The organism is Bradyrhizobium sp. INPA03-11B, from assembly GCF_040446015.1.
In the GTDB taxonomy this organism is placed as follows: Bacteria; Pseudomonadota; Alphaproteobacteria; order Rhizobiales; family Xanthobacteraceae; genus Bradyrhizobium; species Bradyrhizobium macuxiense_A.
In genome coordinates, this window is record NZ_JASGSR010000061.1 from 1 (window position 1) to 48,268 (window position 48,268).

A 48,268-nucleotide genomic window follows, 5' to 3' on the forward strand; every position below is an offset into this window, starting at 1 on the left:
TATCTGTAGTGTTCGCTACAAATGTGGAGCTGGACGCCGGTTCGCAAGATACTTATGTATCGGGCACTACGAATTAATTATCTCATTCACGGGGAAATGGGAAGTCGCGGAAAAACATTACGTGCAACAAGAGGATAAGCCAGGGACAATCCGTCACAGAAACGGCACCCGGCTTACGGAGTGACGAGAAATGGGAATGGGACGCCCCCGCGCCTTCGACGCGGACGCCGCTTTGGACCGGGCCATGGACGTATTCTGGCGCCACGGATACGAGGGCGCGACCATCGCGCAGCTCACCGAGGCGATGAGCATCAATCCCCCGAGCCTCTATGCCGCCTTCGGCAGCAAGGAAGGCCTGCTGAAGGCTGCGCTCGACCGCTACACCGAAAAGCGCGACGCCTGGATGGACAAGGTGCTCAACGCCGCGACCGCGCACGAGGTCGCCGAACGCTTTCTGATGGAGCATGCGGACGCCCAGACCGACCCCGCCAACCCGCCCGGCTGTCTGCTGGTCCAGGGCGGCCTTGCCTGCGGCACCGGCTCGGCCAATGTTCCGTTCGAACTGGCGGCGCGCCGCACCCGAACCGAGGACCAGTTGCGCGAACGCTTTGTCCGCGCCACGGCCGAACATGACCTCGGCGAGAGCGTCGATCCAGCCACGCTTGCGCGCTATCTCTCCGCGGTGACATCGGGCATGTGCGTGATGGCCTCCTCGGGGGCGAACCGCGAGACGCTGCGCGAGATCGCCGCGGTGTCGCTGAAGGCGTTCGAGGAGCAGACGAAGGGGTAGCCCCGTCATTGCGAGGAGCGATAGCGACGAAGCAATCCATGCATCCGCACGACCGGTGACAATGGATTGCTTCGCTTCGCTCGCAATGACGGTCCACAATCGCGCGCGACCGAATCACCACATCGTCTGCCGCGCGCGCTCCGGCCATTCCCGATCATACTTCTCGCCGCCGACCGTGTGCTCGCTCATCTCGGCAAGGATCTGGCCCGGCGTCGGCAGGGTTGTCGGATCGATTCGCTTGTCCGGATTCCAGAGGTCGGAGCGCACGATCGCGCGGGCGCACTGGAAGTAGATCTCGTCCACGGTCATCACGATGACCGTGCGCGGCGCCTTGCCTTCCATCTTGAAGGAAGCCAGCAGTTCCGGCTCGGCCGTGACATAGGCCCGGCCATTGACGCGCAGCGTGCTGCCCGAGCCCGGGATCAGGAACAGCAGCCCGACGCGCGGATCGCGCACGATGTTGCGCAGCGAATCGCAGCGATTGTTGCCGCGGCGATCCGGCATCATCAGTGTCTTCGGATCATGGATGCGCACGAAGCCCGGCAGGTCACCGCGTGGCGAGCAATCGAGCCCTTCGAGGCCCGAGGTCGCGAGCGACACGAACGGCGATTTCTCGATGAGCACACGATAGAGCGGCGTCACGTGATCGGCGACCTTCACGGTCGACGCGTCGTTCGGGAAGCCGTAGATCGCCTCAAGCTGCTCGATCGTAGAGATCACCGACATCAGTGCTGTTCTCCTTTGTGGCTAGTCGTGGCTACTCGTCCCAGCGTTCGTCCTTGATGATGCGGACAAGCTGTCGCGCGTGATATTCGGCGGTGCCGGAATTGACGATGGTGAAATCGGGCGTCGAGGTGCTTTCGTCGACGGTGCGGGCCAGCCGCTGCGCGAGCAGGCCGTCGCTGCTGCGTGCCCGCATCGAGAGCCGGGCGGCCAGCACGTCCGGCGGCGCCGTGACCAGCACGACAACGGCACTGGCATAGTTGCGGCGCGCCGCCGCGATCACCGTGCGCGAGACGTTCGCGATCACGGTGCGTCCGGCGCGGATATCGTCGTTGATGGCCCGCGACAGCGCATAGCGATGGCCGTGCGCTTCCCAATGCATGGCGTAGTCGCCGCTAGCGGCCGCGCGCTGGAAGGCCTCGGCACTGATCTCCTCATTGTCTTCTGACGCCGAGGCCTGGCGGGTGATCAGGCGGCGGGGAAACACGATCCCGCGATCATCGGCGCAGGCTGCCTTCGCGAGCCCAAGCAGCGTATCCTTGCCGGCGCCGCTCGGGCCGACCACCAGGATCAACCGGCCTGGCCCGATCGCAGCGCGCTGCTCGGCGATCACGGACGCATCGGTCACGCGACCCTCCCCCCTTCGCGCCAGACGCTGCGCACCACCGGCAGGTCGCGCGCGACGTGAACGCGGATCAGGTCGGCGCGCCGGCCGACCGCGATCTCGCCGCGATCGGAGAGGCCAACCGCTTCGGCCGGCGTCTTGGTCACGGTGCGGATGGCGGAGGCAAGATCGATCGCCGGCACATGGCGCGGCAGCTGCAGCGCCGCCATCAACAGGCTCGACGGGATGTAATCCGACGACAGGATATCCAGCATACCCTCATTGGCGAGATCGACCGCTGCGATGTTGCCGGAATGCGAGCCGCCGCGCACCACGTTCGGCGCACCCATCAGGATGTCGATGCCGGCGGCGTGCAAGCCCCGCGCGGCTTCCATCGTGGTCGGGAATTCCGCGACCGCGACCTTGTCGTTGACGGCGTCGACCACGTTCTCGTCCGTGGTGTCGTCGTGGCTCGCCAGCGGGATCTTGTACTCATGCGCCAGCGCGACGATCGCGCGGGTGTTCGCGACCGCATATTCCTTCTGATAGGCGAAGCGCCGGGCGAACAGCACGTCGAGCTGGGCGTCGGTCATGCCGCCGCCCTTGCCGCGGTAGTAGTCGCGCAGCTTGACCTCGTCGCGGAACTGGCGCTGGCCCGGCGTATGGTCCATCAGCGACATCAACCGCACGTCCGGCCGGTCGATCAGCTCCTTGGCCTCGGCGACGACGTCAGGCATCGGCACCTCGCAACGCAGATGCAGGAAGTGATCGGCGCGCAGCAGGTTCTCCTCGCGCGCGGCTGTGATCGCCGCCGCCAGCACGCCGGCGCGGCCGTCGACGTCCTCGGCGCCGTCCTCGCGCCAGACCCGCAGCGAATCCAGCACCGTGGTGATGCCTGAGGTCGCGAGCTGCCCGTCATAGGAGATCACGGCGGCGACCGGGTTCCAGAACACCTTCGGCCGCGGCACGTAGTGCATCTCGAGATGGTCGGTGTGCAGCTCGATCAGGCCGGGCATCAGGAGATCGCCGGCGGCATCCTCGGCGATCTCGGGCGCCCGGCCTTCCCCGAACTCCGCGATCTTGCCGTCGACGATAGCCACCCAGCCCTGCTCGATCACCCGATCGGCGAGAACCAAGCGGGCGTTGCCGATGATGGTGTCTTGCTTGGCGGTCATTTCAAACGGTCCTTCAGGCAGCTACGGCGAACGAGGTCACATCGACGATGCGATCGGCAATCAGATGGCGGATTTCGTCGTCATGGACAATCGCGACCATCGCGACGCCCCTGGTCTTTTTCTCCGCAATCAGCTCGACCACCACTGCGCGATTCGCCGCATCGAGCGAAGCGGTCGGCTCGTCGAGCAACAGGATCGGCAGGTCCGAGATGAAGCCGCGCGCGATGTTGACGCGCTGCTGCTCGCCGCCGGAGAAGGTCGAGGGCGGCAGGGTCCACAGCCGCTCCGGAATGTTGAGCCGGCGCAGCAGTTTGCCGGCGCGCTCGCGGGCTTCCTCGCGCGCGACGCCGTTGACGATCAAGGGCTCGGCAACGACGTCGATGGTCGCCACCCGCGGCACCGCGCGCAGGAACTGGCTGACATAGCCGATCGTCGAGCGGCGGATGCTCAGCACCTGGCGCGGTTCGGCGCTGGCAAGATCGACCACCTTGCCGTGGTGGCGGATGCCGATCCGGCCGCTGTCGCAGCGGTAGTTGCCGAAGATCATCTTCAGGATCGAGGATTTGCCGGCGCCCGACGGCCCCGACAGCACCACGCACTCGCCCGGCTCGACGTGGAACGAAACGCCGCGCACCACGGGCAGCTCGACGCCACCCTGCAGATGCATGGTGAAGGTCTTCTCGGCGTTGGCAAGTTCGATCATCGCGGTCATTGGCAAGCTCATGGCGGCAGAATCGAGGAAACGAGCAGCTGCGTATAGGGCTCGCGGGGATCGTCGAGCACCTGGTCGGTGAGGCCGGTCTCGATGACGCGGCCGCCCTTCATCACCATCACGCGATGCGACAGCAGGCGCGCGACCGCGAGATCGTGGGTCACGACGATGGCGGCGAGGCCGAGCTCGCTGACCAGATTGCGCATCAAATCGAGCAGGCGCGCCTGCACCGAGACGTCGAGGCCGCCGGTCGGCTCGTCCATGAACACCAGCCGCGGCTCGGTGACGAGGTTGCGCGCGATCTGCAGGCGCTGCCGCATGCCGCCGGAATAGGTCTTCGGCGCATCGTCGATGCGGCCGACATCGATCTCGACCCGATCGAGCCAGGTCGACGCAGTGTCGCGGATCCGGCCGTAGTGATTCCAGCCGACCGCCATCAGCCGCTCGCCGACATTGGCGCCGGCCGAGACGCCCATGCGCAGTCCCTGCGCCGGGTCCTGATGTACAAAACCCCAGTCGGTGCGGAACAAGAAGCGCCGCTCCGCTTCGCCGAGCTCGGCGAGATCGCGCAGCACGCCGTCGCGCATCCGGTAGGACACGCGGCCCGCGCTCGGCGCGAGCTGCGCGGAGAGCAGTTGCAACAAGGTCGACTTGCCCGAACCGGATTCGCCGACGATCGCCAGCACCTCGCCGGGATAGAGCGCGAACGAGACGTCGCGGCAGGCCGGCAGCCGGCCGTAATTCTTGGCGAGCCCGTCAGCCACCAGAAGCGGCTCGTCGTTGTCGAGGCTCGAGAGCTCAGACATTCGCCTTCTCCTTGTGCGGCGCCGCGCTCTCGGTGCCGTGATGGCCGGCGGCCTGGCGCTGCTCGCAGAAGTCCGTATCGGAGCAGACGAACATCCGCCCGCCCTTGTCATCAGTGACGATCTCGTCGAGATAGGAATTGTCGGCGCCGCACAGCGCGCAGGGCGCGTTGAAGCGATAGCGCGTGAACGGATGATCCTCGAAATCCAGCGAGACCACCGTGGTGTAGGGCGGGATCGCGTAGATGCGCTTCTCGCGACCGGCCCCGAACAGCTGCAAGGCCGCGCAATTGTCCATCTTCGGATTGTCGAATTTCGGCGTCGGCGACGGGTCCATCACGTAGCGCGCATTCACCTTCACCGGATAGGCGTAGGCGGTCGCGATGTGGCCGAAGCGCGCGATGTCCTCGTAAAGCTTGACATGCATCAGCCCGTATTCGGCGAGCGCGTGCATCCGCCGCGTCTCGGTCTCGCGCGGTTCGAGGAAGCGCAGCGGCTCGGGGATCGGCACCTGATAGACCAGCACCTGCCCCACGTGCAGCGACGCCTCGGGAATGCGGTGCCGGGTCTGGATCACGGTCGCATCCGTGGTCGAGGTCGTGGTCGCCACTCCCGCGGTCTTGCCGAAGAACTTGCGGATCGAGATCGCATTGGTGGTGTCGTCCGAGCCCTGGTCGATCACCTTCAGCACGTCGTCGGGGCCGAGGATCGCCGCATTCACCTGCACGCCGCCGGTGCCCCAGCCATAGGGCATCGGCATCTCGCGGCTCGCGAACGGCACCTGATAGCCGGGGATCGCGATCGCCTTCAGGATCGCGCGGCGGATCATCCGCTTGGTCTGCTCGTCGAGATAGGCGAAATTGTATGTCGGCGCGTTCATTCCGCGGCCTCCCGCAGTTCCGGAGCCTGATTGGCTTCGGCGAATTCCTGCCGCAGCTTGCGCAGCAGGCCGAGCTCGGACTGGAAGTCGACGTAATGCGGCAGCTTGAGATGTTCGACGAAGCCGGTCGACTGGACATTGTCGGAGTGCGACATCACGAACTCCTCGTCCTGCGCCGGCGCCGCCGCTTCCTCGCCGAGCTCGCGCGCGCGCAGCGCACGGTCTACCAGCGCCATCGACATGGTCTTGCGTTCGCTCTGGCCGAAGGCGAGGCCATAGCCGCGGGTGAAGCACGGCGCCTCGGTCGTCGAGCCCTTGAACTGGTTGACCATCTGGCACTCGGTCAGTTCGACTGCGCCGAGCGGCACCGCGAAGCCGACATCCTCCGCGAAGAGTTCGACCTCGACCTCGCCGAAGCGGATCTCGCCGGCGAACGGATGGTTGCGGCCATAACCGCGCTGCGTCGAATAGCCGAGCGCGAGCAGAAAGCCCTCGTCGCCGCGCGCCAGATTCTGTAGCCGCAGGTCGCGATCGGCCGGGAAGCTCAGCGGCTCGCGCGTCAGGTCGCCGACCGGCGCGTCGCTATCTGCCTGCGGCGACGTCTCGATCAGGCCGTCGCGGCCGAGAATGTCGGTGACCCGCGGCGTTGCCGCCTGCGACGCCTCCGCGGTCGCCGGCTGCTCCGGCACAAAGCCTTCCGCGAGCTGCGGGTCGAGCAGGCGATGGGTGTAGTCGAAGGTCGGCCCCAGGATCTGGCCGCCAGGAACGTCCTTGAAGGTCGAGGAGATGCGCCGCCGCACCAGCATCTCGCCGGTGTTGACCGGCTCCGTGGCGCCGAAGCGCGGCAGCGTGGCGCGGAAGGCGCGAACCAGGAAGATCGCCTCGATCATGTCGCCGCGCGCCTGCTTGATCGCGAGCGCCGCAAGCTCGCGGTCATAAAGCGAACCTTCGGTCATCACGCGGTCGACGCCGAGCGCGAGCTGTTCGGAGATCTGCGCCAGCGTCACCTCGGGCACATCGCGATCGCCGCGCCGCTCATGCGCCAGCAGCCGATGAGCGTTCTCGATGGCGCGCTCGCCTCCCTTGACGGCTACATACATCGCTCACACTCCGCTGGCGATCAGCCGCGTGGTGCGCGGGATCGCGACAATATTGTCGTCATGGACCAGCACGACATCGATGCCGCGCGGGAACAGGACTTCATTGATCGACAGCCGCTGAAACAAATCGCGCGGCTTGAGCATCGCCTGCAACAGCGCGCTGCCGTCGATGCCGGGCCCTTTCAGCTCGAAGGCCGGGCCCTGCGTCAGGCTGTCGACCTGCAGGATCAGCGTGGTCGAGCGGTCCGGATATTCGTTGCTGCCGAACGCAAAGCGTTCCAGCGCCGGCAGGTTCGCAGCATCGCCGATCAGCGCGAAACTCGCGATCGAGGAATCCCCGACCACCGGCGCGCTGGCGTGAAACTTGAGCCAGCGGGCGACGTCCGGCGTTGCCGACATCGCGGCGTCGAGCCAGATCGGCGTGTCGTGATCGAACAGCGTCAGCGCGATCGCGGCGGAGCCGCGCATCATGCCGGCCGGCGTTCCGACGCTGGCGGCGACACGTTGCACGCTGCCCGGGCGTGCCATCGCATCCATCACGGAACGGAACGTTGATTGCGCCGACAGCACCTTGTCGGCAAAGCCTGCGGGCATTTCGGCAATCGTCGTCATTGCATCATCCCTCACCGCGCACCATCGTATAGAAATCAACCCGCGTCGCCGCGGTCTCGGCGGCCTTGCGGGCGCGCTCGGCATTCACAGCGGCACGCAGCGGTGCGATCACCTTGGCCTCCACCTCGCCGCACAATGCCGCCGACTGCACCATGGCGTCGCACAGCGCGATCATCTGCGCTTTCTGCGCATCGCGGCCGAGCGTGTAGCCGAAGCCGACCTCGCCGCTCGCAAGCCGCACCGCCGCGCGCGACACCGTTGCCTCGCCGAGATTGAACGCTGCGCCGTCGCCGCCGACCCGCCCGCGCATCATCACGAGGCCGTTCTCCGGCTCGCGCAGGTTCTCATGCTTCGGTACCGCGATCGCCGCGAGCCTGCCTGCGATGTCGGCTGCGGCGGAGTGCGCCAGCACCGTCATCGCGGCCTTGCGCTGGGCCAGCTTGCTGTCTGGCCCGGTCGAACTCATGGTCGGATTCATGTGCAACCCTTGGGCAACCTTGCTTGCATCAAGTTGTCTATGATAATAGACAACTTGATAGCCGAGCGCCATGACTGTTTCGTGACAAATCGAAGATTTCTGGTATCACCGCGCGATGAGCATGCAGGAAAGTTCCGGCGTCGCCTTGTGGCGGCAAGTCGCCGACGGCATTGAGCGCGGCATCGCTGACGGCCGCTTTGCCGCCGGCGAAAAGCTGCCCGGCGAGATGGAGATCGCCGAAACTTACCGGGTCAACCGCCACACCGTGCGGCGTGCGCTCGCCGCACTGGCTGAGCGCGGCCTGGTGCGCGCCGAGCGCGGCAGCGGCACCTATGTCGAAGCCCAGCGCCTCGCCTATCCCTTGCGCTCACGCACGCGATTTTCGGAGATCGTCGGCGCCGGCGGCCACGAGCCGCGCGGCCAGCTGATCGATGCCGGCAGCGATGTCGCCAACCGCGAGATCGCGCGCGAGCTCGGCCTGAAGATCGGCGCGCCGCTCATCCGGATCGAAGCAGTGCGGCTCGCCGACCGGACGCCAATCTGCGTCTCCACCACCTGGCTGTCCGCCGAGCGGTTTCCCGATGCCGGCAGCGTGTTTGCCGACGTTCGCTCGATGACGAAGCTGCTCGGGCATTACGGCGTGAAGGATTACCACCGCGCCTCGACCCGGATCACCGCGGCGATCGTCGATGCGACCGACGCCGCACGGCTCGATCTGCCGCTGGGACGGCCGGTGCTGGTGGTCGATGCGACCGACGTCGATATGCTGGACCAGCCGCTGGTGACCAAGCGCTCGCGCTTCGCCGCCGAACGCGTGGAATTCCTGGTCGAGAACGGCTGACGGCATACGCCCTCGCCCGCACGATTTCGGAATATTGGAAATATATCCCTGAGTTGCCCGACGTGTCAAGTTGACGTGTCGAACGCCGGCAGCCGCCAGCTCCTTTGCATGGGGTTGTTTTCGATATTTTGGCTGCGCGCAGCCGCGGCGGCCGCACGCGGGGAGAGGCGAAGGAGCAGCTAGACCACGGCGCGCTGGCCGATGATGGCAAAGCGCAGCTTGCTCGAGATGAAGTCGATCGCGGCGACCGCGATCAGGATCATCAGGATCAGGAACGACACCTTCTGCCATTCCAGCACGCGGATCTGCTCGGCAAGCTGCAGCCCGATGCCGCCGGCGCCGACGATGCCGATGATGGTGGCCGAGCGCGTGTTCGACTCGATGAAGTAGAGCACCTGCCCGGCAATCACAGGCAGCACCTGCGGCAGCAGGCCGAAGCGGATTTCATGCAGCGCATTGCCGCCGGAGGCGCGGATGCCCTCGACCTGCTTGCGGTCCGCCGCCTCGATCGCCTCGGAGAACAGCTTTCCGAACGCGCCGAAGTCGGAGACCATGATCGCGAGCACCCCGGCGAACGGGCCGAGGCCGACGACGTTGATCCAGACCAGCGCCCAGATCAGCGTATCGACGCCGCGGATCGAATCCAGGAAGCGGCGCACCGGAAAGCGGATCAGGTTGGACGGGATGACGTTGCGCGCCGCCAGCAGGCTGACCGGCAACGCCAGCAGCGCCGCGAGCGTGGTGCCGAGCAGCGCGATCGACAGCGTCTCGCCGAGCGCCTGCATGTAGAGCGGGAACGACGAGCCGGGGTTCGGCGGGATCATCATCATGGTGATCCAGCCGAGCTGGCTCATCCCCGTGATCAGCTTGGCCGGCGAGAAGTCGAGATCGACCAGACCGTAGATGAAGATCGCGAGCGCCCCCACGATCATGGCCGGCATCGCCAGCCGTGCCGACGCGGGACGTTCGAACACGCCGGGATATTTGTCGCGCAATTCCGCGATATCCGGCCTCGGCATCTGGCTCATCGGCGGGTCTCCTTGCCGAACAGCCGGCCGCGCAGCCAGCCGGTCGAGATGTCGATGATGAAGACGGTGACGATGATGGTGACGAGGATCGCGCTGACGTCGGAATAGTAGAACTTGCGGATCGCGACCACGAGCTCCTGCCCGATGCCGCCGGCGCCGACGAAGCCCATCACCGACGCTTCGCGGACGTTGATCTCGAAGCGCAGCAGCGCGTAGCTGGCGTAGCCCGCCGAGACCTGCGGCAGGATGGCAAAGCGCATGCAGGACAGCCAGCTCGCGCCGGTGGAGCGGATGCCCTCGACCGGCTTCATATCGGCATTCTCGACGATCTCGGCGAACAGCTTGCCGAGCGCGCCGGTGGTGTGGATCGCGATTGCCAGCACGCCGGCCATCGGGCCGAGGCCGAACGCGATCACGAAGATCAGCGCGAACACGATGCCGGGCACGGTGCGGGCGAATTCCAACAGGCGACGGACGATGAAGCGCACCCACGGTCCCGGCGCGGTGTTCTGGGCGGCGAAGAAATTCAGCGCAAACGCGAGGACCGCACCGGTCAGGGTGCCGACATAGCTGATCAGGAGGGTCTCGCCGAGCAGGCGGAGCCACTTCTTCAGACCCCAGAACCACTCCAGCGGATCGGTCCAGACCCGCGCACCGGAATCCAGCGTCAGGATGCGATCGAAATAGCTGAGGAAGTTGCCGAAGTAGGTGAAGAACGTGTGCAGGTTCACATCGGCGCCGAGCGCTGCGATGAACAGCGCCGCACAGAACACCGCGGCCGCGACCGTCGCCTTGAGCCGCTTGCGCGCGACCGCCTTGCGATAGGCATCGTTCAGCGTCGCCAGTTGCTGCGCTGGAAGGATGGAAATGGCGGTCGCCATCGATGCGGGCCAGTCTGCTCGAGGAATGAACGAAAAGGGCCGGGTGTCGAAACCCGGCCCAATTCAGCGACGACGTGAGATCAGGACGCCTTCTTGCGCAGGGCGTCGACGAACTTGATCAGCTCGATGGTCTTGTCGTAGTCGGCGTTGGTGACCGGCTGCCACGGCAGGTTCTTGCCGTCGGACAGCTTCTTGAAGGCTTCCGGATCCTTCTTCGGCATGTCGAGGAAGGCCTGCTTGATCCTCGCCTTCATGTCATCGGGAAGGCTCTCGAGATAAGCGTAGGGCGAGTTGATGATCAGGTCGGACTTCACGATGATGCGGAAGTCTTCCTTCTTCAGCGGCGTGCCGTCGCTCGACTTCACCATGTTCTTGGCGAGCATGCGGGTCAGGTTGGAATCGTCGTCGGCATTCCACCAGTTGGCGGCGACGTCGACGGTGCCCTGCGCCAGCGCCAGCACGGCGTTCTCGTGGCTGCCGGTGAAGACCACCTTGGAGAAATAGGTCTCCGGATCGATCCCCATCGCATTCAGCTTGAAGCGCGGCATGTTGTTGCCGGAGGTCGAGTTGGGATCGACCAGGCCGATGTTCTTGCCCTTGAGGTCTTCGACCTTCTGGTACGGGCTCTTGGCGAGCACGTAGAACACCGAATAGTAGCCCTTCGAGCCGTCGGCGTTGACGTCGATCACGAAGGCGTCGGTCTTGACGCCGGTGAGGCGGGCGCGGGCGAACGACGCCGGGCCGTAATAGCCGATGTGGATGTTGCCGGCGCGCTGGCCTTCGATGACCGCCGCGTAGTCGTTGGCGACGCGCAGGTTCACCTTGATGCCGAGCTCCTTCGACAGATACTCGGTGAGCGGACCGTAGCGCTCGGTGACGCCGGAGCCGTTTTCGGCGGGGATCACGGCGAAGGTGATCTCGGGATATTTGGCCTTCCAGTCCTCGGCCGAAGCCGACCCTGCGAATGCCAGCGCGGCGGCGCCGGCCAGAATGATGCGACGAGTGATCATGGTTACCCCTCTTTGGTAGCTACGCCTGTTGGCCGGGCGAAATGCCCGGTCGCCCAGATTTTCGGTAATGCGACGCTCAGGCCGCGGCAGCGGTGCCGAGCGCCGGAGCAGTTGCGCCGTCGGGCGCAGGCAGCGGCGCCGCGCCGATGACGTCATTGGCCTCGAGGTCGTAGAGCTCGCGGGCGATATGGTCGGTCAGCGCCGCAGGCGCGCCGTCGAACACCACGCGGCCCGCTGCCATGCCGACCAGGCGGTCGCAATAGGTCCGTGCGAGGTCGAGCGAGTGCAAATTGCAGAGCACCGTGATGCCGAAATGCTTGTTGATGCGCAGCAGCGCATCCATCACAATCTTGGTGTTGCGCGGATCGAGCGAGGCGATCGGCTCGTCCGCGAGAATGATGTCGGGCTCCTGCACCAGCGCGCGGGCGATCGCGACGCGCTGCTGCTGGCCGCCGGAGAGCTGGTCGGCGCGCTGCGCCGCGAGCTGGGCGATGTCGAACTGCTCGAGCGCGGACAGCGCGAGCGCCCTGTCCTGCTCCGGCCAGACCTGCGCCAGCGAGCGCCAGGACGGGATCTGGGCGAGCCGGCCCATCAACACGTTGGTCAAGACGTCGAGCCGGCCGACCAGATTGAACTGCTGAAAAATCATCGCCGAGCGCGCCCGCCACTGCCGCAGCGCCTTGCCGCGCAGCGCGGTCACGTCGGTGCCTTCGAACAGGATACGGCCCGAGGTCGGATCGGCGAGACGGTTGATCATCCGCAGCAAGGTCGACTTGCCGGCACCGGAGCGGCCGATCACGCCGACAAAGCTGCCCGGCGCGATCGAAAACGATGCGTTGTCGACTGCGGCTTTTGTGCCGAACCGGCACGTCAAACCTTCCACCACCAGCATGCAATGCTCCAACCGCGTCGCGTTGGGCCATCGCTATCCCCGGCGTTTTACAGTTATGTGACGACCGCGCTGCGGTGCGGCGATCGTCCACACCCCGTCCTCGTCGTCTCTTGCCGTCATCGCAACGTCATGATGTTGTCATCAAGCATCCCGAAGACGAGCGCGCATCCCCCGGAAGCCAAAGATTTGCGGAGGCCCTGATGGCCGGAAAAACACTCTCGGTTGTGCCGACTGTCGACCCGACCGCGTCGGTGCGCGAGAGCAAGCTCGGCAAATATACCGAGGTCGGCGCGCGCACGATCCTGCTTGAAGTCAGCATGGACGACTATTCCTACGTCGTGAACGACAGCCAGATCACCTACACCTCGATCGGCAAGTTCTGCTCGATCGCGGCGATGACGCGGATCAATCCCGGCAACCACCCGATGCATCGCGCGACGCAGGCGCATTTCACCTACCGCGCCAGCGCTTATTTTCCCGGAGAGAGCGACGACAGCGACTTCTTCAACTGGCGACGTGCGCATCACGTGCATATCGGCCATGACGTCTGGATCGGTCACGGCGCGATTCTGCTCGCTGGACGGAACATCGGGACCGGCGCTGTCGTTGCCGCCGGCGCGATCGTGACCAAGGATGTGCCCGCTTATACCATCGTTGCCGGTAATCCGGCGCGCCCGGTGAAGCGGCGCTTTTCGGAGACGATTGCAGATCGCCTCACAGCACTCGCGTGGTGGGACTGGGATCACGAGACACTTCGTCGTGTCCTGCCCGACTTTCGCAAGCTCGCGGTCGAGGAATTCCTCGACAAGTATGAGGCCGAGGCCGTATCTCAATCACTGGACAAGCAACGGAGCGCCGCATCGTGACGGACATTTTCATCGAAGGCGGACGCACGCTGGTTGACGGTGGCCTGGTCGAGACCTCGCTGCGGACCTCAGGTCGCGACATCGGCGCGCTCGATGCCGAGCAAGGCCGCGCCGCGCTGCACATCGATGCCAGCGGCCTGCTGGTGCTGCCCGGCATCATCGATCTGCACGGCGATGCGTTCGAGCGGCAGATGATGCCGCGCCCCGGCGTCGATTTCCCGACCGACGTGGCGTTGATCGATAGCGACCGGCAGGCGATCGCCAACGGCATCACCACCGTGTTCCACGGCACGACGTGGTCGTGGGAGCCCGGCCTGCGCAGCGCTGACAATGCGCGCAAGCTGCTCGATGCGATCGAGGCGCTGCGGCCGCAGCTCGCCGCCGATACGCGTTTCCACCTGCGCCACGAGACCCATAATCTCGAGGCCGAGGCCGAGATCATTCAGTGGCTCACCGAAGGCCGCATCGACCTGTTCGCCTTCAACGACCACAGCAACGTCAAGCCGAAGAAGCGCAACCAGCTCGCCGAACGCACCGGACTGTCGATCGAGGCTGTCAACGACATGCTCGATCGGATCGTGGCGCGCCGTCCCGAGGTGCCCGCCTCGATCGCGCGGCTGGCTGCGGCTGCGCGCGCGGCAGATGTCCGCATGCTCTCCCATGACGACAACAGCCCGGCAATGCGTCAGGAGTTTCGTGCGCTGGGCGCCACGCTCGCCGAATTCCCCGTGAACGTAGAGACCGCGCGCGATGCCGCGGCCGCGGGCGACTTCATCGTGTTCGGCGCGCCCAACGTGGTCCGCGGCGGCAGCCACACCGGCTGGACCAAGGCATCCGACATGATCGCACAGGGCCTCTGCTCGGTGCTGGCGTCGGACTACTATTATCCGGCGCAGCTGCTCGCAGCGTTCCGCCTCGCCGCCGATGGCATCGTACCGCTTGCCAAAGCCTGGGACCTGATCTCGTCGGCGCCGGCGCGCGCCGCAGGGCTCGCCGATCGCGGCGTGCTCATCGCAGGCCGCCGTGCCGACATCATCGTCGTCGACGACAAGGCACCCTTGCGGCCGCGCATCGTTGCGGTGATCGCGGCGGGCCGGCTGGTGCATCTGGCGGATGCGAGCTGCCTCGTCCATTCGCTCGCACCGCGCAAGACGGTTGCGGCGGCATAGCTCAGCCCCATGGCCAACACCCCGCGCTACGCGATCTATTATGCGCCGTCGCCCGACAGCGCCCTGCACCGCTTCGGTTCGGCGCTGCTCGGCTATGATGCGGTGTCGGGTGACGACCTGCCGTTTCCCGATGGCGTCACGCCCGACTGGCGCGAAGTGACGGAAGACCCCCGCAAGTATGGCTTCCACGCCACGTTGAAGGCCCCAGGCGCGCTCGCCGACGGCAGGAACGAGGCCGAGCTTCTCGCTGCCTGTGCTAGCTTCGCCGGCCGCGCGCGGCGCATTCCCGTGATCGAGCCGGTGGTCGATGCGATCAGCGGCTTCATCGCCGTGATTCCGGCGAAGCGCTCCGACGAACTCCAGCAGCTTGCCGCCGATTGCGTCACCGAGTTCGACACGTTCCGCGCGCCGCTGACGGCGCAGGATCGCGCACGGCGCAAACCCGAACGTCTCACGGAGCGGCATCGCGACTATCTCGACCGCTGGGGCTATCCCTACGTCATGGAAGAATTCCGCTTCCACATGACGCTGACCGGGCGGCTGAGCGACGAGCGGCGCGGCCCGATCGTGGCGCAGCTGCGCGAGCGGTTCGCGGCGGTCGACCTCACGAGGCTCGCGATCGACCGCATCGCGTTGTTCAAGCAGATGGATAGCGCATCACGCTTCCGGATCATCGGAAGCTGGCCGTTGCGCGCGAGCTAACCGGGCCTTCCGAGTTCGGCCAGCAACCACTTCTTGAACGTCTGCAGCGCGCGGTTGCGTTGCGCGCCCGGCGGATGCACCAGCCAATAGCTGCCGGTGACGTGACCGACCGGCAAGAGCCGGCGGATCGCGCCGCGCCGCTCGCTTTCGGCGATGAAGGGTTCGAGCGCCAGCGCAACCCCCGCGCCGCGTTCGGCAGCCTGCAGCCCGGCGACAAAGCTGTCGACCGAGATCGCGCGCGTTGCGGGCGGCGCCGGCTCGCCGGCATGCTTGAACCAGAGCGGCCAGGCTGCCGGGAACGTCGTGACATGGATCAGCACGGCGCGGCCGAGGTCCGCGGCCGCGCGCAGCTTCAACCGCCGCGCCAGTGCCGGCGCACCGACCGGAACGGTCCTCACCTCCATCAGGCGATGCGCGACGACTCCTTCGGGCTTATCGGGCCCGAAGCTGATGCCGGCATCGAATGTCTCGGTGTCGAAATCGACATTGCGGTTCGAGGTCTCGATCGCGAGATCGAGCTCGGAATGCCGGGTGAGGAACGAGGACAGCCGCGGGATCAGCCAGGCCGAGGCGAATTGCGGCAACGCCTTCAGCCGCAGCCGGCGTTGGCCAGCCGCCTCGACCGCCGACTCCGCTTGCGCCAACAATGCAAAGGCGCGGCCGGTCGCGGCAGCCAGCTTCTCGCCGGCATGGGTCGGCCGAACCACGCGATGGGCGCGGTGAAACAGCGCGACGCCAAGATGGACTTCGAGATTGCGGATGCGATGGCTGACTGCCGAGGCGCTGACATTCAGCACGCCCGCGGCCTCCTTGAAGCTGCCGAGCCTGACCGCGACATCGAATGCCTGCAATGCCAGCAGATGTGCGGGCCGAAGGCTCGCTGCAGCGAGATCGTCCCTCCGCTGCGACGGTGACCGGCGCCCCGGCCTCGGGTTGTTCCTGCTCATGGGACCGATCCTAGCGGCCGGCCGCCGTCGATGTCGCGCGGAAAATGGGCTTAGATGAATGTCATTCATCCGAACCCAGCTCGTTTCGCTTGTCGCATGCAGCGCAATGCGCGAGCCTGTCCCTCGAACCAGACCGGCGGCAAGCCCGGCCAAATGAGCGGGAGAACGGCGATGACGACACAGCTCGCGGACGAAGCCTCGATCGTTGACCGTATCCTCGGACATATCGACGCGAAATCGACCGATCTCAGCGACGGCGTCTGGCACGAGCCCGTCGCCCACTATCTGTCGCAGGATCGCTTCGCGGCCGAGATCGACCACGTGTTCCGCCGCACGCTGACGCCGTTCTGTCCGTCGGCTGCGCTCGCCGAGATCGGCGCCTACGTCGCGCGCGACGCGGCGCTGACGCCTGTTGTCGCGATCCGCGGCGCGGACGGCGTCGCGCGCGCCTTCCGCAACGCGTGCCGGCACCGCGGCGTGCAGCTGGTCGACGGCGCCGGTTGCAAGAAGGCGCTGACCTGCCGCTATCATGGCTGGACCTACGGCCTCGATGGCCGGTTGCGTGGCATTCCCGACGAATACGGCTTTCCCGGGCTCGACAAGACCGCGCACGGCCTCGTGCCGGTCACTTGCATCGAACGCGATGGCCTGGTGTTTGTCGCGCAAGACGATCCCGCCGCAACCTCCGACGCGAGTGGCATGCCGGCGTTGTTCGGCGACGACTGGACGCTGTACTCGACCGTTTCGCAGGAGGTCGAGGCCAACTGGAAGATCGTCGCCGAAGGTTTCCTCGAAGGCTATCACATCCGATCGACGCATCAGGATACGTTCTATCCGCTGCAATACGACAATCTCAACGTGATCGAATCGTTCGGCCGCAACAGCCGGATCAGCTTCCCCTACCGGCGCATCGAGAAACTGCGCAACGTGCCGCCGGGCGAACGCAGGACGGGCGGCATGCTGACGCATGTCTATCACCTGTTTCCGAACGTGATGCTGTCGACCTTCCCGACCAACCGGTTGATGACGGTGCTCGAGCCGCTCGCCGTGGACCGCACCCGGCTCGTGACCTACACGCTGTCGAACCAGATCGCCGCGGAGGACGGCCGCGCCGCGGTCGCCCAGGGACGCGACTTCGTCACCGCGGGCGCAGCCGAAGATCGCGAGATGGCCTGCGCCGCACAGCGCGGGCTCGCAACGCGGGCCAACGATCACTTCACCTTCGGCCTGTTCGAGGGCGCGATCAGGCATTTTCACCGGAACCTGGCCGCGATCATCGACAGCCGCACCGGCGCACGCTGACCCAATCCAACATTGCGTACCGAGGACCGACCATGCTGGACCATCCGACCGTCAAATACCGAACCGAGCATGCGATCGCGATCGTGACCATCGATCGCTATGACGAGGCGCGCAACGCGGTCAATCCGGAGACCGCGCAGGGACTGGCCCAGGCGTTCCGCGCGTTCGATCGCGATCCGTCGCTATCGGTCGCGATCCTGACCGGCGCGGGCGGCGCGTTCTGCGCCGGCTTCGACCTCAAGCACACCGCGGCCGGCCATCGCGGCCACCGTGTCGAGAACGGCGACGGCCCGATGGGCCCGACGCGGATGAAGCTGTCGAAGCCGGTGATCGCCGCAATCGAGGGACCGGCCGTGGCCGGCGGGCTCGAGCTTGCGATCTGGTGCGATCTAAGGGTCGCAGCAACCGACGCCACCTTCGGCGTCTATTGCCGGCGCTTCGGCGTGCCGTTGATGGATCTCGGCACCGTGCGCCTGCCGCGGCTGATCGGGCACAGCCGCGCGATGGACATGATCCTCACCGGACGCGGCGTCTCCGGCGAAGAGGCCGGACGGATCGGGCTCGCCAACCGCGTGGTTGCGGCAGGCACGGCGCTCGCCGAGGCGCGCAGCCTCGCCGATGATCTCTGCCGGCTGCCGCAGGCGGCTCTGCGCAGCGACCGGCTCTCCGCGATCGAGCAATGGGAACTCGGCTGGGACCAGGCCACGCTGAACGAGTTTCGTCTCGGGCTTGCGACGGTTGCGAGCGGCGAGACCGAGGCCGGCGCCCGCCGCTTCGCAAGCGGCAAGGGCCGGCACGGCGATTTCGCCGACATCGCCTGAGAACCGCACGCGCCGCGAGCGCTATTCGACGACCCGGGTGCGGGCGATGATCTCGGCGGCGCCCTTCGCGAGCAGCTCCATGCCGACGGCACGCCCGAGTTCGCGCGGCCGATCGGCGGGCCCGCTCCGCGTCACCTCGATGAAGCCGGCGCCGGCCTCATCCAGCACCGAGGCGCGCAGAGTCAACTCGCTTCCCGCGAGCGTGGCGTGGCCGGCGATCGGCGAATTGCAATGGCCGTTGAGCACCCACAGCACCTCGCGCTCGGCCTCGGCGGCAAGCCGCGACTGCGCGTTGTCGATCGCCGCGAGGCGCGCCCGCGTCGCCCAATCGGTCTCGACGCATTCGACCGCGACGATGCCCTGGCCCACCGCCGGCAGCATTTCGTTGACGGAGAAATCATGCGCGATGCGCGCGGTCATGCCGATGCGCTCGAGGCCGGAGCGCGCCATGACAAGCGCATCCGCCGGCCCCACCTCGCCGCCATCAGGCAGCCGCTGCTTGTCGCCGCGATCGAGTTTTGCGACGCGCGTGTCGGCGGCGCCGCGATAATGGATCACGGTCGCTTCCGGAAACAGTCGGCGCAGATAGGCGGCGCGGCGCACCGCGTTGGTGCCGATCATGAAGCCCTTACCGCGTGCGGCGCGGAGCGTGTCCAGCGACAGGCCAGGACGCAGCACGAGGCTGTCATTGGCGGCGTCGCGCGCCAGCATCGCCGCGAGGACGAGTCCCGGCGTCTCCTCATTGCCCGGCACGTCCTTCAGCGAATGCATCGCGGCCTGCAACGTGCCGGCGCGCATGGCCTCGCGGATCTCGGCGACGAAGGCGCCGCCCTTGCCGCCGTGGCGCAGCAGCTTGCTGGTCTGATCCTGGTCGCCGCGGGTCTCGAACTTGACGATTTCGACGGCAAGGTCGCCCGCCGAGGCGCGCAGCAGCCGCGCGACCTCGTCCGTCTGCGCGAGCGCCATCGCGCTCTTGCGCGTCCCTATCCGCAAAACCTGTCCCGACACGAAAGCTCCGCTGCGTGATCATCAACGGCTGGGGATTAGAACAAAAGGCCAGTCAAAACAATGGTTTTTGCCTCTGGCGGGCCAGGCTCAGGCAACCTCCTCAACCAGCGCCACGCCGGCCTCGCGCATCGCCGCGGTGGCGGCAGCAAGCGAACCGCCGAGGTCGATGGCGCGGCAGCCCGGCAGCACGACCGTGGTCTCGAACCCCAGCCGACGCGCATCCAGCGCCGAATATTGCACGCAGAAATCCGTCGCGAGCCCGGCCATCACGACACGCTTGAGGCCGCGCTCGCGCAGATAGCCGGCGAGGCCGGTCGGCGTCGTCCGGTCGTTCTCGAAGAACGCCGAATAGGAATCGATCGCGGCCCGAAATCCCTTGCGGATCACGAGTTCGGCCCGGTCGGTGGCGAGACCGGGATGAAACGCCGCTCCCGCGGTGCCCTGGATGCAATGATCCGGCCACAGCGTTTGCGGCCCATAGGGCATGGTGATCGAGGAGAATGGTGCAGCACCGGGATGCGAGGTCGCAAACGAGCTGTGGCCCGCCGGATGCCAGTCCTGAGTCAGCACGACATGGTCGAAGCGGCCGGCGAGCTGGTTGACCACGGGCACGACGGCATCGCCGTCGGCAACCGCCAGCGCGCCGCCGGGGCAGAAATCGTTCTGCACATCAATGATCAGGAACAGATCGTCGGGCGCAATCTTCATCAGGTGCCTATCCGCAACGATGCGCGCAGTTTGCGCAGGCAGGCGATCACCGACAGCGCGGTGATGCGGCCGGTCTTGGGGTTTTCCGAGGGGATGTTCTCGATCATCATCGAGAACCGCGCGGAATCGGAATCGACCTCGATGCGGTGGGTGTTGCGCGTCACCGTCGGATCCGCCCAGATCTCGACCCTCGTGCGATCGGGGCCGATGCCGGCGAGCGACAGCGCCACCGCGACATTGATATTGGCCGGGAAGCCCTTGACGGCGTCACGCGCACTCCCTTCGAAGATGCGCAGCGGCTCGGTGATGCCTTCGATCCGAATGTTGTTTTCGACCAGACGCGGCGCGCCGACGAGACCCGCGACCGGCTTCCGCGTCACCAGCTTCGCCGAATGAATGGTCCCGATCGCGGCCGCGGTCACCGCATCGAGCCCGATCAGCGCGCCGGTCGGCACGATGATCTGGCCGCCATGAGCCCTGGCGAGATCGACGAGGTCCTCGTTCTGCAACAGCGCGCCGACACTGAGCACCACGGCGGTTTTGCCGCGCTCGACCACCGGCGCCACGATCGAGCGCACCACCTTGCTCGGCGCGCACTCGACGACGATGTCGGCGATCTCGGCAAGCTGCTCGATCGGCACCAGCTTCGGCGCAGATTTGAGCTCCGCGACCCAGCCGCGGTGCTTGTCCGGGCTGTACGCCGAGACGGCAACCAGCGTCAGGCCCTCGATGCCCTGATCGAGCGCCTTGACGACGTCGGTGCCGATCGCGCCGAGACCGGCGACCGCAACCCGCAACTTCGTCTTGTTGTCAGCCATCACTTCCCACCGGCGAGCATCTTGACCAGACGATAGAGATATTCCTCGCCTTCGTAGAAGGATTTTACGAGCACGCGCTCGTCCTTGCCATGATTCCGGTTGTCATCGACATCGGAGCCGAGCCCGGAATGACCATAGGTCGGAATTCCCGCATTGCGCAGGTAGCTGCCGTCGGTGGCACCGGTGCTCATGACAGGAACGATCGCGGCATCCGGCCAAAACTCCTTCGACAGCTTCTCGATCGATCCCATGATCTCTTCGTTCAGCGGCGACGGCGGGCTCAGCACGGCCTTGCCGGTCGGGGTCACCGCAATCTGCTTGTCGGCGAGCACGCGCTCGATCGTCGCCTGAACGCCTTCGACCGGCTCGCCGGGCAGGATCCGGCAGTTCACCTTGGCGGTTGCCAGTTGCGGCAGCGCGTTGATGGCGTGGCCGCCCTCCAGCATGGTCGCAACGCAGGTGGTGCGGAGCTGCGCGTTGTAGCCGGGATTCTCCGACAATCGCGCCAGGGCTGCCGGGTCGGGCTGCGGCGCCAGGATTGCCTTGATATCGTCGGCATGCGACTTGTCGACCTCGGCGGTTTTCGTGAAATAGATCCGCGTCGTCTCGTTGAGATTCATCGGGAAGTCGTATTTGGAGAGCCGCACCAGGCCCTCCGCGAGGCGGTAGATCGCATTGTCCTTGCGCGGCAGCGACGAGTGCCCGCCGCTATCCTTCACGGTGAGCTGATAGCCGATCGAGACCTTCTCGCTGGTCTGGACGCTGTTGCGGATCGCCTTGCCGTTCTTGAGGCCGACGCCGCCGCCTTCGTTGAGCGCGAACTCGGCGTCGATCAGGTCGCGGTGGTTCTTGATCAGCCACTGCATGCCGAGACCGTTGGCATCGAGGATCTCCTCGTCGGTCTCGAGGGCGACGATGATATCGCGGTCGGGCTTGTAGCCCTCCTTCTTGTAGCGGATCAGGTTGGTGATGAAGGCGGAGGCCATGTATTTGTCGTCGCTCGAGCCGCGGCCGTAGAAATAGCCGTCCTGCTCGGTGAGCTTGAACGGATCGACCGACCAGTCCTCGCGAAGCGCAGGAACGACGTCGATATGGGCGACCAGCAGGATCGGCTTGCGCGCGCCCGAGCCGTGCAGCCGCGCCACCAGATTGCCCTTGTGCGGCGCCGGCGAGAACACCTGCACGTCGCCCTCGGGGAAGCCGGCGGCGCGGAGCCGCGCGCCCATCGCCTCGGCCGCCTTCTGGGTATCGCCGGTCGCAGTGGTCGTGTTGATCTCGACCAGTTCCTGGTAGATGCCGCGGGCGAATTGCTGCTGCTCGGTCAGTCCTTCCGCGCCGGCGCCGGACGCGAGCAGCACCGGAGCGATCGCTGCCGCGAGTTGCAGCGATCGAACCATGTTTCGGGCCTTGTGCGACATCGTGCTCTCCCAGAATTCCACCACCTGATTGGAGATGAATTCAGACAGGCGACACGCGCTTTGGCAAGACTGCGAGCCCTTCAATTTGCGCGCGCATGCTCCGCGCTTTCGCGCACGCTATTTGGAGTCCTTATTTCGTGTCTTATTTGGCTTCCTTGGCCGCAATCACCTCGATCTCGACCAGGAAGCCCGGATTGGCGAGTGCGGCGACGCCGACCACCGAGCGCGCCGGCAGGTTCGGCTGGCTGCCGCCGAAGAACTGGGTGTAGCCCTCCATGAAGGCCTTGAAGTCCATCGGCGCGGACGCGTTGTGGACCAGGAACACCTGCATCTTGACGACATCGCCCATGCCAAGGCCCTGGCCTTCCAGAATGGCCTTGATGCGGTTGAGCACACCGACGGTCTGGGTCTTGGTGTCGCCATAGGCCTGTGGGCTCGACGGATCGGCATCCTTGTTGACGACCGGTGGTACCTGGCCGCTGACATAGACCGTCGTGGTGTTGCCGGTGACGGTCACGGCCTGCGCGATCGGGAATGTCGAGTTGGGAATCGGATGCCTGACCACGTCAGCGGAGGCCGTGGTCGCCATCGCCGACAGCGCGACGCCCAACACAATACCGATGAATTTCATCAAACTCTCTCCGTGAGTTGCGTGGTCAGCGGCGGGCGTCCTGAACGTCCTTGGTCGTCACCGCGTCCTGATAATTGTTGCCGAAGTGCGTCCGCAGATAATTCACAACGGCGGCCACCTGACCATCGGTCATCATGTCGCCGAACGCCGGCATGCCGCGGCGGCCGTTGATGACGAGATAGATCGGATAGCTGCCGGCTTCGAGATTCTTGTTGCCGGCAAGCGAGGGATAGGTGCCGGCGCCGCTCGCGCCTGTCGCATCCGGCATGTGGCAGCCCTGGCAGACATTGCCGAACAGCTCTTCGCCGGTCATCTCCACGAAACGGTAGCCCGAAGAGAAGGTGCGCTTGCCCGCCCCGCTGTCCTGACCGGACGCCGCGGTCGCCGACAGCAGCAGCAGCGCCGCGACAACAGATGTTCCTGTCTGCTTCATCACGTCTTCACCACGCGTTCGTGCATTCGGGTAATGGCGTCGAGCGCGGACAGGATCGCACCCTCCTGCCAGGCCGGCAGCTGCGAAGCGTGCTCGCCCGCCAGCGCGATGCGGCCGTCGATCTGGCAGAGATTGCGGTAATGCTGCGCCCGCCCGGCTTCGGTCCATTCCCCGGCGCAGCCGAGCGTGAACGGCACCCGATGCCACGCCACCGCGACGCCGTTCTCGAACTCGCTCTTGTATTGCGGATGGATCTTGGCGCCGAATTCGACCGCACTGGCGACCCGTTCGGCCGGCGTCATCGCCGTGAACTCGAACGAATTGGCGCCCTCATACAGATAGGCGCCGAGCAGCACGCCGCGGCCGCCGCGGTTGAAGCCATAGTTCGGATAGCCGATATTCCGGATCGGCAGGTCCGTATAGCTGATGCCGCCGTAGATCGCCTCATCCTCCTCCCAGAACCGCCGCTTGAACTGCAGCCCGACCTTCACCGAGGCGGCGTAGGGCAAGGAATCGATCGCATTCTTCATCGGCCCGCTTACATCCAGAGGCAGCTGGCTCAGGATCGGCAGCGGGATGGTGCAGATGCACCAGTCGGCAGTCGCCTGCTGCACCGCGGAGGGACTGGCGGTGTCGACATAGCTCACGGTGACGCCCGAGCCGTTCTGCTGGATCTGCGTGACCTTGGCGCTATAGCGGATGAGATCGCCGACCTCGCGCGCGAACGCCTTGCCGATCATGTCCATGCCGCCGACCGGCTGGAACATGCTGGGCTGGAAATCATAGTGCGCAAAGTTTTGGACGTAGCGCCACATCCGCGAGCGCAGCAGCTCCTGCAGCGAGATCGGATCGCTGGGCAGCGGATCGCCCATCAAGCCGCCGCCGGGATCGCGCGCATATCCGCGGACATCGGCGGAGCGCAGGTTGGCATTGTACTTGTAGTCGCGATCCAGCGCGCCCCAGTCGCGCAGTGCCTGCAGCAGGATCTCCTGATCCTCCTTGCTGACGAACTCGTCGAGCCTGCCTTGCTGGCTGACTTTCGCCAGCAGCTCAGCCACCCCGCCCTGGAAATCCGCCTTGATGCTGCGAAAGCGTTGCGGCTTGCCCTCGAATGCACGCGTTGCATGCAGGTAGGCGTTGTGGTTGAGCTGGATGAAGGGTTCCAGCGTCACGTTGAGCCGCCGGCAGTAATCGAGCAGCGCGCGATGATGATAGGGAATCCGCCATGGGCCGGGATTGAGATAGAGCCCCTGCTCGAACTGGCAGGTCTGCTTGAAGCCGCCGAGCTCGGTAAAGCTGTCGCCGCCGCGGATCGACCAGTTGCGGCCGCCGGCGCGATTGTTGAATTCGAGGATCTGGACCTTGTAGCCGGCCTTGCGCAGTTCCAGCGCCGCCGTCATGCCGGCGAGCCCGGCGCCGAGAATCAGCACCGAAGCGCCCTTCACGTCGCCCGTGAGCTTGAGCGGCCCCTTGTAGGCGGACTCGGATGCGAAGCCGAGGCTCGTCATCGCGTGATACATCGCCGAACTGCCGGCGATAGTCCCGATCAGCGCCAGCAAATCCCGCCGCCTGATCACAGATTGGTTCTGCACCCGCGTTCACCCAGCCACTGACGTCGATGTCGAAGGGAAACGGTTGACGCGACCCGTGTCAAGAAAGGGCACGCGCTTCCACATGCAGCCACACGCGCTTTTGATGCGTCACGCAACCGATACATCACACCACGCGCTCGCAGTGCACACGCCGGCAATCCATTTCAAAGTCGAGCCCGACCACCGGCGGCCGATCGAAATGCCAGGTCAGGCCGTTGCGCAGCACGCCGCGGCGGCCGAGTTCGCTTTCGAGCACGGGATAGACGTCGTGGACGGTGTAGAGCTGCACCGCGGTGGTGTCCTTCCAGGTGCCGCCGAACGCATTCATGCGGCGTTCCATCTCGCCCAGCACGAATATTGCTTTCGCCAGAATGCCGGCCGGGCTGCTATCGCCGAGCGCGACGGTATGATCGCGATAATTGGCCTTGCCCTCGACCGACTCGCCGCTGCCGGCGACCACGAAGCTCGACGGCGCATCCTTCGCAGCCGGCACCGTGTAGCAGAAGGCGTGGAAGCTCGGCTCCGCGGGCGGATCGAGTTTTGGACAGACGTTGCTGCGCGCCACCGGATTGACGCCGTCACGCATCACGCCCCAGGCGATCAACGTCTTAATGTAGATCTCGTTGAAGGCCCTGAACCCGTCCTCGGTGAACGGCGCCGGCGAGCGCAGTTCACAGGCGCCGAACGCGGTCAGCGGACGGCCGGCGGCTTTGAGGATTTGCGCTATCCTTTCGAAACCCGCACTCAGCGGCACCGGTTCGGCGAACCTGACCCGCTCGATGGCAAAACCGGGCAGCGCACTGACGCCGCAGGAATACTGACTGACGCCGGGCATGAAGCGGTAGCCGCCGTCGGAAGTCTCGATGGTGCTGGTCATGGTGCCCCTTGTATGGATGCGGTCGTCACGCTGACGTCATTTCGCGATGGCGGATACACACGAACCGCTCGATTTCATCACAGCCGTCGTCCTGGCGAAACGCCAGGACGACGACGAGGATGGTTCTCGATTGAAGATATCGAACACCGGTGTCATCACCCGCGAAAGCGGGTGATCCAGTATTCCAGAGGCAGCAGTGCTTGAGCCGATGGGCCTCGGCGTACTGGATCGCCCGGTCGAGGCCGGGCGATGACGGGTGTTGGTGGACACACGACTCCCTCCCCACGTCGTCCCGGCCTAGTGCGCAATTGCGCACGGGAGCCGGGACCCATACGCCGCAGCAGATGTTGTAGGCGGGACTCGTCGTTCCAGCATTGCGTAGCAATTTGCATTTGTGGTTATGGGTCCCGGCCTTCGCCGGGACGACACTGAATGTGTTGCAGCGCCTGGGAGTCACACATCCGCATTCTCGCGACATGATCGTCCGAGCTTTGCTCTTCGTTCCGCCCTCTCCTTGAACAGAGGGCGCAGGGAAAGCCGGGTGCCGATCGCACCCATGGGCCCCGAGCGATGGGTAGAAAGCTCGGGGGTAGGACCACAGGTGTAACCGGAAACAACCCGGCTTTCCCTGCGCGATGGGCTACGGCTTACTTCGTGCTCTCCCCGGCGAGACTTGGCTTTGTTGTCACCGTCTTCCCCACGCGCACCGCGCAATGTGAAGAGACACCTGCCATGAGGGCGTCAGGACCACACGACTTCGCCGTCCGCCTCACGCGCACTCGTCAGTTGCGCAATCGGCGTCCACCGCATCTCGACCCGCGTTCGTGACGATCGCGAAGCGCCCCTCGATCGGGTGAGACGAGACAATCTATAACACTGAGTTGCACTTCTGATAAAGCGAAATATTTTTGTCGCGGGGGCTTGCGCCGTCGGGCAACTCAGTGGCACGCGCGCGTGAGGGAGCCACCGGCGGCAGGGTTCCCTCTCCCCCTTGCGGGAGAGGGTTAGGGAGAGGGGTGCCACACGACGTGCCCTCTCCAGTCAGGCGAGCACGCACGGCACATAGCCGAGATTGCGCACGAGAACTTCACGCCAATGATCTCACCCGGGGCCACCCCTCTCCCCACCCTCTCCCGCAAGGGGAGAGGGAGCCTGAGAGGTGTGCTCACCTCACCGCGTCCGCGGTCATCGCGCCGCGCGAGCCCCGGAATTACGAAGGAAGGATCGTCTTGCGCGCCCTCAATGCGCCTTGGCGACGTAGGGGCAACCGCCTTCATCGAGCGGACGGAAGGCCTGGTCGCCCGGCACCGTGGCAAGATACTCGTAGAGATCCCATTTGCTCTTGGACTCTTCCGGCTTCTTGATGCGCATCAGATACATGTCGTGCACCATGCGGCCGTCCTCGCGCACCACGCCGTTCTGGGCAAAGAAATCGTTGACCGGGGTCTTGCGCATCTGCGCGATCACGGTCTCGGAATCGACCGAGTTGGTGGCAGCGACCGCCTTGAAATAGTGCCTGAGCGCCGAGTTGACGCCGGCCTGGTAGGCCGTCGGCATCGCGCCGTGCCGCTTGAAGAACTCCTGGGCGAAGACGCGGGTCTCGGGCGTGCGATCCCAATAGAAGGAATCGGTGAACAGCAGATCGTGCGCATGCGCGAGGCCAAGCGCGGGCACGTCGGTGAGCGTCACTTGCAGCGCGACGAGCTGCATGCTGGCGCGGATGTTGAACTCGTCGGCCTGCGACACCGCGTTGCGGAAGTCGGAGCCGGCATTGGCGAGCGCCAGGATCTTGGCGCCGGAGGACTGGGCCTGCAGTAGGAAGGACGAGAAATCGGCGGTGTCGAAGGGATGGCGGACCGCCCCCAGCACCTTGCCGCCGGCCGATGTGACGGCCTTGCTGGCGTCGCGCTCCAGCGCCTGGCCGAACGCATAATCGGCCGTGAGGAAGAACCAGGGCGAGCCGCCGCGCGCGACCACGGCCTTCGCGGTGGCGTTCGAGGAAGCATAGGTGTCGTAAGTCCACTGCACGCTGGTCGGTGAGCATTGCTTGCCGGTGAGATCGGATGATCCGGAGCCCGAGATCAGGAACAGCTTCTTGCGTTCGCGCGTCACGGTCTGGATCGCGAGCGCCACCGCGGAATTGACGCCTTCGGCGATCACGTCGACACCCTTGTTGTCGATCCAGTTGCGCACGATGCCGGTCGCGACGTCAGGCTTGTTTTGGTGATCGGCCGAGATGATCTCGATCTTGCGTCCGGCGACCGTGCCGCCGATTTCCTCCGCGGCCATTTGCGCCGCAATCACCGATCCCGGGCCATTGCCGTCGGAATATTGCCCGCTCATGTCGGTGATGATGCCGACACGCAGGACGCCATCCTCTGCGCGAGCCGCGCCGGCGGCAAAGGAGAGACACAGCGCAGCAATTGCGATCAGGACATGCGAGCGTTTCGTGATGGACATTTCGTTCCCAGGGATTCGGATGGTTCGGACGATCTCCTGAAGCAATCAGGGATCGCCGACAACCCCGTTGGCCGGCATGGCGCTCTGCGAATCCGCACCAAAATTCCGGGAGGAGGAACACGGCCGAGGCACTGACACGCGCGCATCGCCAATCGTGCGAACGCCGGGACGAAATTTCATCGCGGCGTGCCTTGGATCATACCATTGAATAATGCGGGATCGCCTCAGCGCCGCTCCCACAATTGCCGTGCCAGAGTGCCAACCTTGCGCTCGATCGCCTCGGCGGCATCGAGACACATATCCTCGCGATAGCGCGAGCCGACGATCTGGACGCCGACCGGCACGCCCTCATGCAGGCCGACCGGCACCACGGCCGCCGGCAGCCCCAGCACGTTGATCGACGAGATGAAGCGCAGGTCGTTCCAGAACAACTCCTTGACGCGCTGGTCGCCACCGAGATCGGCATTGACCTCCGGCGTCTTGCGCACCGAGGTCGGCATCAGCACCAGCGGATACTGCTCGAGGAACGTCATCCAGTTCCTGATATGACGGGACCGCTCGGCGATCGCCTTCATGTAGCCGGCCTGATCGAGCGGGTTCGCCAGCGCCATGAAGCCGTGGAACGTCTTCTGGAAGTCGGCGCTGGAGTTCGCCAGCATCTGGTCCTGCAACAGAACGCGGGTCTCGGACATGATCAGGTCGCACCAGAGCTGCCAGACCTTGTTGAGATCGGGCACCTCGACTTCGCTGACCGCGTAGCCCGCATCGGCCAGATGATCAGCCGCCTTGCGCTGAAGCGCGATCACGCCGCGATCGGTCGCCATGTCCTCGGGGATCTTTGCGAGCGCGACCTTGACCGGTGCGGCGGGCTTCGGCCCCGTCAATGGCGCCGGCACGTACCAGGGATCGCGCGGGTCGCGCTGCGCCATCACCTCGAGGCCGAGACGCACGTCGGCGACGTGGCGCGCCAGGGGTCCCTGCGACGACATGAACTGCGCCATCAGCGGCCGCTCTGCCGTAGCGCTGGGATTGAACGCCGGAATGCGACCCTGCGTCGGCTTGATGGTGGCGATGCCGTTGCAATGCGCCGGCCAGCGCAGCGAGCCGCCGATGTCGTTGCCATGCGCGATGGTGCCGATGCCAGCCGCGATCGACGCGCCGGCGCCGCCCGATGACCCGCCGCAGGTCACGTCCGCGTTCCAGGGATTGCGCGTCAAGCCGTGCAGCGGATTGTCGGTGAAGCCGCGCAGCGAGAATTCCGGCGTGTTGGTCAGGCCGATGATGATGGCGCCGGCCTTCCTGAGATTGGCCGTCACCGGCGAGTCGCCCGGCGCGATGTTGTCCTTGAAGGCGACCACGCCGTTCGAATTGGCCTGGCCCTCGACGTCGATGTTGATCTTGATCGTGACCGGTACGCCGTGCAGCGGCCCGGCGGCGCCGCCCTTCCCTTTGCTCGCCGCCAGCGCCGCATCCGCCGCTTTGGCGGCCTGCATCGCCGACGCGCCGAGATCGACGACGACGGCGTTGAGCGCCGGGTTGGCCTCCTGCATGCGGTCGAGATGGGCGCGAACCACCTGCTCCGATGTCACTTCGTTGTTCCTGATCGCCGCTGCCGTGTCCACGGCGGACCATTGCCAGATCGGTGTCTTCGTCACGTGGTATTCCTCCCGTTATATTAAGTGCTTTGTTGTTGGTTCAGTCGCGCGGATCGATCGGCGTCAACGTCGACGCGCGCGCCTCGATCACCTCGGCGACGGCGAGACAGACATCCTCGCGGAAGCGGCCGGCGATCACCTGCACGCCGACCGGCACGCCGCCGGCGGTCCCGGTCGGCACCACGACCGACGGAAAGCCGAGCGCAGGCACCGCAAGTAGCGGCCGCTGCGCGTCAAGCAGCGCATGCACCACATCAGCGTCTTCCTGATCCTGATCGAAGCGGAACGGCAGCTGCGCGGAGACCGGCAGGATGATGACCGGGCAGCGCTCCTGGAACAGCTGCCAGGCCCGCACGATGGCGAGCCGCTGCTCGAAGCAGGCCAGCACCTGATCGCCGTCGAGCTCGGGCGCATAAGCAATATGGCCATCCAGATTGTAGCGGCTCCGATCGTCGCCGAATTTGCGGATCATCGGCGCCAGCACACGCCGCTCCTCATTGATGACGAGGCGATGCCAGAGATCGGCGGCCTCTGCGAGCCGCGGCGGTGTGGTCTCCTCCACCGCAAAGCCGGCCTCCGCGAGCCAGCGTCCGGCGGCGCGCACCGCTGCGCTGATCTCCGGCGCCTCGTCGCCGAATGGCGCCGGCGCGATCGCAACGCCGATCGGTCGCTTCAGCGGCGTGCCTTGCAGGGGCACCGGCAGCCAAGTGCCGTCGCGCGCATCCGCCTGCGCCATCGCAGCGAGGCCGGCGCGCAGATCGGCGACCGAGCGCGCGAGCGGTCCCTGCACCGACATCATCTGCGCCGTGATCGGACGATCGCTGGTGGCCGACGGATTGAACGCGGGGATCCGCCCCGGCGTCGGGCGCAGGCCGGCGACGCCGCAGGCGTAAGCCGGATAGCGGATCGAGCCGCCAAAATCATTGCCATGCGCGATCGCGCCCATGCCGGAAGCGACCGCCGACGCGGCCCCGCCGCTGGAGCCGCCCGGCGTCAGGTGCCGGCCCCACGGATTATAGGTCGCGCCGTGCAGATCGTTGTTGGTGAACCAGCGGTGCGAGAACGCCGGCGTGTTGGTGCGGCCGACAATGACGGCCCCCGCCTTGCGAAAATTCGCGACCACCGGGCTGTCCTCGGTGGCGATGACGTCGCGGAAGGCGACAACGCCGTTGGTGGTGGCGTGGCCGCGCTGATCGACATTGACCTTGATCGTGACCGGCACGCCATGCAGCACGCCGAGCTCCGCGCCAGATTTCACCGCGGCATCCGCCGCATCCGCGGCGGCCAGCGCTTCATCGGCCAGCACCTCGACCACGGCATTCAAGGCCGGATTGACCGCGGCGATGCGGTAGAGGCTGGACTGCACGGCGTCCCGGCTGGAAATCGCGCGCGTTGCGATCGCGCGCGCCAGGTCGATCGCCGACCAGCTCCACAACTCATTCTCGTGCCGCGTGACCATTGTTGTTTCCTCCAACGCAAATGCTCAGTCGAGCCGCAACGGCTGGTGAAAGACCGGCAGGTCCATCCGCCGGTCTTCCGCGGGGACGACCACGGCTTCGGCGCTCAGCACGTGATCGAGCATCACGCGCCGCGCGCGCGCCGCGTTGCCGGAACGGAACGCGGCCATCAGGCGCTTGTGAAACTCGATGTTCTCGCAGGTGAAGCTGGATGCGAATTCCTGCACGCCAAGCTTGCCGATCAAATGGCGGATCGCCTCGTTGACGAAGCGGGCGACGAGGCCAAGCAGCGGATTGGGACAGGCCTCGATCAGGATGTCGTGGAAGTCGATCTCGGCGTGGCGGTGATGCTCCCAATCCTCCGCGCCGCCGGGATGATGCTCCTGAACCGCGATCGCCTTGTCGAGCGCTTTGAGATGCTCCGTCGTGAGGTGGCCGACCACGCTGAAGGCGAGCTCTGGCTCGATCAGGCGGCGGATCTGGTAGATCTGCGCGGTCGAGATCGACTGGAAATAGAAGTAGTTGCTGAGCAGGCCGACGATCCGGTTGATCGACACCGGCGCCACCCGTGCGCCGCCGCCGGGCCCGGTGGTGTTCTGCACCAGCCCCTGCACTTCCAGCGATTTCAGCGCCTCGCGGATGGTCGAGCGGCTGCAGCCGAACATCTCGATCAGTTCGGATTCCTGCGGCAGCCGGTCGTTAGGCTGCAAGCCGGCCTGGAAGATGTGGCTGCGGATCAGGTCGGCAACCGCGTCCGACCGCTTGCGCTTGATCGAGGCGCGGCGCGACGGGTCCAGGGACGGAAGGGCCGATTTATCCATTTTATGATCATAAATAGGATCGAGACGGCTTGGCAAGGGGCGATCGCCCCAAAGGGCCATTCTGCCTGGGGCTCATCCCGGGCATGACGGCAGACCGAACATTTGAGGAATTGACGAAGAGCGATGATCGCTCAGTTCGTTCCGCGCTGCGCTTCGAGGCTGCGGCTGTAGCGCGACATCGCAAAGCAGAACACGAAGTAGATCACGCCGACGAAGACGTAGACCTCGACGCTGAACGACTGCCAGGCCGGATCGACGATCGCGGTCTTGGCGGTCGTCAGGAGGTCGAAGATGCCGATGATCAGGACCAGGCTGGTGTCCTTGAAGAAGGCGATGAAGGTGTTGACCAGCGGCGGGATGACGTGGCGGATCGCCTGCGGCAGCACGATCAGCGCGTGCTTCTGCCAATAGGACAGGCCGAGCGCATCCCCCGCCTCATATTGTCCGCGCGGCACCGCCTGAAGGCCGCCGCGCACCACTTCGGCAAGATAGGCGCCGGCATAGAGGATGAAGGCGATCTGCGCGCGCAAGAGTTTGTCGATGTTGACGCCGTCGGGCATGAACAGCGGGAACATCACGCTCGCCATGAACAAGAGGCTGATTAGCGGTACGCCGCGGATCAATTCGACATAGAGCACGCAGAGCGAACGGATCGCCGGCAGTTTCGAGCGGCGGCCGAGCGCGACGAGGATGCCGAGCGGGAAGCCGAACGCCAATCCAAAGGTCGCAAGGATCAGCGTCACCGGCAGCCCGCCCCAGCGGTCCTGCGTGACGAAGGAGAGGCCGAGGAAGCCGCCCCACATCAGGCAGCCGATCACGACCAGGGCCGCGGCCCACAGCAGGAACAGCTCCTTGCGCCAGAAGCTGCGGCGGCTCGAGACCGCGAACAGCGCGATGAAGATCACGACCGCGAGCGCCGGCCGCCACTGCTCGTCGAACGGATAGGTGCCGAACAGGATGAAACGGTACTTCTCGGGCACGACGGCCCAGCAGGCGCCGGCGCCGCGCAGCGCGCGGCAGGCGCTGCTGTCGTTGCCGGAGACGATCCAGACCGCGTTGGCAATGCCCCATTGCCAGAGGCCGATGCACGCCTTGCCGAGCAGGAACAGCAAGAGCAGCGTCATGATGCTCGAGGGGATCGAGGCGAATAGATTGGCGCGCAGCCACGCGGTGAGATGACCACCGAGCGCACGCGGTGCGGGGCGCGGGCCGATCGGCAACGGATCCTGCGGCAGGTGTGCGACCGAGCTCATGTCAGCGCTCCACCAGCGCGATGCGCGCATTGTACCAGTTCATGAACAGGCTGATGCCGAGGCTGATGGTGAGGAACACCATCATGATCAGCGCGATCGACTCGATCGCCTGCCCGGTCTGGTTCAGCGTGGTGTTGGCGACGGAGACGATGTCCTGGTAGCCGACCGCGACCGCGAGCGAGGAATTCTTGGTCAGGTTCAGGTACTGGCTGGTCATCGGCGGGATGATGACGCGCAGCGCCTGCGGCAGCACGATGTGCTGCAACACGAAGCTGCGCTTCAGCCCGAGCGCCTTGGCTGCATCCGACTGGCCGCGCGGCACCGCCTGGATGCCGCTGCGCACGATTTCCGCAATAAAGGCCGAGGTGTAGCTGACGAGCGCGATCAGCAGCGCGAAATACTCCGGCGCCAGGGTCAGCCCGCCGACGAAGTTGAAGCCGCGCAGCTCCGGCAGCGTGATGCTCCAGCTCGCGCCGGAGAGGAACGACACCAGCGCAGGGAGCGCGACGACGAGGCCGAGCGCGTAGGGCCAGGCCGGGCGCGCTTTGCCATCGAGCATCTGCTGCGCGATCAGGCGGCGCCTGACGAAAGTGAAAACGATCAGGCCTGCGACCAGCGCCAGGATGGTCCACCAATTAGCTTCATGCAGCGGGACCGACGGCAGGATCAGGCCGCGGTTGGAAAGATAGACGCCCTCGACCGGCTTCCACGCCTGGCGCGCCGCCGGCAGGCCCTGCATCAGCACGTACCAGAACAAAAGCTGCAGCAGCAGCGGCAGGTCGCGCAGCACCTCGACATAAACGGCGGCAAGCCGCGCCAACAGCCAGTTCGACGACAGCCGCGCGATGCCGACCAGCGTACCGATCACGGTCGCCAGCACGATGCCGATCACGGCGACGCGCAGCGTGTTGACGATGCCGACGATGAAGGCGCGGAGATAAGTGTCCCTCGGCGTGTAGTCGATCCAGCTGTCCGCGATCGGCATGCCGGCTTCGCGGCCGAGGAAGGCGAAGCCGGTCGAGATGCGCCGCACCGAGAGATTATGGATCGCGTTCGACCACAGGAACGCAACGATCGCGACCGCGATTCCGACCACCAGGACCTGCCAGAACAGGCCGGCGACGCGGGGGTCGCTGAGCGAAAGCCGCCAGGGCCGGGCGGGAGGGCGTTTCGGCGTCGATGTCGTCACAGCACAAGGATCCCGGTGAGAAGCGATCTTCTGCTATGCGCTCTTATGCGCGCGTCATATGTTGCACCAATTTGATAAATGTGCAACATATGTTTCATGGCCCAGGCACAGCCGAAACCATCGCCCCTGAACGAATTGTGCAGCGCATTGCCGTCGCTGCCAATGCGGTTGCAGGAGGTTGGTCGGTTTGTCGCAGCCAATGATTACGACGCCACCACCCGCTCGATGCGCGAGCTTGCCTCCGTCGCCGGCGCCGATCCAGCTTCTTTCACTCGTCTGGCAAAGGCGCTCGGCTATTCCGGCTGGGACGAATTGCGCGCTGCACTCACCGAGGCGCGCAGGCCAGCGCAGGGTTCCCCGTTCTCCGGCCGCGCCAAGAGCCGCCGCGGCGGGCCGAATGCCGACGTCAAACTGGTGCATGACAAGCTCGAGGCGGAAGCTGCGGGCCTTGCGCGCATTCCCGCGAACGCGATCGCCGACGCCGCGCGTGCGCTGCACACGGCGAGCCGGATTTGGATCACGGGATTTCGCAGCTGCCGCAGCGTTGCGGAACTGCTCACCTATCAGCTTCGCCTGTTCCGCCCCGATGCCGTACAGCTGGTCGGCGGTTCCGGCCCGTTCGATCTCGACCACGGTGCCTTCCGCGCCGACGACGCGGTGGTCGTGATCGGCTTTGCGCCCTACACGCTGGTCAGCGTCGAGACGGCGCGAGCGGCGCATCAGGCGCGCACCACGCTGATCGCGATCGCCGACACGATCGCAGCGCCGATGGCCGAGGGCGCCGATCACCTGCTGCTGTTCGAGGCCGCCTCCTCGCCCGGCTTCTTCCCCAGTCTCACGGGCGCGATCGCAGTCGCCCAGTCGCTCGCCGCCGTCGCCTTCACGCTGGGCGGCGCAGGGGCAAAACGCAAGCTGGAGGAGACCGAGGCCAGGCTTGCCAAGATGTCGCAATACACCGTCGAGAAAGGATGACCGTCATGGCCGCCAACAAGAGCCGCGTGATGCATCGCAGCCTGCGCGAGACCCCGCCAAAGGCGGTTGGTGGCGAAGGCGTCTGGTTGATCGGGGAGGATGGCCACCGCATTCTGGATTCCTCCGGCGGCGCCGCAGTGTCCTGCCTCGGTCATCAGCATCCGCGGATTCTGGCAGCCATCGCCAAGCAGGCCTCAAAGCTTGCTTACGCGCACACCAGCTTCTTCTCGTCGGAGCCTGCGGAAGAGCTCGCCGAGCGGCTGGTCGGCCATGAGCCCGGCGGCCTCGGCTATGTCTATTTCGTCAGCGGCGGCTCGGAGGCGATCGAGGCCTCGATCAAGCTGGCGCGGCAATATTTCATCGAGCGCGGCGAGCCGAAGCGTGCGCGCTTCATCGCGCGGCGGCAGAGCTATCACGGCAACACGCTCGGCGCGCTGTCGGCCGGCGGCAATGCCTGGCGCCGCGAGCCCTACGCGCCGCTGCTGTCGCCGTCGTTCAGCCATGTCACCCCCGCCTTCGCCTATCACGAGAAGCGCGACGATGAATCGGAGGCGGCCTTTGTGGCCCGGCTTGCCGCCGAGCTGGAGGCCGAATTCCAACGGCTCGGCCCCGACACGGTTGCGGCCTTCATCGCCGAGCCCGTGGTCGGCGCCACTGCCGGCTGCGTGCCGGCGCCGGAAGGTTACTTCAAGGCGGTGCGCGAGATCTGCAACCGCCACGGCGCGCTGCTCATCCTCGACGAGGTGATGTGCGGCATGGGCCGCACCGGCACGCTGCATGCGTGGGAGCAGGAGGGCATCTCGCCCGACATCCAGGCGATCGCCAAGGGCCTTGGCGGCGGCTATCAGCCGATCGGCGCAATGCTCGCAAGCGGCAGCATCGTCGACACCGTGCGCAACGGCTCCGGCACGTTCCAGCACGGCCATACCTATCTGGGGCATCCGCTCGCCTGCGCCGCGGCGCTCGAGGTGCAGAAGGTGATCGCCGAGGAGAAGCTGCTCGATCAGGTCAAGGAGCGCGGCCGCCAGCTCGAGCAGCGGCTGGTCGAACGCTTCGGCAATCATCGCCATGTCGGCGACATCAGGGGCCGCGGCCTGTTCTGGGGCATCGAGCTGGTCGCCGACCGCGGCACGCGACAGTCGTTCGATTCCAAGCTGAAATTGCATCAGCGGATCAAGTCCGCGGCCTTCGCCGGCGGGCTTGGCTGCTATCCGTCGGGCGGCACCGCCGACGGCCAGCGCGGCGACCATGTGCTGCTCGGCCCGCCCTATATCGCAACTTCCGGCGACATCGACATGATCGTCGAAAGACTAGGCGTTGCAGTAGACAGCGCATTGAAGGACATCGGTCACGGAGCATGATCCGGAGAGGATCATGCTGAAACAGGAAGGGAGGAGGACAAAATGAGGAAGGTATTGATCGCGGCGAGCTTGCTCGTCGCAGGGCTCTCGACCGCAAGCGCGGCGACGCTCGACACCGTCAAGCAGCGCGGCACGCTGGTGTGCGGTGTCTCGACCGGGTTCGCCGGCTTCTCGGCGCCGGACTCGCAGGGCAACTTCAAGGGACTCGACGTCGACTATTGCCGCGCGCTCGCCGCCGGCATCCTCGGCGATCCGGCCAAGGTACGCTATGTCGCGCTGACCGCGCAGAACCGCTTCACCGCGCTGCAGTCCGGTGAGATCGACGTGCTCTACCGCAACTCGACGCAGACTTACTTGCGCGGCACCACACTCGGCCTGCGCCAGGGCCCGGTCAATTTCTACGACGGCCAGGGTTTTGTGGTGAAGAAGGACCTCGGCGTGAAGGAGCTGAAGGATCTCAAGGGCGCGACCGTCTGCGTAGCCCAAGGCACCACGCATGAGGTGACGCTCGGCGATTACGGCCGCGCCAACGGCATCGACTGGAAGCCGCTGGTGTTCGACCGCCCCGACACCATGTACCAGACTTTCTTCGGCGGCCGCTGCGATGCCATGACCCAGGACGCCTCGGCGCTCGCCGGCGCGGTCGCGACCGCAGCACCGAAAGCCGACGACTATGTCGTCCTGCCGCAGACCATCAGCAAGGAGCCGCTCGGCCCGTTCACCCGCAACGGCGACGAGGTCTGGAGTGACATCATCACCTGGCTGCATTACGGCCTGGTCGAAGCCGAAGAACTCGGCGTCACCCAGGCCAATGTCGACGAGATGGCGAAGTCGCAGGTCCCGGCGATCCAGCGCCTACTCGGCGCATCCGGGGATCTCGGCTCCCGGCTCGGCCTCGACAACAAATGGCTGGTCGCGGCGATCAAGGCCGGCGGCAATTACGGCGAGATATTCGAGCGCAATGTCGGCAAGGCAAGCCCCCTGAAGCTCGAGCGCGGCCTCAACGCCACCTGGAGCAAGGGCGGGTTGATGTACGCGATCCCGTTCAAGTGATGACCTGAGAATCCATCTCTCCCGTCATTGCGAGCGAAGCGAAGCAATCCATCGCGCCACAAGTCTAGAGATGGATTGCTTCGTCGCTAACGCTCCTCGCAATGACGAGTTGATAGGTTGCAAACTTTGACCTCACCCCGCCCGCGGGGAGAGGGAGAAAAAGAAAGAGGCGGTAACAACCTCATGCGCATCACGCTCATTCATGCCCTGAAGCATTCGATCGTGCCGATCGAGGCCTCGTTCGCGCGCCATTGGCCTGAGGCGCGGCTGATGAACCTGCTCGACGACAGCCTGTCGGCCGACCTCGCGCGCGATGGCAAGCTCACCGATCGCATGAGCGAGCGCTTTCTGACCATGGGCCGCTATGCGGCCAGCACCGGCGCCAACGGCATTCTCTTTACCTGCTCGGCATTCGGGCCCTGCATCGAGGCGGTGGCGCGCGCGCACGCGCCGATGCCGGTGCTGAAGCCCAACGAGGCGATGATCGAACAGGCAGTCGCCAAGGGAAAACGGATCGGCCTGCTCTCGACCTTCCCGCCGACATTGGTGTCGATGCCGCCGGAATTTCCAACGTCGGTAACACTCGTGCCGAAGCTCGCCGAGGGCGCGCTGGCCGCGCTCGATCGCGGCGACCGTGCCGAGCACGACCGCATCGTGGTCGAGGCAGCGAGGGATTTGCGCGATTGCGATCTGATCGCGCTCGCCCAATACAGCATGGCGCCCGCGGCCGAACGCGTCGCCGAGGTGACCGGCCGGCCAGTGCTGACGACGCCCGACAGCGCAGTGCTCAAGCTGAAGGCGATGCTCGGAATCAAGTAGGGGCGCCGTCACACTCCGAGCTCCGACGATCAATCGACGGCGTTTGCCCCGTAGCCGATCAACACGTTCATCGATAATGTGCCGCGCGGCCTCGGCCGATGCTTCGTGACGTCACCTTCTGCCGTCACATAATCTTCCTACACTTGCGCGGCCAGTTTCCGGCTGAGATGAGGGCAAACTCCTGATGCGAAATCTGACTTTCCCTGTGATTGCGGCCATCATTGCCTTTCTTGAGCCGGCCGCCGCCCAACAGACCCCGCCTGCGTCACCGGCGAGCGTGCAACTGACGCATAAGATGAATGCCTATGTCGGGTGCATCAACCGTCTCTCGGCGCGATCGTACGAATCCCGCGACCGCTACTTTTCCTGGGCCGCCAAGAGCGGTCCCACCGGCAAGGAGCGGATCATCTACGGCACCTACACGATCTACGACACCTCCGACTGCAAGACGAGCGTCGCGGCCGCCAATGCGGCGGACCCGCATGATGCCGAGCTTGAAGCCGCGGCGAATGCCTATGTTGCGGCCGTCACCACGCTCGAGCCGCTGTTGAAGGAGGCCGACGACTATTACAGCCAGGAGAACTACAAGGACGACAAGATGGCCAAGGGCAAGGCGCTGCATCCGCGCCTGGTCGCGGCATGGGACGCCTTTGCCAGCGCCGACAAGGCGTTGCGCGCCGGCGTCGAGGCGATCAATGACAAGCGCGCCGCCGAACAGCTGGCCGCGATCGAGGCGAGCGAAGGCCGCAAGTCGCACTACTATGTCGAGGCCCTGATGATCCAGGCCAAACGCGTGCTTCGCGCGCAGCAGGCCGACAAACCCGATATCGACACGATAACCCAGGCGCTCAACGAGTATGAGGCCACGGTGAAGGCAACCGAGGACGCCTCCGGCAAGGACGGCGACGTCAAGCTCGGCTCGATGTTCATCGGCAGCGCCAAATCATTCCTCACCACGGCCAAGCAACTGATGCGCCGCGTCCGCGACAAGGTGCCTTACAGCTCGGGTGAGAAGATGATGCTGAGCAACGCCGGCTCCGGCTGGATGGTGGAAGGATCGCCGGCCCGGCTGATGCGCGACTACAATCAACTCGTCGACGGCTACAACCGCGGCGCCCGCATCTGAACCACCGCAGCTGCGTTGGGTGGACTAGCCCATCGGGTCCGCGCAAAGCGCGGCCCGACGACAGGCTCCGGCGTAATCCACCGCGACGCAGAGACAGTGGCGGATTACGCCTTGCGGCTCATCCATCCTACAGTCCTGATGCGCGGCGTCATTGTACTCCACTAGTCGCGCAATCGGTTCGCAGGCTCGGTGACAATCGGCTACCGGATCCAACCACTAGCCAGCGCGCTCGCCCATTCGGCTCGACCGTTGCGACGTGCCAATTCAGCCATTGAGAGATGATCGTAGGGCACATAGCGAAACGTGGTGTTCCAGCCTTGCTGCGATCGCTCCAGGACCGCGTAACAGGCGTCCGGGGTACCGGTCTCCATTTTGTGTGGAACGGGTACTGTGTCGTCGTAACCGGGGCAGCCAACGCTGCCGGGGTTGACGATTAATCGGCCATCTCGCAAGCGGATCACCCGCGGGATATGAGTGTGCCCGCACAGGATCAGTGAAGCGTTGATTCCGGCCGCGCGATGTTCAATTTCCTCAATAGGAGTCGTGCAAATGCGTCCGGCGCTCGTCACCGTTTCCAGCCAATAGGTTGTGTCGCTGGCGGGCGTACCATGACAAAGGAATACCTCATCACGAAACATCGCACTTGCCGGAAGACCGGCCAGCCACTCGAGGTGTTGTTTCTCCAACTGATGGTAAGCATGTCGATCTGATGGTCCCATGGCCTCGAGCGAAAGCTCAACCAGCTGCCGATCATGGTTCCCCCTGATACTTGTGACTGGCCGCGCCATCAGGAGATCGGCCGTCCGTCGCGCTTCAAGCGGGCCACTCAAATGATCACCAAGATTGACGATATCTCGGATCCCTCGAGCTTCGATGTCGCGAAGCACTGCTTCGAGTGCGAGACAGTTTCCATGTATGTCGGCAATTGCAGCAAACTTCATCTGTCAGCCTTCCACATCTTTGGACGGCCGATGACGGTCTCGCGGACAGACAACAGTGAGCATTCGCTTTAGCTGTACTTGTTGAAGCGCCCGCAAGCTGATCGTCAAATCGGCGCTGAGCCAATCGGTAACAGGCTCTGTTGTTTGCCGCAAGAGATGAACTGCCGTGCGGTCAGTAGCGCGCTCGGCGCGCGGTGGATTAGCCACCAGGTCCGCGCGAAGCCCGGTCAAATGACAGGCTCCGCGTAGTCCACCGCGACGCAGAGACGGTGGCGGATCACGCCTTCGGCCAATCCGCCCTACACAGCTTACGTACCCGCATCATTCACGTTCAGATCGACGCCCTGCGGGTCCTTGATGGTCGACACCGTGATCAGCGAGATCAGCGACAGCACCGCGATGTAGACGCCGACGCGCCAGGACTCGCCGTAGGTGCCGATGATCCACTGCGCGATCATCGGCGCGAAGGCGCCGCCGAAGATGGCGCCGAGCGCGTAGCCGATCGAGACGCCGGAATAGCGCACCTTGGCAGGAAACAGCTCGGCGTAAAGCGCCGCCTGCGGGCCATAGGACAGGCCGAGCGCGATGGTGAGGCCGACGGCGCTGATGAAGAACAGCAAGAGGTTCTTGCTGTCGATCAGGAACCACATCGGCACCGCCCAAAGCACCATCAGGGAGTAGCCGATCTGGAAGCAGCGCACGCGGCCGATCTTGTCGCCGAGAATGCCGCCCAGCAGCGTGAAGATGAACCAGCTCACCGCCGCCAGCGTGCCGATCAGCAGCAATTGGTCGGACGGCATCTTCAGCGTATTGGCACCGTAGCTGATGATGAACGCGATCAGGATGTAGCCGGCGGCATTGTTGGCCATGAAGATCAGCGCCGTGCGGAAAATCTCCTTGGCATGATTGCGCATCAATTCCTTCAGTGGCGCGGAGGATTCGCGGTGCCGCCGCTGCATCGCCTTGAACACCGGCGATTCCTCCACGGTGCGGCGGATCACGATGCCGACGACGATCAGCAGGATCGACAGCAGGAACGGGATGCGCCAGCCCCATTCGATCATCGCCTGCTTGCCGAGCGTCGTGGTGAGCACCCACAACACGCCGGTCGCCAGGATCATGCCGAGCGGCGTGCCGATCTGCGGGAACGAGCCGAAGAAGCTGCGCTTGTCGCGAGGTGCCGACTCCACCGACATCAGCGCTGCGCCGCCCCACTCGCCGCCGGCCGAGAAGCCTTGCAGGATGCGAAGCAGAATAAGGAGTGCCGGCGCCCAGGCGCCGATCTGCGCGTAGGTCGGCAGCAGGCCGACCAGCGCGGTCGCAGCGCCCATCAGCAGCAGCGTGACGACCAGCATGTTCTTGCGGCCGAAGCGGTCGCCGAGATGGCCGCAGACGATGGCTCCGAGCGGACGGAACAGGAAGGAAAGACCGAGCGTCGCGAACGAGACGATCTGCGCCAGCAGCGGATTGTTGGCGTTCATCGGCGCGAAGAACAGCGCGCCGAACACCAGGCCGGCCGCCTGGGCGTAGACGAAGAAGTCGTACCATTCGATCGTGGTGCCGACGAGGGTTGCAGTGAGGACCTTGCGCTCCTCATCCGACAGCGTAGCGCCGCGCGAGCGCGCGGACATTTCGATGGACATGTGGCCTCCCCAAAAACGTTCTTGGCCGTGCGGGCGTGGTCGGCGGCAATGCGCCTGCCCTGCACGGGTGCTGGTACCGGGATAGCAGAGCTTTCCGCACGGCACGAGGAAATAGTTGCAGCAGCAACGATAATGCACCAAACCGATGCCCGCAGGCCCGGTTCCATGACCGGATTACCTCACCCGCCGCCGACGGTCTCCCATCCCGAAACGCCGATTGTGCAACGCAACAAAGCCACTATGATCCTTGCTCTCCAAGAGGTCTTAAGTGTCTGACATCAATGCCGATGCCTGGGTATCCTCAGGCCACCGCCCGATGGGCTTTCCGGAATTCGTCGTCATCATCGCTTCCATCATGGCGCTGAACCCGCTGGCGATGGACATGATGCTGCCGGCGCTGCCGAACATCCGTTCCGCATTCCAGATCGCGGACGCCAACCGCCCGCAGATGGTGCTGTCGATCTTCCTGGTCGGCTTCGGCGTCGGCCAGTTCGTGATGGGTCCGCTGTCGGACCGCTTCGGCCGCCGCCCGGTGCTGCTCGGCGGCATGACCGTCTACACCATCGCCGGCCTGCTCGCGATCATGGCACCCTCGTTCGAGACGCTGCTGCTGGCGCGCGCGCTGCAAGGGCTCGGTACCGCGGCAACCCGCGTGATCGCGACCTCGATCGTGCGCGACTGCTACGCCGGACGGCGGATGGCGAGCGTGATGTCGCTGGCGATGATGGTGTTCATCGCAGTCCCCGTGATCGCGCCGTCATTCGGCCAGGCGGTGATGCTGCTGACGCATTGGCGCGGCATCTTCGTGCTGCTGATGATCTACGGCGTGATCGCGCTCGCCTGGAGCGCGATGCGGATGCCGGAGACGCTGCCCAAGGAGCTGCGCAAGTCGCTGGCAATCCCAGAGGTGTTGTCCGCGTTTCGCCAGACCGTCACCAACCGCCAGACCCTCGGCTATGCGCTCGCCGCCGGCGGCGTGCAGGGTTCGCTGTTCGCCTTCGTGTTCTCGTCGCAGCAGATCTTCACCGAGATTTTCAAGCTCGGGCATTACTTCCCGGTCGCCTTCGCGGCCTGCGCGGTCGGCGTCGCGATCGCCGGCTTCCTCAATTCGCGCATCGTCGGCCGCATCGGCATGCGCGTGATCTCGCACGCCGCGCTGACCGGCTTTGCCGTGGTCGCCGGGGTGCTGTTCCTCACCGTGAAGACCGGCACGCTGTCGCTGCCGCTATTCATGGTGCTGTCGGGCCTGATGATGTTCGCGTTCGGGCTGATGATGGCGAACTTCACCGCACTCGCGATGGAGCCGCAGGGCAAGATCGCCGGCACGGCGTCTTCGCTCTACGGCACCATCACCACTTTGCTCGGGATCGGCGTCGGCACCACGATCGGCCAGGATTACGACGGCACGCTGCTGCCGTTCGCGACCGGCTTCTTCCTCTGCACCTTGGCCGCGCTCGCGGTGGTGCTTGTGACGGAGAAGGGCCGGATGTTCCGGCCACATCATCATCCGATTTGATGATTCCGTAGCCCGGATGGAGCGTAGCGCAATCCGGGACGGTATCGCCTGCGAGACGAACCCCGGATTTCGCTGCGCTTCATCCGGGCTACGACACCAATATTGCCTCAGGCTTCCGCCTTCGCTCGCTGAGCTACGGCGGACAAGTCGCGCGTCCGTCCGGCGCTGCTCCGCACCGTCACGACACGCCGCCGCGTCGCCGCAAATCCTTCCATGCCGAGCTGCCACTGCAGGCCGACGATCGCACCCTTGGTCGGCTGCAACAGCCCGAGCGCGCTGAACAGCGTGAACGGGAGCCAGATCGCGAGTTGCAGCCAGGCCGGTGGCGCGTAGGTCATCTCCATCCAGAGCAGCGCCGGCACCACGACGTGGCCGACCACGACGATGACGAGATAGGCCGGAAAGTCATCCGCACGCTGCGGGGTGAAGTCCTCGCCGCAGACCTCGCAATGGTCAGCAACCTTGAGGAAGCGCCCGAACAAATGGCCGCGCCCGCAGTTCGGGCACTTCATGGTGAAGCCGCGCAACATCGCCTTTGGCAGGGAAACCGTCTCGGTCATCGCAGTCGTCCTTGGTCGTTGTCCTTGACCTGATCTGATGATCCATACAATATGCTTCTGATAGCATACAATCAAAGACAAAGCGTCGGATTGCATGGACTGGATCCCTACAGTTTCGGAATGGCACGGCCCGATGTTCCTGCGCATCGTCGATGCGCTGGCCGCCGATATCGCGAGCGGACGGCTGGTTCGCGGCCAGCGGCTGCCGACCCATCGCGCGCTGGCGAACGCACTCGACATCGATCTCACCACAGTGACGCGCGCCTATGGCGAGGCGCGGCGGCGCGGGCTGCTCGACGCCCGCGTCGGCCAAGGCACCTTCGTGTCGGAGACCACCGCGCGCGCAGCGTCCGAGCTATCAGCCCCGGTCAACATCGACCTGTCGATGAACCTGCCGCCACAGCCGGTCGAGGCCAATCTCGACCTGCGCATCGCGCAGGGACTGGCGACCATCCGCTCCGAGGCCGGGTTCTCCGCCTATCTCGGCTATGCCCGTCCGGGCGGCACCGCTGACGAGCGCGAGGTCGGCGCGGCGTGGCTCGCGCCGCGCGTGCCGAACGCATCGGCCGACCGGATCGTGATCTATCCGGGGTCGCAGGCGATCATCTTCAACGCCCTGCTGGCGCTGACTTCGCCCGGCGATGTGGTGCTGACGGAGGCGCTGACGTTTCCCGGCATCAAGGCTGCGGCCGCGCGGCTCGATGTTAGGCTTGTCGGCGTTGCGATGGACGCTGAGGGCGCGCGGCCCGACGCGCTCGACGAGGCCTGCCGCAGGCACAAGCCGAAGGCGGTGTACCTGATTCCGACGCAGCAGAACCCGACCACGGCGACGATGGGCGCGGCACGCCGCAAGGCGATCGCCGACATCATCAGGAAGCGCGGCTGCGTGCTGATCGAGGACGACGTCTACGGCCCGCTCGAACCGCAGATGGCGCCGATCGCCACCATGATTCCGGAACGCACCTACTACGCCGCGAGTATCGCCAAATGCGTCGCGCCCGCACTGCGGGTCGCCTATCTGCTGGCGCCCGATGCCGCTTCCGAGCAGCGGATGCGCGCCGGCATGCAGGCCACCATGCAGATGCCGCCATCGCTGATGGTCGCGCTGGTCACGCAATGGCTGCGCTCCGGCGTTGCCGCCGAGATCATCCGCGCCATCCGCAACGAGGCCGCCGCCCGTCAGCAGCTCGCGGCCCGCTTCCTCAAGGGTGTCAGCTATGCGGCGCGGCCGGCCAGCCACCATCTCTGGATGCCACTGCCGAAACATTTCGACGGCACCGACCTGCTCTCGCATCTGATGCGCAACGGCCTCGCCGTGGTCGGCGAAGACGCCTTTGCGGCGGGCGATGCTGCGCCGCGCGGGCTGCGCGTCTCGCTCGGCGCCGCGCGCAACCGCGCCGAGCTGAGCCAGGCGCTGCAGGTGCTGTCGAATGCCGTGCGCACGCCGGTCGGCGCCACGCAAATTGTGTAAATTTTCGACCATCGTTAAGGAATAAACTCGCTCGAAAATGATTATGGTGCGCGGGAGCGCTCGCGCTTAGTTTGGGCGCTCAAGGGCATCAGGCAGGGGCAGCTTTTCAATGTCGTACGGATATGGTCGAGCGATCCCCGTTGCCATGCGGACGCTTCATGCGGCAGTGGCCGCGGTCGTTTGTCTTGCGCTTGTCACATCGGGCGCGGTGCGCGCCTCCGACGCCCCTGCCCCGTCGCCGGAGAAGCTCGAACGCATCACCGCGTTCTTCGACAACGAGGTCGCGAGCGGCAAGCTGCCCGGTGCGGTCATCCTGATCCAGCAGCACGGCAAGCCGGTCTATCTGAAAACCTTCGGCTATCGTGACGTCACGACCAAATCGCCGATGCGGCGGGACACCATGTTCGCGCTGCATTCGATGACCAAGCCGATCACCAACACCGCCGCGATGATGCTGGTCGACGAGGGCAAGCTGTCGCCGCAGGACCCGCTGTCGAAATACATTTCGGCCTTCGCCGACGTGAAAGTCGCGATCGAACCGGACGGCGGCAACGATCCGGCCAAGGTCGAGCTGGTGCCGCCGATCCGCCCGGTCACGATCGAGGACCTGATGCGCCACACCTCGGGCATCACCTACGAATATATCGGCGCGGACTGGATCCAGAAGATCTACCGCGACGGCCATCTGTTCGACGGCAAGTTCGACAACAAGGAATTCACCGCGCGGCTGGCCAAGCTGCCGCTGTCGCGGCAGCCCGGCACGCTGTGGCGCTACGGTCATTCCACCGACGTGCTCGGCCGGGTGATCGAGATCGTCGCGGGCAAGACGCTCTATCAGTTCGAGAAGGAGCGCATCTTCGATCCCCTCAAGATGAACGACACCAGATATGTGCTCGATGCGGAGACCGAACGGACCCGACTGGCCGAGCCGCTGCCGTCTGACACCATCCTGATCGACGGGGAAAACGACCGCCGCGCGCATCCTGAGTGGGAATCCGGCGGCGGCGGCCTGGTGTCGACCATTCTCGATTATGCGCGCTTCGCGCAGATGCTGCTCAATGGCGGCGAGCTCGACGGCAAGCGCTATCTGAGCCCGGCCGCATTCAAGGACATGACGAGGGACCATATCGGGCCGGGCTCCGGCGTCGGCCGTGACTACTGGTATTTCCCCGGCGACGGCTTCGGCTATGGCTACGGCATCGCGGTGCGCACCGATCCCGGCATCGCCAAGCCGCCGCCGCCCGGCTCGATCGGCGAGCTGAAGTGGGACAGCGGCAGCGGAACCTATTTCGGCGTCGATCCGAAGCTCGATATGATCTACATCATGCTCGAGCAGACCCAGAACGAGCGCCAGCGCATCACACCCGCGTTCCGCAAGCTGGTCTACGACGCGTTCAGCCCGGACTGAGTTCCGCTAGTCGCCTCGTCATTGCGAGGAGCGCAAGCGACGAAGCAATCCATCTATCCGCGTGCTCACGGATAGATGGATTGCTTCGCTTCGCTCGCAATGACGCGAACAGGAGCGCCCACCTCATGACCTCCGCCGCACCGCTTCCTGCCTGCGTGCTGCGGCCGCGATCAGACTGGCTGTGCATTCGTTGCAGACGAACGTACGCTCATCGGTAAACAGGCCGATCCGTGCATCGAAGCCGACGCCCGCATCGTCGGCGAGGCCGTCGATGACGCCACTGCAGCACACGCATTTGGTGGCGCGACGCAAACTCTCGCTCCATGACGCGCGTTCTCCAGCCGTCGCTTCCCTCACGCTATATACTATTGTATATATCGAACCCGACAAGGCAGGCGGGTGAACAATCCGGTCGGGAACCCTGCACACAACAACTGCCGACCGGAGACGATCGCCGCACAATTCCTGCCTGGTCCAACCAGGTTCATCGAGGAAACGCGATCATGATAAAAAACAAAGGCGACGCGGGACGTCCGCGCGCAACGGGAGAACTGCTCAAGATCCGCCGCGCAGCCCGGCTGAGCGCGACGGCCGCCGTCCTTGCGCTTGGCTCGGCCAGCATAGCCCGCGCCGAAACCACTCCGGTCGGCGTTCCCGACAAGAGTTTTCCGGAGAGCGTGACCTCGACTTCCGACGGCACGCTTTATGTCGGCAGCTTCAACCATGGCGGCGTGACCAAGAT

The 48,268-nt window shown here is 65.4% G+C and carries 47 protein-coding genes and 1 pseudogene; 16 read left to right on the forward strand and 32 right to left on the reverse strand.

Annotated elements, in window-relative coordinates; translation table 11 throughout:
• Nucleotides 1-190: 190 nt before the first annotated feature.
• Nucleotides 191-790, forward strand: coding sequence for a TetR/AcrR family transcriptional regulator (locus QMZ05_RS23995; protein WP_353702982.1), 600 nt, complete (start codon nt 191-193; stop codon nt 788-790).
• A 114-nt stretch (nt 791-904) separates the two neighbouring features.
• Here the strand turns inward: QMZ05_RS23995 and QMZ05_RS24000 are convergent, their stop codons facing one another.
• From QMZ05_RS24000 to phnG, 9 genes are read right to left on the reverse strand one after another with little or no spacing between them, the layout of a single operon-like run.
• Nucleotides 905-1,516 (reverse strand): pyridoxamine 5'-phosphate oxidase family protein, encoded by a 612-nt coding sequence (locus tag QMZ05_RS24000; RefSeq protein WP_353702983.1) that lies wholly within the window; start codon nt 1,514-1,516, stop codon nt 905-907.
• A gap of 31 nt (nt 1,517-1,547) precedes the next feature.
• Complete coding sequence (gene phnN / locus QMZ05_RS24005) at nt 1,548-2,141, reverse strand: phosphonate metabolism protein/1,5-bisphosphokinase (PRPP-forming) PhnN (RefSeq protein WP_353702984.1); 594 nt, start codon at nt 2,139-2,141, stop codon at nt 1,548-1,550.
• Complete coding sequence (locus tag QMZ05_RS24010) at nt 2,138-3,292, reverse strand: alpha-D-ribose 1-methylphosphonate 5-triphosphate diphosphatase (RefSeq protein ID WP_353702985.1); 1,155 nt, start codon at nt 3,290-3,292, stop codon at nt 2,138-2,140. The genes phnN and QMZ05_RS24010 overlap by 4 nt, the downstream gene beginning before the upstream one ends.
• A 13-nt stretch (nt 3,293-3,305) precedes the next feature.
• Complete coding sequence (gene phnL / locus QMZ05_RS24015) at nt 3,306-4,004, reverse strand: phosphonate C-P lyase system protein PhnL (protein WP_353702986.1); 699 nt, start codon at nt 4,002-4,004, stop codon at nt 3,306-3,308.
• An 8-nt stretch (nt 4,005-4,012) separates the two neighbouring features.
• Entirely contained in the window at nt 4,013-4,810 is a 798-nt protein-coding gene (phnK, locus tag QMZ05_RS24020; RefSeq protein WP_353702987.1) for a phosphonate C-P lyase system protein PhnK, read from the reverse strand.
• A complete protein-coding gene (locus QMZ05_RS24025; protein ID WP_353702988.1) occupies nt 4,803-5,687 on the reverse strand; it encodes an alpha-D-ribose 1-methylphosphonate 5-phosphate C-P-lyase PhnJ in 885 nt (294 codons plus the stop codon). Before QMZ05_RS24025 ends, phnK begins: the two co-directional genes overlap by 8 nt.
• Nucleotides 5,684-6,787, reverse strand: a complete 1,104-nt coding sequence (locus QMZ05_RS24030; RefSeq protein WP_353702989.1) for a carbon-phosphorus lyase complex subunit PhnI — start codon at nt 6,785-6,787, stop codon at nt 5,684-5,686. The genes QMZ05_RS24025 and QMZ05_RS24030 overlap by 4 nt, the downstream gene beginning before the upstream one ends.
• A 3-nt stretch (nt 6,788-6,790) precedes the next feature.
• Nucleotides 6,791-7,399, reverse strand: coding sequence for a phosphonate C-P lyase system protein PhnH (phnH, locus tag QMZ05_RS24035; protein WP_353702990.1), 609 nt, complete (start codon nt 7,397-7,399; stop codon nt 6,791-6,793).
• Nucleotides 7,400-7,403: 4 nt separating this feature from the next.
• Nucleotides 7,404-7,865 carry a phosphonate C-P lyase system protein PhnG gene (phnG, locus tag QMZ05_RS24040; RefSeq protein ID WP_353702991.1) on the reverse strand — a complete coding sequence of 154 codons (462 nt, stop codon included), beginning with the start codon at nt 7,863-7,865 and terminating at the stop codon, nt 7,404-7,406.
• Nucleotides 7,866-7,992: 127 nt separating this feature from the next.
• On the opposite strand from phnG, the gene phnF reads away from it, so the two are divergent.
• The gene (gene phnF / locus QMZ05_RS24045) at nt 7,993-8,718 is read left to right on the forward strand and encodes a phosphonate metabolism transcriptional regulator PhnF (RefSeq protein WP_050423108.1); all 726 of its coding nucleotides are present in this window, start codon (nt 7,993-7,995) and stop codon (nt 8,716-8,718) included.
• A 179-nt stretch (nt 8,719-8,897) separates the two neighbouring features.
• Here the strand turns inward: phnF and phnE (QMZ05_RS24050) are convergent, their stop codons facing one another.
• The 4 genes from phnE (QMZ05_RS24050) to phnC all read right to left on the reverse strand — a co-directional run bounded on the left by phnE (QMZ05_RS24050) (nt 8,898) and on the right by phnC (nt 12,529).
• A complete protein-coding gene (gene phnE / locus QMZ05_RS24050; protein ID WP_353702992.1) occupies nt 8,898-9,746 on the reverse strand; it encodes a phosphonate ABC transporter, permease protein PhnE in 849 nt (282 codons plus the stop codon).
• Complete coding sequence (gene phnE, locus QMZ05_RS24055) at nt 9,743-10,627, reverse strand: phosphonate ABC transporter, permease protein PhnE (RefSeq protein ID WP_353702993.1); 885 nt, start codon at nt 10,625-10,627, stop codon at nt 9,743-9,745. The genes phnE (QMZ05_RS24050) and phnE (QMZ05_RS24055) overlap by 4 nt, the downstream gene beginning before the upstream one ends.
• Nucleotides 10,628-10,707: 80 nt before the next feature.
• Complete coding sequence (gene phnD / locus QMZ05_RS24060) at nt 10,708-11,637, reverse strand: phosphonate ABC transporter substrate-binding protein (protein ID WP_353702994.1); 930 nt, start codon at nt 11,635-11,637, stop codon at nt 10,708-10,710.
• A 76-nt stretch (nt 11,638-11,713) separates the two neighbouring features.
• Complete coding sequence (phnC, locus tag QMZ05_RS24065) at nt 11,714-12,529, reverse strand: phosphonate ABC transporter ATP-binding protein (protein WP_050423113.1); 816 nt, start codon at nt 12,527-12,529, stop codon at nt 11,714-11,716.
• A 200-nt stretch (nt 12,530-12,729) separates the two neighbouring features.
• On the opposite strand from phnC, the gene QMZ05_RS24070 reads away from it, so the two are divergent.
• Genes QMZ05_RS24070 through QMZ05_RS24080 form a run of 3 tightly spaced genes read left to right on the forward strand, consistent with a single transcriptional unit; the run spans nt 12,730 to nt 15,266 of the window.
• Nucleotides 12,730-13,395 (forward strand): chloramphenicol acetyltransferase, encoded by a 666-nt coding sequence (locus QMZ05_RS24070; RefSeq protein ID WP_353702995.1) that lies wholly within the window; start codon nt 12,730-12,732, stop codon nt 13,393-13,395.
• Nucleotides 13,392-14,564: an alpha-D-ribose 1-methylphosphonate 5-triphosphate diphosphatase gene (locus QMZ05_RS24075; RefSeq protein ID WP_353702996.1), complete on the forward strand. Its 1,173-nt coding sequence runs from the start codon at nt 13,392-13,394 to the stop codon at nt 14,562-14,564. Before QMZ05_RS24070 ends, QMZ05_RS24075 begins: the two co-directional genes overlap by 4 nt.
• 9 nt (nt 14,565-14,573) lie before the next feature.
• Complete coding sequence (locus tag QMZ05_RS24080; RefSeq protein ID WP_353702997.1) at nt 14,574-15,266, forward strand: DUF1045 domain-containing protein; 693 nt, start codon at nt 14,574-14,576, stop codon at nt 15,264-15,266.
• On the opposite strand, the gene QMZ05_RS24085 is transcribed toward QMZ05_RS24080, so the two are convergent.
• Entirely contained in the window at nt 15,263-16,213 is a 951-nt protein-coding gene (locus QMZ05_RS24085; protein WP_353702998.1) for a LysR substrate-binding domain-containing protein, read from the reverse strand. The two genes, QMZ05_RS24080 and QMZ05_RS24085, sit on opposite strands and share 4 nt — an antisense overlap.
• Nucleotides 16,214-16,384: 171 nt before the next feature.
• Between QMZ05_RS24085 and QMZ05_RS24090 the strand changes: the two genes are divergently transcribed.
• Nucleotides 16,385-17,515 (forward strand): SRPBCC family protein, encoded by a 1,131-nt coding sequence (locus QMZ05_RS24090; RefSeq protein ID WP_353702999.1) that lies wholly within the window; start codon nt 16,385-16,387, stop codon nt 17,513-17,515.
• Nucleotides 17,516-17,547: 32 nt separating this feature from the next.
• Complete coding sequence (locus QMZ05_RS24095) at nt 17,548-18,336, forward strand: crotonase/enoyl-CoA hydratase family protein (RefSeq protein ID WP_353703000.1); 789 nt, start codon at nt 17,548-17,550, stop codon at nt 18,334-18,336.
• Nucleotides 18,337-18,357: 21 nt separating this feature from the next.
• Here the strand turns inward: QMZ05_RS24095 and hemC are convergent, their stop codons facing one another.
• The 14 genes from hemC to QMZ05_RS24165 all read right to left on the reverse strand — a co-directional run bounded on the left by hemC (nt 18,358) and on the right by QMZ05_RS24165 (nt 34,581).
• Nucleotides 18,358-19,344 (reverse strand): hydroxymethylbilane synthase, encoded by a 987-nt coding sequence (hemC, locus tag QMZ05_RS24100; protein WP_353703001.1) that lies wholly within the window; start codon nt 19,342-19,344, stop codon nt 18,358-18,360.
• A gap of 87 nt (nt 19,345-19,431) precedes the next feature.
• Entirely contained in the window at nt 19,432-20,052 is a 621-nt protein-coding gene (gene pncA / locus QMZ05_RS24105; protein WP_353703002.1) for a bifunctional nicotinamidase/pyrazinamidase, read from the reverse strand.
• Nucleotides 20,052-20,870 (reverse strand): aspartate dehydrogenase, encoded by an 819-nt coding sequence (locus QMZ05_RS24110; protein WP_353703003.1) that lies wholly within the window; start codon nt 20,868-20,870, stop codon nt 20,052-20,054. Before QMZ05_RS24110 ends, pncA begins: the two co-directional genes overlap by 1 nt.
• Nucleotides 20,870-22,288 carry a M20/M25/M40 family metallo-hydrolase gene (locus QMZ05_RS24115; protein ID WP_353703004.1) on the reverse strand — a complete coding sequence of 473 codons (1,419 nt, stop codon included), beginning with the start codon at nt 22,286-22,288 and terminating at the stop codon, nt 20,870-20,872. The genes QMZ05_RS24110 and QMZ05_RS24115 overlap by 1 nt, the downstream gene beginning before the upstream one ends.
• A 142-nt stretch (nt 22,289-22,430) precedes the next feature.
• Nucleotides 22,431-22,919, reverse strand: coding sequence for a Rid family hydrolase (locus tag QMZ05_RS24120; protein WP_074128993.1), 489 nt, complete (start codon nt 22,917-22,919; stop codon nt 22,431-22,433).
• A gap of 25 nt (nt 22,920-22,944) precedes the next feature.
• Nucleotides 22,945-23,352: a cytochrome c gene (locus QMZ05_RS24125; protein WP_353703005.1), complete on the reverse strand. Its 408-nt coding sequence runs from the start codon at nt 23,350-23,352 to the stop codon at nt 22,945-22,947.
• Nucleotides 23,352-24,944, reverse strand: coding sequence for a flavin monoamine oxidase family protein (locus tag QMZ05_RS24130; RefSeq protein WP_353703006.1), 1,593 nt, complete (start codon nt 24,942-24,944; stop codon nt 23,352-23,354). The genes QMZ05_RS24125 and QMZ05_RS24130 overlap by 1 nt, the downstream gene beginning before the upstream one ends.
• A 124-nt stretch (nt 24,945-25,068) precedes the next feature.
• Nucleotides 25,069-25,821: a hypothetical protein gene (locus QMZ05_RS24135; RefSeq protein WP_353703007.1), complete on the reverse strand. Its 753-nt coding sequence runs from the start codon at nt 25,819-25,821 to the stop codon at nt 25,069-25,071.
• Between the two features lie 1,239 nt (nt 25,822-27,060).
• Entirely contained in the window at nt 27,061-28,281 is a 1,221-nt protein-coding gene (locus tag QMZ05_RS24140) for an ABC transporter substrate-binding protein (RefSeq protein WP_353703008.1), read from the reverse strand.
• Between the two features lie 224 nt (nt 28,282-28,505).
• Nucleotides 28,506-29,936: an amidase family protein gene (locus QMZ05_RS24145; RefSeq protein WP_353703009.1), complete on the reverse strand. Its 1,431-nt coding sequence runs from the start codon at nt 29,934-29,936 to the stop codon at nt 28,506-28,508.
• Between the two features lie 40 nt (nt 29,937-29,976).
• Nucleotides 29,977-31,395, reverse strand: a complete 1,419-nt coding sequence (locus QMZ05_RS24150; RefSeq protein ID WP_353703010.1) for an amidase family protein — start codon at nt 31,393-31,395, stop codon at nt 29,977-29,979.
• A 24-nt stretch (nt 31,396-31,419) separates the two neighbouring features.
• Complete coding sequence (locus tag QMZ05_RS24155; RefSeq protein WP_353703011.1) at nt 31,420-32,214, reverse strand: FCD domain-containing protein; 795 nt, start codon at nt 32,212-32,214, stop codon at nt 31,420-31,422.
• A 131-nt stretch (nt 32,215-32,345) separates the two neighbouring features.
• Nucleotides 32,346-33,467, reverse strand: a complete 1,122-nt coding sequence (locus QMZ05_RS24160) for an ABC transporter permease subunit (protein WP_353703012.1) — start codon at nt 33,465-33,467, stop codon at nt 32,346-32,348.
• Nucleotide 33,468: 1 nt separating this feature from the next.
• Entirely contained in the window at nt 33,469-34,581 is a 1,113-nt protein-coding gene (locus tag QMZ05_RS24165; protein WP_353703024.1) for an ABC transporter permease subunit, read from the reverse strand.
• A 171-nt stretch (nt 34,582-34,752) separates the two neighbouring features.
• On the opposite strand from QMZ05_RS24165, the gene QMZ05_RS24170 reads away from it, so the two are divergent.
• The 5 genes from QMZ05_RS24170 (at nt 34,753) to QMZ05_RS24190 (ending at nt 39,987) form a co-directional block, all read left to right on the forward strand.
• The gene (locus QMZ05_RS24170; RefSeq protein WP_353703013.1) at nt 34,753-35,628 is read left to right on the forward strand and encodes a MurR/RpiR family transcriptional regulator; all 876 of its coding nucleotides are present in this window, start codon (nt 34,753-34,755) and stop codon (nt 35,626-35,628) included.
• 5 nt (nt 35,629-35,633) lie between these two features.
• On the forward strand, nt 35,634-36,989 hold the full coding sequence (locus QMZ05_RS24175) for an aspartate aminotransferase family protein (protein ID WP_353703014.1): 1,356 nt from the start codon (nt 35,634-35,636) through the stop codon (nt 36,987-36,989).
• A 42-nt stretch (nt 36,990-37,031) separates the two neighbouring features.
• Nucleotides 37,032-38,042: an amino acid ABC transporter substrate-binding protein gene (locus tag QMZ05_RS24180; protein WP_353703015.1), complete on the forward strand. Its 1,011-nt coding sequence runs from the start codon at nt 37,032-37,034 to the stop codon at nt 38,040-38,042.
• 183 nt (nt 38,043-38,225) lie between these two features.
• On the forward strand, nt 38,226-38,861 hold the full coding sequence (locus QMZ05_RS24185; protein ID WP_353703016.1) for an arylsulfatase: 636 nt from the start codon (nt 38,226-38,228) through the stop codon (nt 38,859-38,861).
• Between the two features lie 208 nt (nt 38,862-39,069).
• Complete coding sequence (locus QMZ05_RS24190; RefSeq protein ID WP_353703025.1) at nt 39,070-39,987, forward strand: YiiG family protein; 918 nt, start codon at nt 39,070-39,072, stop codon at nt 39,985-39,987.
• A 200-nt stretch (nt 39,988-40,187) separates the two neighbouring features.
• Here the strand turns inward: QMZ05_RS24190 and QMZ05_RS24195 are convergent, their stop codons facing one another.
• Both QMZ05_RS24195 and QMZ05_RS24200 read right to left on the reverse strand, forming a co-directional pair.
• Entirely contained in the window at nt 40,188-40,928 is a 741-nt protein-coding gene (locus tag QMZ05_RS24195; RefSeq protein WP_353703017.1) for a metallophosphoesterase family protein, read from the reverse strand.
• A 308-nt stretch (nt 40,929-41,236) separates the two neighbouring features.
• Nucleotides 41,237-42,571 (reverse strand): MFS transporter, encoded by a 1,335-nt coding sequence (locus tag QMZ05_RS24200; protein ID WP_353703018.1) that lies wholly within the window; start codon nt 42,569-42,571, stop codon nt 41,237-41,239.
• Between the two features lie 268 nt (nt 42,572-42,839).
• On the opposite strand from QMZ05_RS24200, the gene QMZ05_RS24205 reads away from it, so the two are divergent.
• Complete coding sequence (locus QMZ05_RS24205; protein ID WP_353703019.1) at nt 42,840-44,087, forward strand: multidrug effflux MFS transporter; 1,248 nt, start codon at nt 42,840-42,842, stop codon at nt 44,085-44,087.
• A 107-nt stretch (nt 44,088-44,194) separates the two neighbouring features.
• Here the strand turns inward: QMZ05_RS24205 and QMZ05_RS24210 are convergent, their stop codons facing one another.
• Complete coding sequence (locus QMZ05_RS24210; RefSeq protein WP_353703020.1) at nt 44,195-44,647, reverse strand: DUF983 domain-containing protein; 453 nt, start codon at nt 44,645-44,647, stop codon at nt 44,195-44,197.
• A gap of 94 nt (nt 44,648-44,741) precedes the next feature.
• Between QMZ05_RS24210 and QMZ05_RS24215 the strand changes: the two genes are divergently transcribed.
• Nucleotides 44,742-46,118 (forward strand): PLP-dependent aminotransferase family protein, encoded by a 1,377-nt coding sequence (locus QMZ05_RS24215; protein ID WP_353703021.1) that lies wholly within the window; start codon nt 44,742-44,744, stop codon nt 46,116-46,118.
• Nucleotides 46,119-46,263: 145 nt separating this feature from the next.
• Complete coding sequence (locus QMZ05_RS24220; protein ID WP_353703022.1) at nt 46,264-47,526, forward strand: serine hydrolase domain-containing protein; 1,263 nt, start codon at nt 46,264-46,266, stop codon at nt 47,524-47,526.
• Nucleotides 47,527-47,649: 123 nt separating this feature from the next.
• Here the strand turns inward: QMZ05_RS24220 and QMZ05_RS24225 are convergent, their stop codons facing one another.
• Nucleotides 47,650-47,838 (reverse strand): hypothetical protein, encoded by a 189-nt coding sequence (locus tag QMZ05_RS24225; RefSeq protein WP_353703023.1) that lies wholly within the window; start codon nt 47,836-47,838, stop codon nt 47,650-47,652.
• Nucleotides 47,839-48,029: 191 nt separating this feature from the next.
• Between QMZ05_RS24225 and QMZ05_RS24230 the strand changes: the two are divergent.
• Nucleotides 48,030-48,268, forward strand: a pseudogene (locus tag QMZ05_RS24230) (hypothetical protein); the annotation flags it as partial.

Bases quoted from the DNA above. Each gene is read 5' to 3' on its own strand.
- QMZ05_RS23995 (WP_353702982.1), top strand. From the start codon at position 191: ATGGGAATGGGACGCCCCCGCGCCTTCGACGCGGACGCCGCTTTGGAC.
- QMZ05_RS24000 (WP_353702983.1), bottom strand. From the start codon at position 1,516: ATGTCGGTGATCTCTACGATCGAGCAGCTTGAGGCGATCTACGGCTTC.
- QMZ05_RS24010 (WP_353702985.1), bottom strand. From the start codon at position 3,292: ATGACCGCCAAGCAAGACACCATCATCGGCAACGCCCGCTTGGTTCTC.
- phnL (WP_353702986.1), bottom strand. From the start codon at position 4,004: ATGACCGCGATGATCGAACTTGCCAACGCCGAGAAGACCTTCACCATG.
- phnK (WP_353702987.1), bottom strand. From the start codon at position 4,810: ATGTCTGAGCTCTCGAGCCTCGACAACGACGAGCCGCTTCTGGTGGCT.
- QMZ05_RS24025 (WP_353702988.1), bottom strand. From the start codon at position 5,687: ATGAACGCGCCGACATACAATTTCGCCTATCTCGACGAGCAGACCAAG.
- QMZ05_RS24030 (WP_353702989.1), bottom strand. From the start codon at position 6,787: ATGTATGTAGCCGTCAAGGGAGGCGAGCGCGCCATCGAGAACGCTCAT.
- phnH (WP_353702990.1), bottom strand. From the start codon at position 7,399: ATGACGACGATTGCCGAAATGCCCGCAGGCTTTGCCGACAAGGTGCTG.
- phnG (WP_353702991.1), bottom strand. From the start codon at position 7,865: ATGAGTTCGACCGGGCCAGACAGCAAGCTGGCCCAGCGCAAGGCCGCG.
- phnF (WP_050423108.1), top strand. From the start codon at position 7,993: ATGAGCATGCAGGAAAGTTCCGGCGTCGCCTTGTGGCGGCAAGTCGCC.
- phnE (WP_353702992.1), bottom strand. From the start codon at position 9,746: ATGAGCCAGATGCCGAGGCCGGATATCGCGGAATTGCGCGACAAATAT.
- phnE (WP_353702993.1), bottom strand. From the start codon at position 10,627: ATGGCGACCGCCATTTCCATCCTTCCAGCGCAGCAACTGGCGACGCTG.
- phnD (WP_353702994.1), bottom strand. From the start codon at position 11,637: ATGATCACTCGTCGCATCATTCTGGCCGGCGCCGCCGCGCTGGCATTC.
- phnC (WP_050423113.1), bottom strand. From the start codon at position 12,529: ATGCTGGTGGTGGAAGGTTTGACGTGCCGGTTCGGCACAAAAGCCGCA.
- QMZ05_RS24070 (WP_353702995.1), top strand. From the start codon at position 12,730: ATGGCCGGAAAAACACTCTCGGTTGTGCCGACTGTCGACCCGACCGCG.
- QMZ05_RS24080 (WP_353702997.1), top strand. From the start codon at position 14,574: ATGGCCAACACCCCGCGCTACGCGATCTATTATGCGCCGTCGCCCGAC.
- QMZ05_RS24085 (WP_353702998.1), bottom strand. From the start codon at position 16,213: ATGAGCAGGAACAACCCGAGGCCGGGGCGCCGGTCACCGTCGCAGCGG.
- QMZ05_RS24090 (WP_353702999.1), top strand. From the start codon at position 16,385: ATGACGACACAGCTCGCGGACGAAGCCTCGATCGTTGACCGTATCCTC.
- QMZ05_RS24095 (WP_353703000.1), top strand. From the start codon at position 17,548: ATGCTGGACCATCCGACCGTCAAATACCGAACCGAGCATGCGATCGCG.
- pncA (WP_353703002.1), bottom strand. From the start codon at position 20,052: ATGAAGATTGCGCCCGACGATCTGTTCCTGATCATTGATGTGCAGAAC.
- QMZ05_RS24110 (WP_353703003.1), bottom strand. From the start codon at position 20,870: ATGGCTGACAACAAGACGAAGTTGCGGGTTGCGGTCGCCGGTCTCGGC.
- QMZ05_RS24115 (WP_353703004.1), bottom strand. From the start codon at position 22,288: ATGTCGCACAAGGCCCGAAACATGGTTCGATCGCTGCAACTCGCGGCA.
- QMZ05_RS24120 (WP_074128993.1), bottom strand. From the start codon at position 22,919: ATGAAATTCATCGGTATTGTGTTGGGCGTCGCGCTGTCGGCGATGGCG.
- QMZ05_RS24125 (WP_353703005.1), bottom strand. From the start codon at position 23,352: ATGAAGCAGACAGGAACATCTGTTGTCGCGGCGCTGCTGCTGCTGTCG.
- QMZ05_RS24135 (WP_353703007.1), bottom strand. From the start codon at position 25,821: ATGACCAGCACCATCGAGACTTCCGACGGCGGCTACCGCTTCATGCCC.
- QMZ05_RS24140 (WP_353703008.1), bottom strand. From the start codon at position 28,281: ATGTCCATCACGAAACGCTCGCATGTCCTGATCGCAATTGCTGCGCTG.
- QMZ05_RS24150 (WP_353703010.1), bottom strand. From the start codon at position 31,395: ATGGTCACGCGGCACGAGAATGAGTTGTGGAGCTGGTCGGCGATCGAC.
- QMZ05_RS24155 (WP_353703011.1), bottom strand. From the start codon at position 32,214: ATGGATAAATCGGCCCTTCCGTCCCTGGACCCGTCGCGCCGCGCCTCG.
- QMZ05_RS24160 (WP_353703012.1), bottom strand. From the start codon at position 33,467: ATGAGCTCGGTCGCACACCTGCCGCAGGATCCGTTGCCGATCGGCCCG.
- QMZ05_RS24170 (WP_353703013.1), top strand. From the start codon at position 34,753: ATGGCCCAGGCACAGCCGAAACCATCGCCCCTGAACGAATTGTGCAGC.
- QMZ05_RS24175 (WP_353703014.1), top strand. From the start codon at position 35,634: ATGGCCGCCAACAAGAGCCGCGTGATGCATCGCAGCCTGCGCGAGACC.
- QMZ05_RS24180 (WP_353703015.1), top strand. From the start codon at position 37,032: ATGAGGAAGGTATTGATCGCGGCGAGCTTGCTCGTCGCAGGGCTCTCG.
- QMZ05_RS24185 (WP_353703016.1), top strand. From the start codon at position 38,226: ATGCGCATCACGCTCATTCATGCCCTGAAGCATTCGATCGTGCCGATC.
- QMZ05_RS24195 (WP_353703017.1), bottom strand. From the start codon at position 40,928: ATGAAGTTTGCTGCAATTGCCGACATACATGGAAACTGTCTCGCACTC.
- QMZ05_RS24200 (WP_353703018.1), bottom strand. From the start codon at position 42,571: ATGTCCATCGAAATGTCCGCGCGCTCGCGCGGCGCTACGCTGTCGGAT.
- QMZ05_RS24210 (WP_353703020.1), bottom strand. From the start codon at position 44,647: ATGACCGAGACGGTTTCCCTGCCAAAGGCGATGTTGCGCGGCTTCACC.
- QMZ05_RS24215 (WP_353703021.1), top strand. From the start codon at position 44,742: ATGGACTGGATCCCTACAGTTTCGGAATGGCACGGCCCGATGTTCCTG.
- QMZ05_RS24220 (WP_353703022.1), top strand. From the start codon at position 46,264: ATGCGGACGCTTCATGCGGCAGTGGCCGCGGTCGTTTGTCTTGCGCTT.